We start from the raw sequence: 57,671 nt of genomic DNA, 5'->3' as shown, positions 1-57,671 counted from the left end.
TATATAGGCCTTCATAAGGAAATTGATGAGAGATGCGAATATAGAAGGCAAGATAGGATCCTGGTCATAATACCATGCAAGGGCATAGATTACGATCTAGAGGAAAACCTCAGATCGATCGTATCACAGGATGTGAACGCCGACTATCTGGCCGTGCTCGACGATCCATCGGATCCGGCAATGCCCGCTGTAAAGAAGATCGGGATACCACATATCTTATCGAATTATGCGTGCAACACCTGCAGCGGCAAGGTCAGAGCGATATCAACTGCAATCGCATCAAGACCCGATTATGATATTTATGTCATAGCCGATTCAGATATCAGGGTCGACAGAGAATGGCTGAGGAACCTTGTATGCCCTCTTTCAGATCCTAAGGTCGGCATCTCGACCACCTTTCCATACTTCTATCCTGTGGGATCATTCCCATCAAAGATCAAAGCCGTATGGGGCACTGTCGGCCAATCTCTGATGGAATCCAGGTTGACTAGGTTCGGCTGGGGTGGATCGCTCGCCTTCAGAAGAACGCTTATCGATTCCGCGATGCCATTCTTCTCTGGGAATGTTTCTGACGATTCGGCATTGACGGCCATCTGCAAATCCAAAGGTCTCCGCATCGCCTATGTCAGGGAGGCCAGGCCAGCAATATACTGCCCCGATACATGGCCTCAATTCTGGGAGTGGGCGAACAGACAGACGGCGCTATCCATAAGCGCCTCTCCAAAAGTATTTCGTTATGGCATCATATTCTATTCGCTCGATATAATTCTCTTTATCTCGGCGATTATCCTCTCTGTTACGAATCCTGTATTCTTATATCTCCTCATCCCGAAAATCATAGGCATCTATCGCATGTACGATAGAACAGTCATCAGAAGGATCTCATTCGCAGCAATATTTTTGATGCTTCCCTTCATCTATCTGGTAAATTTGATGATCGCACATAGAATGAAGCATATACTGTGGCGCGGAAATAAATATGAACTTCAAAAGTTTGCTGAGAGATAGATGCACTTAATCTTTATGAATCCATTTATTGATAAATACGAATCCTGCCATCATCGCATGCGTATCGTCTAATCTATAGATTTCTGAGCTCTTGTCGCATACCATCCAGAAATAATATCGATATATATGATCAGAAAACAAACAGCACAACAAACACAAGCGCGATTGCTATCGATACTATGTAGACATAGAGATCCCACGTGAATACCTTGTAGCCATCGAGAGGCGGTATGGGTATGAGATTGAAGAAGCCAAACCAGAAATTCATCTCGGCTACATATCTGAATATCGCACTGATCACCGGTATGAGGGTGAAGAACGCCATGCCATAGAAGAGTATACCAAGAAATATATTCATGGCAGGGCCTGCCAGCGCGGTTTTACCTATCTGATCCTTGCGGTATATCCCTCCTATATTAACAGCTCCCGGAGCGGCGAATATGAAACCGAATATGGATGTCGCTAGGGCAAGAAAAAGACCCGTAGGCCACATCTTAAAATATGCTATCCCTCCATAGGATCTTGCCACATATCTGTGCGAAAGTTCGTGCATCAGAAACGCTGTAATTGCAACAAGAAATGATACTGCAAGTATGAAAAATGGACCGTATGGAGATCTGAACCTGTTAGCTATGGCAAATGCGGCAGTCAATGCTATGACGGAAACAGCTATGTCCTTTTCCTCATTCGAAATATCATGCCCGTACATCCTTGTATCTATCCTCCTTCATCTTTCTCATTATTTTTACCGCCGCCGAAGCTGTAGCGATACCTACTCCGTATCTCTTTATTATTTCTATTTCATTATCTGGAACATTATCATTCACCGCATTTTCGGCGATTGATTTTGCCCCTTCAATGCCCTCTGGATCTCTCTTCATCGATTTCTGTATGTACACATAGAGATTTTTCGCCAATATTGGATCCCTAGGATCAAGATGGCCGAATATCGTGTGGATGTATATTTTATCTGCGGTTTCAATCTTCTCCTTCTCTGCAATCATTCTTATCATATCAGCAGATATCTTTTCAAGGCTGATCTCATCAGGCGATCCCATATACTTGTCGTCGGTGAAGAAAGATTTTATGTCACTGGTGAAATCCTCAGGCACATCTGCTTTTGAGATCATCTCTCCCAACGATAATTTTCTCCTCTGCTTGAATTCTATGGTTAGGATCTTTGAGGTGTATTTCGTGATCCTATCCATGTATCTTTTGTCGCTGATGGCCTGCATCAAGGATTTTTTTACACTATCAGGTAAACTGTACTGATTCAATACCTCCTCCGCTGATTCAATATCATCAACTGCCAGGTATGATCTAACTACAAACGGCACGATGTTTGAGTCGGAATCCTTTCTCTTCCTGTATAGTTTTATGATCTCCGTATACTTTTTCAGATCATACAGAATTCCGTATATCCGCCTGTATATCTCCGTGCAGATATTTCCCTGACACCTGGATGCCAGATCCTCAGCGACCTGCAGTGCATTTGCAGCATCGCCCTTGATCCTCAGCAGATCCACATAGGAGATGCCAACATCAATGTCTGAAAAGTTTTCATACAGGTAAGAGGCTATGCGGAGTGCGTCCTCATACCGACCCTCGTTCACGAATTTCTCCATTATCGACCTGCCTGCTACGATATCTCCTGATTCTTCGTAGTATCTTATCAGGGCTTCCCTTATGTTATCATAGGGCCAGCCAACCTTTGCTATATATTTTATATCTTCAGGTGATTTTTCTTCACCTGACATGAGATACTCCACTATCCTGTCTGTCTTGCCCATCCTGAGGTAGAATTTTATGGTCACAGGCATGACGGTAGGAAGTCTCGATATTATATCATCCGCCTCTGCATAATTTCCAGTCTCTATCAGGCAGTCTATGTATTCCGGGAACTGAACCGGATTGGCACCCCTGCTTATCATCGCCCTGTATATTGTTATGGCATTTTCAAAATCTCTTCTTCTGTAAAATGAATGCGCAGCCTCCTTGAGATCGTCCATGCCCTCGAATCTATCCAGATAGTGCAGCAGAAAATCGGCTGCAGAATCAGAATTGATCTTCTTCAGTATTGAATAATGAACCTTCAGATCATCGGTGTCTGATGATTCCTTTATCACATTTGCTGAAATATTCAAAGATTCTTCCAACTTCCCTGACCTGAATAGATGATCTCTTTCTAGCCTTGATACTTCAAGATTCTGAATGTTTCTCTCATGGAGAAGAGAAAGTACGCCGGCAATGATCTTGGCATTATCAACGTATTTATCTCTGATTATTTTATAAGGAACCGCATTTTTATCAAGATCCAGTATCGCAGACACATCATCAACCACTGATTCTGGATCTATGAGTATGGATAGCAGATAGAAGTCCACATTTGGAAAGTCTTCCTTCGCCTTTCTTATCAGCCTCAGCGCATCCTTCTGCCTGTTCATGACGTACATCAAACGGGCATATTCGTAGTTCAGAAAGGGATCGTCCTTGACATTTTCATATCTGCTGATCAATTTATAAGCCTCATCATACAGACCCACGCCAATGAAGGTGTCTATTGCTGGATAAAGGTATCTTGGATGATCTTCAAATACTCTGATGTTGTCCTTCGTATATATGCCCTGCATCGTTAGGATTACATCATAGACCTCTTCCAGGCATCTCGTGGACAGGGTGACCTTTATCTTATCAGGAACCGTGTGCATCTTTTTGAAAACGGATTCTGCTGCCACGAAGGCCATTGCCTTTGAACATGACTTTGCTGCATAGTCCATTATGTAGTCCACTCCCCTGATCTCTATTCCAAGCAGCCTGTCTAAGGAGATCTTAGAATACGTGTTCTCTATGCCGACAGAGATCAGCATCTGTGCATGATCCTTTTCTCTTATGGAGAAAAGTATAGAGTCAACAAAATATGGATCATCCAGAATCTCGTGATGATCTTTGGCCAACTTGACAGCATCGTCTATATAGCCCATATACACATAGGAGGCTGCCGCAACGCCAACAAATTTCTCTTTCAGGCTTTCGTCTTGCTGTGATTCATATATGCTCAGTATCTCCTCAAAGCTCCTCCTGCTGAAGAGATAATCTATCAGGAACCTTAATGCATTCTCATCTGGCTTTATCCTTATGAGATTTTGATAGGCCTGATAGGCCTCACCCAGATTCCCCACTTCCTGCATTGCAATTGCATACGATCTGATTATATCCGCATTATCTGGAAATCTCGTCACGGCTTCCTTGAGGAGATTGACAGAAGATGATATATCGCCAGAATCCTTTAGGAGATCGGCGATCCTTACGTAATCCTCAGGCCTGAATTTTTCTCTGCTGACATTCTTCAAAGCCTCAGCATATTCTTTTGTACGGCCATGATTGTACAATATATCGATCATCTCATATACTGCTTCGGTGTTCTCGGGTTGAGATTCACAGACATCTCTGTAGAAATTCAAACTTTCATTGATCTTTCCCATTCCATAGAGCGATCTTGCGAGCAGAAGTTTAAGCTGGACGTTGCCAGGATCCAGCTTGAGACCGCGATCAGCTATCGCCCTTGCCTTCTCGTATCTACCAAGGCGAAGTGCGGTATTCGCCAGGAATATTGAAGAATCTGATTTCTCTATCTTGTCAGGCAGAACCAAATCAAGAGCGTATATTACAGATTCGCTGTCTTCGATCTTCTCCGCACATTCTATCATTTTAACTATATAATTCTCTGAATATTCATAGGCTAAAACATGCCTGATCAAACTCACAATAGCCCTGCAATCGTTATGCGCTTCATAATTTCCTATTATCGTATCTGTCGTTGCGTCGTTTCTATCTCGTTCTGCATATCTCGCCATTATTCTGTCATCGTATCTTCCGCATTTTGAAAGAAAAACAGCCACGCTGTCATATTTTTCGAGATGATCTGCGCTTGATACGAGGAGGTTGATCACATTTTCTATCTCACAGAAGTATGTGTCTGAAGTAACAAGACGTATCACGTCGAGATAGTTTCCAGCGCTGTAGTTCTCTATCACCTTTGACTCTGCAATGCTCTTATTGTCTGGTGATATCATCTCCAGATACGGCATTATATCCTGAATCTGTGTGCTATCCGATATGTTTCTTACGAGAACCGAGATGAATGGATCAACATCTTCCTTGTTTATCTGCGTTACATCGGCAGATTTCAGGGATTCTATAAGTTCAGATATCTTGGACTTTTTTCTTTCCGGATCCTTCTCCGTAATGATCGCATTCATCTTCATTACGATGGTCTTCGTAAGTTTAGGATCCGCCATCCTTTCAAGAATAGTTCACCATATATAAAAAATTGTATCCTGAAGAACCTTAATGCAAAAAGCCATCCATGACTTGAGCGCCCATTTCTCCGAATCCCCTCAATGCAGATTGCATAACTGACGATCAGCGAAAACCATCGGCCATTTAGTAAAAAGCCATAAAAATTCAGGTCTATAGACCGTAATCTTCCTTCAAACTGTCGATGAGAGGAGTATGCTGGTTATCTGCAGTGTGCCATACACCACAAATGATACGATCCATATCATGAGGACAGTGTGATGAAGCCCATGGACGATCCTTCCACCGTCAGAGACTTTCAGCGAAACCCCGCCAATGAAGGAATGAACGAAGAGGATGATCATCAGAAATATCTCAATTAGATATACAGAGGATGAAGGCGGAGCCAGAAATATACCTGTTACACCAAGTGCGGATAGATTGAAACCTGAGAATATGCCATCTATTATCTTCAGAATACCGTAAGATATCGCCAGAGAAAATGCAAGACCGGCCGTTATGCCGTACATTATACCAACGAAGCTTGTCACGGAGGAATGCTTTCTCTTCCTTAGACCAACGATCTTTTCGAAATTTTCAGAGACGATCATTCCGCTCTTGAGCGCGTCTGCACCCAGATCGATACTCTCAGCGTATGTCTCCGAGTAAATTTCAATGAGATGCGATCCTGTGTCGGCCGAAAACATCTTCCATGCTTTCAGTGAATTTATCCTGTAAAGGAGCCTCTTGTAGAGCTTATCTATGTCCTTGGATAGTATGCCGAAGTCGTGCATCACTATGGCCTTCAGAGCGTCTATAAGAAGGTTTCCACGTGCTGACGCCGAACCAGAGAGGGATCTTATAAAGCTGCCATACATCTCATCCTTCTTCTGAACTTCCCGTTCCATCTTGGAACCGATATAGCTGGGATAGGCTATGGGGCTTACGATCATAGCAAATGTGAAATAGAATGGTATTTTGTAAATGATCTTCGTAACATCGAGAATGATGAAGATCATCATTGAGGCGGTTATGGATATGAAAAAGAGATTTCTCATCTTTATATCGGTATCAGTCTTTATGCCGGTCTTGTGCCACAGTGGATCCTTCGGGAGAACTATGCTTATTCCATAGACGAGCATAAATTCACCCAATGCCACCATGAGAAGGCTCAGGCTCAAGACCACAGTTATGTTTATTGGTATTAGTATTGGCATTATCATGATGAATGTTATTAGAAATGCAAAGGAGAGCAGAAGCGATACATATATATCACGATAGAGATCGAAACTGTACAGTGCCGATGTGTAAGCGGTCTCGAAGCTGTTCATAGTGCTGAAAACCTCTGTCCTTGCAAACTCTTGAATGTCCTGACCGCTGTCTATCGCATGTCCAAATCTCGTTAGGAAATCAGAGAATATATCGCTGGGTGTTCTCTTTGCAACAAATGTCATGGCTTCAGCAAGGCCCATGCCCCAGTTCCTCACAAGATTCAGTATTTTCTCAAGTTCCTTTCTAAGATATCCCAGTTTTTCCTTTTTCGAAAGTATATCAAGAAGATCGATTATATTTGCATCGCTGGTTGCCAGTGATGAAAAAGCTGTTATGAAAAACGGTATGTTTGAATTTATATCGTTTTTCTTATTGTCGCGATCTATTATCGGCTTCAGAAATAAGAAGGCCGATCCAAGAGCAAGCATGCTGAACAGTATCAGTATGAATGTCTTCTGCGTGGCCATGTAAACCAGATAAAACATAACGGACATGACAGCGGATCCTGCTATAAGCATAAGATCGGTTTTCGAATAATTTATTCCAATCCAGAAGCCCCTCTTCATCTTAGTATCCATAAGCTGATCCTCCTTCATAGAACTCCTTTATCTTCTCGTATACCTGGAAATAATCGGTGATCTTCTGATCTGCCAGTTCCTTCAGTATCTTTGCCCTTCGGAAAAGCTCGTTGTATATGAGGCTTGTATCTATCAAACCCGCCGTCTTCGCTATCTTCTCTTCAAGTATATACGAGTTGTTCATACCTCTAAACATATGCCTGTCCGTTGATGGATCCCATTCAAAAACGGCTCTTGTCGCGACACCTCCAAGATCTTCGTAATATCCTTCGATTTCGTTTATGCTCGTCGTTCTTCTCAGAAATTTTCCGCCGACGTATACGGCCTGCTGTATAAGGACTATGTTTAAGTTATCCATGAAAGTCACCGGTATGTTTATTGGATTACCGGTGAATCTCTGTATCATCTTCTTGACTGATGATGCATGGAATGTGGATATCACCGGATGCCCTGTCTGCATGGCCTGAAAGGCCATCGCGCCCTCTGCGCCTCTTATCTCACCGACAACTATGTAATTAGGCCTGGATCTGAGGGCTGTTCGAAGAAGATCGTAGAGAGTTACACGGCTCTCCTCCGCTCTCTCTGGTCACAAGCTGCTGCCATGCCTTCTGAGGTGCCCTTATTTCAGGGGTGTCCTCTGCACTGAATATCTTCGATTCCGGCCTTATGAATGGTATTATGGCGTTTACCACAGTGGTCTTACCGCTTGCCGTCTCACCACAGACAAAGACGCTCTGCCCATATTCTAGAGCTAGCCAGAGGTACGCGGCCTCCTCATACGACATCGTATTGTACTTTATCAGATTGATTATGCTGAGCGGTATCTCCGAGAATTTTCTTATGGTGAAGCTTGGACCCCTCTGCGATATATCTGTGCTGTAGACAATGGAAAGCCTAGATCCGTCTGGAAGCGTTGCATCAACTATGGGCCTCTTATCGCTGACCGGTCTGCCTACGCGTTCAGAGAGCCTTTTGCTGAATCTCATCAGCCTCTCCATGCTTCCAAATGTTATATCTGTGGGCATTGACCCGAAGATCTTGTGGACTATGTAAACATCCTCTGGCCCTATACCACTTATATCCTCTATGTGAGAATCCCTAATGAGGGGCTCCAATGGACCAAGACCTATTATCTCCTTCTTGACATTGTAGAGCATCTTATCGTAGAGGTTCTTCTCAAGTGATACGCTATTCCTCCTTATCTTGTTGGAACCTACGGAGACGGTCTTCTTATATACATCCTCGATGTTCTTCTCCTGTTCCTCTTCGTTTTCTGCGGGAGGATACTCTGAAGCTCTCGTCATTATAATATCAAGTATCGCATCCATGAATTCCAGTTCTTTACCCTTGAGAAGCGGTTCTATAGGCTTATATCTCCTCTCCTTTCCCTTTTCGTAAATATGGATGAATATCGGATCGCCGACTGGATATATCACGTCAACATGTGCCAGACTCTTCAGAGAGCTGTCGATGTTGACGAGAAACGACGGACTTCTGCCTGTCTCGTCCCTGTATTTTGAGAGGTATTCCCCAAGATGCGGATTCCTTGATATCGCAATCTCATAGCTGTCAGAGATAACCCCCTTATCCATGGCGATCACGACACGCTGGATATCTCAACTATGAGACCGCGGCCAGGTTCAACACGGAAAGGTATACTCTGCTGGATGGATCTTACGACCATCGGGTATTTCACTAGGTCTATGAAATGCCTCTTTATTCCTCCGAGTTCCTTGGAGTGCAGGGAGACTATTGTTGTAGAGAGTTGATTCATCCGCAGAACCGTAGCATCATCTAGACTGGCCTGATTGGCAGTTATTATTACCACGCGATTCTCCGAGAATTTCCTGAGTTTTTCCATATAGGAATTTATCTCGAAGTCCCTGAACATACCAGGGTTCAGCGAATCGATTATGAGAACACTTTTCTCCTTGACGTGGTCGTTATTAAGCAGATCGTCCAGATTTGCTTTCCTTGCGCGTCTCAGTATGAAAACAGGCGTTATGTACAGCATTGCACCGGATATGACGGAATTCAGAACCGGATAACCGAGTGCATCGGAAAAAGAGATGAATTCCCTTATGGGCATCTGCGATGAAACATAGGCTATGGATATACCATTCTTCAGGAAGCCGTAGGCTAACCTTATTGAAAGTAATGTTTTACCCTCACTGTTATCTCCAAATATCGTGAAGAGCTGGCCGACGTATACGCCGCCACCCATCCTCTTATCCAGTTCGTCTCCATCTATCTTGAAGCTGAAGAACATTCCATCACACCTCAAATTCCAGCTGATGCGACACACCACTGGAAAGGGAAACGGTTATGCTGTTGTACCCTGTGAGAGTTTCATTCACTAATATCTCTCCAACCTGACCTGGGTAGAGCACCCCGGTGTTGTTCTGAGTCTCGAATGTGAGGTAATGCCCGGTAACCATATTGCCGTCGATCAGAACCGATACCGAGGTGTTCGTGAAGGCAAAGGCAACGCTTCCCGTATTCTTTATGTAAAATACATAACCACCATTATAAGGTATTTGTGTAGGATCGTTTATTATTGCAAAGTTCTGCTGAATCATATCCGATGTTTTCTGTGACGAAGTCTTCATGCCGTCCACAAGATGGAATGTCTGATCGGATAGTACTGCCACCGCAGATGCGGTGATAAGCAGAGTGACGATGAAAAATACCAGTTCTGAAACCGCTGTTGAAGCCATCAGGACACCACCTTCTTGAATATCTCATAACCATCTGGCATAACTATCTCAACCGCATAGGATCCGGCCGGTTCTTTGAATGTTATAGATACCGTCTGCAGTGGAAACAAAAACTGGCCGGAGACGTTGAATTTGACCAGCGAACCATTTACGAGAACATTGGCCAGACTCATATTAAACACCTGACTTCCATTGTTCGTCAGGTTGATCACGAAATATGATGAACTTGAATTGTAATAATAATCATATATGGAAACCCGTGTATTTTCAAGATCGTATATATTCTTAACAAGCTTCTGATTTGCATTTGCTAAATTTTCATTGGATTGAACATACGAAGTATAAACTATTCCAAAAAATATAAGAGTAGACGAGAGCATTATTACCGCCGCCACTGTATAGCTAAATCCCATACAGCTCGTCAACTCCCTTTCTTATTGTTCTAAACTCCCTTTCGAGCGCCTCGATGAGATCTCTGTTGATCTCCTCACCTCTCAGCTTCTCTATGAACAGCATGTTTATGATGTGGTCCTGTATCGATGGTTTTATCTTATATTCCTGGGCCGGGTTCATCACACCGGTCATCTTTGCGTATTTCATCATCTGTTCTTTCACCGTCGAAGATATCCATCCAAGGCTTTCGTAGTAATCCAAGACATCCAAAGTATTCTCTGGACCGTAATTGTCCAGAAGAAATTCCAGCCATCTCAATGATACCATTATAGATACCACATCATCTCCAATGGCCTCCAGCTTAGCCTTCCTCTTCTGTTTTTCAACGGGAGCCTGCGGCGCGGCAGACTCCGGCTGTTTAGAAGACATCACCTTTTCTATGTCCGATATCTCCTTGAAGATAGAGTCTATCTTTCCGATCAATGAGTTTTCTTTTGTCTGTTCGTATCTCTTGAGCAGGTTTGAAACCAGGTCATCTATGTCGTTTTTGCCAAACTGTATTGGTGAAGATATTATTTTCTGCTTCAGTTCTTCCAGCGCGAAACCAGGCACTGATTTCCTGGCGCCCTCCAGTTTCTCCTCCAGGTACGGTTTCAATGAGTCGTTGATCATTCTTTCTCCTCCATCTGTATGAACTGATCTATGTCTGGTACGCCATACAGCTCCCTAAGATCCTTTATCGCAGCCTCAACCAGCTTCTTCACGTTGTTCACCTGATCTGCCAGTGCGTCTGTGATACCCCGGATTTCTTCGGGCGTCTTGTCCATGAACGGATTGAAATCACGCGACACAAGCTCGTAAAGTGAGACGACCATCTTCACATTCTCCTTTATTCCTTCGAGATCGTTCTTTATGTCGTTTAAGGTCTTCTTCTGGCCTTCTATCTCACCGTTTATCTTTCCCAGATCGTTTTCAATCTTTGTCATTCTCTCATTCATAGCATCTATGACCTTGGGGTCAACTCCATTTGTCACGTGTATGGCCTGTACCTGCTTCTGGTCATCACTGGTCTGCTGAGGGGTTTCTGTGGCCTCCTTCTTAACCATTTTCTTTACATTGTCCAAGAGACCCATAGCTGTCACTAAAAATATAATACAGCTTCAACTTATATTTATTGAAGCTGTATCACATCCGATACGAAGGACTCTGGCGCTGTGAACTGTATCACACCTGGAGATCCAACTGGAGCCTGAACCTGGCCATTCACTGACTGGCCTTCAGATATTCCACCGAATACTGCACTTACGTTCACTAGTAGATCAACCTGATCCTGATATGATATAACTGGATACTGTGCGGTCAATGAGCTAGTTGGATCACTTAGCACCAATATCGCGAAATGCTTTGATCCATTTGTTGTACCGTTTATCGTGTTAAAGTAAGATGCATTGAACACATTATTTGTGCCCGATACTGCTGAGTGGAACCCATATACAAAGTCTTTCGCAGTTGTGACGCTTATATTCTCATAGCCCACGTATGTCAATGACGCTGAAACACCATGATATGTCAACGATATTGTGACATTTGCCAAGTTAATAGAAGAACTACCAGCAGTTACTGATATCTGTATGGCCATCCATTTTATTAATCCATGAGTCGGAGTGGTTTTATTTGAGTCCAAACCGAGAATACTGTTAACCTGTATACCTGTAGATACCTGCTGTGTCGTCTGCGAGCCCGTGCTCGTTGCCTTCTGTTGCAGAGTTCCTGCGGTGTGTATTAGGACAGTAGCAGCCACTGCAGCCACGAGAACCATGGCTATAAAAACAATCAGTGTGCCTATCCCAGTTTCAGCCTTGTTATCTGCTTTAAGGCTGAACACCTTTCGCACTTTTCTTAAGAGCTTATTCATCTAGCACCTCAACTCTTCGATCGGCCATGTAGATATACCCATTTTTTGCACGGATGGCTATATGCATTTATGTAGGTTGCTTCTATTTTTCATATCGGTATCTGACTAATCCACATCATATGGAGTGCGCAGAAATCTAAAAACGATAATGAGATATCTGATCATGAAGATAGGAAAGGATGTATATATAGCAGAAACCGCAGTGATCATAGGCGATGTGGAAATAGGTGATAACGCCTCCATATTTGATAACGCCGTTATAAGGGCGGACATGGATAGAATAACTATCGGGGAGAATACCAATATCCAGGATAATGTAACAATACACACGGATACCGGTTATCCTACAAGGATAGGCAGAAATGTATCAATCGGTCACAATGCAGTTGTTCACGGATGCACTATTGACGATTTTGTCCTGATCGGTATGGGATCCATACTCATGAACGGGAGCCACATAAGAACCGGATCCATCGTGGGTGCTGGCGCAGTCGTGACACAGGGTTTTGAGTCAGAAGAATATTCGCTCATACTGGGTCTGCCAGCAAAGGTGGTTAAGATCAACAAAGGGCAGATGGAATACATAATGGCAAACGCTGAAGATTACCTGAAATTGAAAGAACTTCACATGAGAGGAAGACTCGAACGCTATCGACATGGCTGAATTATCGCTCTATAGAGAGAATACGATCCAGATCCACTTCAAAGAAAGATACTGGAACGGTGAGTGAAAAACGTTCGAGTATTTCTGGATGGATCTCGCCGATCTTTCCTATACGTTTATTTCCTATCTTTATGTATCCGGATCGGCCTTCTATGGCACCATATACATCTGATTCTTCTATTATTAAGTCACCCTTCACGAATCTTGATAGAAATGCTTGAAGATATGATTTTGCCGTGGAAAATTCTGATCTGGTGTCCGCGATCACGCATGATAGAGCTGATATCTGTTTTCCATCCGCCATCTTTTCTCCGATCTCAAAGATCTTCTGTGGGAGTGGATGTTTCTTATTTCTGGCGATCAGATCTATGAGATTCGGGTATATTTTGTCCCTCATCACGGAGTAATCATCACTCTTTGGATTGAGCAGTTTAACACCGCCGGTGTATCCTTCAGCATAAACTGATGATGTGAGCACAAATGTCATAACTTCCTGAAATCCCAGGCCGATCATGACATCCCTTATCACATTTTTAATCTCGTTCTTGTATATGGGTTTGCCGAATTTCCCTATATATATCTCCTTTTCTTGTATGTTCTCTATCCCCTTCGCCTTCATTATATCCTCGATCACGTCCATTTCTCCCATGACGTCTACCCTATAGCCCGGAACGTACACGACGATTTCAGGCGATCCAGGCTCAGCGACATATCCCATCTTCCTCAAATGAACTATGATCTCTTCATCCTCGAGGAACCCGCCCAGATAGCGATCTATATTCTTCCTTCTGGGCCTTATCGATCGGTAATCGAAAGCTGCTATGGACGACTTTTCGGAAGCTGGTATTCCTGTTATATTCGGCATCCGTACTCTATATCTGAGGCTGGAAAAGAAGTTGGAAAGAAGATAATGAGCATGCTTAACTGAGTTGAGATCCGTTCCCGTTATGTCGACAAAGAACTTTTTTGTATTCTGATCTATTCTTGATCTGTAGCTGTTGACAACGGGAGGGAGCGATAATATCTCACCATCTTCGTCTGTTATGGCCACCACTCTGCCGACATCAGGGAGCAGACTTCCATACATCTTCCCCTTCTCATGATTTCGCAGTACTTCATCGACCGTACCAGAAAAACCGTCATAGGTTTCCATGCGGACCGATCTGCTCACAGTCCTGTAATGTATCATTGTTCCTGTCTTTTCAGCATCGTGGATCCCTATTGCCACCTTCAACCTGTTCTTTCCGATGGTGGAATGCAGCGTTTCCTGATAGTCAATAAGATCATCAAAATAGGATCCTATAGAAGAACCATCAGCAGTGAATGCCGAAAAATAAGGTCTTATAGATCTTGATCCCTGCGAAACACTTACCTTGATATTTTCGTCTTCAGATTGCGATCTGCGTATCTCAACTTCTCCGTAATAATAAATCTTTATCTGTTTCACAAGCGTGGGAAATGAAAAAAGATCCGGCCTGTCAGGATTGAATTCTATCTTCAGATCATCGTCCTGATCGACTGAATAACCTATGATTTCAGAATACCGATATATAAGATCAACTATCTCCTTACCGAATTTTTCCACGAGCCGTGGAAAGGGATCCCTGATTACAACCATCAGAGTGAGTTAGATCAGGAGTTTATTTAATATTTTCTTCGTGTACAATTTTCTTTATCGTCTCCCTCACCGTGAGACCATTAATCCTGTCCAGTATGAGCGATGAAAAATCATCCAAGCTCAGATTGACAGGCCTACTTGAATCCTTTCCAAGTTTCTCAACCAGATTCTTAGGTATCATTATCTGAACTGGAACAAAGTCTCCTCTGACGCCACGGGATTCTAGCAATGAAGAAACTGCCTTTCTGACGAGATCGGAAATGCTTTCAAATTCTTCTTTCTGCACGAGATCCTCCATCTCCTGGACCATCGATCCAGATAGTCTCACCGTGACTCTCTTCTCATCATTCAATCTATCTTTACCTCCTATGTCTGACATAGACATTAATGGAATATAAATTTTTGCAATTAGATTGATGTAATTTCATTTTTATAGCAGAAAGACTTTTTTAATTGCCTCCTCTGCGGTCGGGTATCCTATGAAATCCATATATTCCATTACAGAGTGCATATCATATTTTAGATGAAAATTATAGCTCTCCAGACTTCTTTTTACCACACTCTTTCCAACTTTTGTCGCCTTGGCAAGCAGATCTATGATGTCTGACCTTATGCTAGCTTCACCGTTCCTGTAGATGCTCACCACATCGGTCAGGCGCCCGTTTTTGTATCTGTCAGCTGGCACAGATATACCGCAGCATGGAAAACTGTCCATGAGATCGGAATAATCGTAAACTTTGTTGCCATCTATTGCTGAAGCATAGGGTTCCCAGATTGCTATATATTTGAAATTACCGGCCTCGAAGTCCTTTCTTGCCTTAACCGGATCGTTGAACACAACTAGCTTTGCATTTTTGTGCTTCTTCTGAAATTCCCTAGAGAGAAGCATCATTGACGTAGATTCACTGGTAGCTATTGCGTCTGAACCGGATGTAGGATTTTCAAATATACCAGATCCACCTGACGCGACCGGACCTACAACAACTATATTATGCTGAGAAAGAGCAAAGAGCGTTTCCGTAAATATGGGAGCGAGGGCAAATTCAAGCGTTCCAGAGGATATGTCCTGAAGCAGAGAACCTGCATCGTTGTAAAACCTGATCATGATCCTAGTTCCGGTGCGTTCCCCATAATCCATTGCAATGCTCAGAAAACGAGCGTATTCTGTTGATTTAAGGCAGCCTATCCTTATGATACTTGGATCATAGTAAGGATAGTACTCTCTGAGCCAGACACGCTTAGATTTTCCTGCAATCTTAAGGCGTACTATTATGCCTTCGGCTTCAAGCTTTGAAAGAGCTTCCGAAGCCGTTGACTTTGAAAAGCCCATCAGCTCCTCTATCTCATACTGATCCACGCCGATGGATTTTCTCTTCCTCAATTCTCTGATCAGGGTGTTTCTAAGAGACATCACTGCAGTCCAAGATTTATCTGAGTCTCTATGAACTGCCAGAGGGCATGCTCCAGTTCAAACGACCAGAGTGATTCCGGAACCTCTATGAAAGCAAGAACCGGCGTTATGAAGAATGCCTCAATCGCAGCTACCCCCAGATCCTGCAGCCATTTGCCGAGTCCTATTTGCACACGAAAATCTGAAGGTGTGCCTGATATGACTATTGTGAAGGCGCGATCCATGCCGAGTATCGTCCTGAAGATCCCGCCCTTCTTCGCCTGGACAAGATAGCCGTTGGGATGCTGGCTTGATTGAGTTACAAAATTTTCCTCCTTAAAATAATCCTCAATGGCCTTTGACAGCTTCTCAAGATCAACATTCTTACCCTTATATTCTCTTATGGCATATTTCATAGGCACGTTATCCAAAGCATGTAATATAATCATTCCCATGATTTTGGTTTATTGGTAATCTGGATTATCGGTAATCTTATATACTAGAAAGCTATAACTACATATGGTTGAAAAAGAAAAGAAGGAAGAGGAAGAAACAAAGAAGATAACGATATCCGTCAAGGGGATAAGAGATGACATCTACAAAAACGTCAGCGAACTGGCAAAACACACGGGGAAGACCATAGGTGAGATCACCAACGACGCCTACAGAACCTTCCTCGGAACAGTAGAAGGCGTCAGAAACATATCTCAGAACTTCATAGAGGGTGCCAAGGGCGCAATACCAAGATACATCGACAATTTCAAGAAACTGGAGATAACTGCAGATGATCTGAAGGATCTCGGACAGAAGGTCGCCTTCAGAAACATAGAAGAGCTGACATTTCGCAACATCTCTGATGAGGAATTTTCGAAATATGTGGCATTCATAGACGGTGTGAAGGTTCTGCGCATTCCAAAGACCGTAAAGAAGACCACGGTGATAAAGATCTCAACCTTCGTGGATGAGATAATTCAAGAATGATGTAATTTTATTAATTTTCATAATTTTATCATTTTACATAATCCTATATAGTCGTTTATGATCATATCTGCAGTTCATGAGCGTATCCAATAAGCTGGGAGATCTGGCCTCAAAAGTCTACGAGAATGTACTTCTAGAGGAAGTCAAGAAGTACCCTAGGCCGAGGCATATAGGCATCATAACGGATGGAAACAGGAGATATGCCAGAAACGTGGGTATTTCGGAAAATGAAGGTCATGTAAAGGGAAAGGATAAGGTTGAGGAGGTCGTCGACTGGTGCATGGAGCTGGATATAAAGATCGTAACGTTCTATGCGTTCTCAACAGAAAATTTCCGCAGGAGCAAGGATGAAATAGATTTTCTCTTCAACCTGATCAACGATGCATTCAGATCGCTTCTCAGGGATGAACGCGTTTATAAAAATAAGATAAATGTAAAGGTCATAGGCAATCTTTCAATATTGCCTGCCTATCTGAGGCAGACCATTCACGTTGTTGAGGAAACCACCAAAAATTTTAACAATTACCAACTCAATCTTGCGATCGGTTATGGTGGAAGGGAAGAGATACTCGATGCGATAAAGAGGATCACGAGAGACGCAATGGCCGGGAAACTGGATATTGATAAACTTGATGAGAACAAGTTCAGGGAATACCTTTACAATGGCCGAATACCTGATCCAGATCTGATACTCAGAACCAGCGGAGAGGAGAGAATATCGAACTTTCTTCTCTGGCAGAGTGCATACTCTGAACTTTACTTTTCGGATGTTTACTGGCCTGAGTTCTCAAAGCTTGATTTTCTCAGGGCCATATACTCGTATCAGAGGAGGCAGAGGAGGTTCGGAAGGTAGATCATATGTTTCTTGCCATAGATGATACCGATTCTCCAGAGAGCATGTGCACCACATATCTGGCGCTCAAACTGATAGAGGAGTCCAAATTAGACATAATAGGAGACCCATGGCTTGTCAGATTGAATCCCAATATAAGATTCAAGACAAGGGGCAATGGTGCCATCGTATTGAGGCTAGGATATGGTAAAGGCAGAACACGGATAATCGGCGATGTCCAGGGTAAACCTGTACTTTCATATGAAGATGAATACAGGCCAGCTGATGCGAGCGATCTGATGGAAATCGCCGAAGATCTGGTAAGCGAATATGCCGTGACGGACTACTATACCACACATCCCGGCATAGTTGTCTCAGAGCGCCAGCTAGACGAAAATTTTTACTGGAAGGCATTGGAAGAGGAAATTTCAGTGGCCACGGCAGAAAAATTCATCAGTGGGTCGAATGCTATATTTCATAAGATCAAGGAGGGTCATGGAATAGTTGGATCTGCTGCAGCAATGGCATGGCCGGCCAGAAGATATACCTATGAGGTACTCGAATATGCATATCCAAGGCCACCCGATATGCCCAAGGAAACTAAACTCAGGCTGGCCGCCATGGCTGATTCATTCGAGGGTACGTTCAACAATATCGATGTGAGAAATGCATATCCGGCCATCTTTCCTCATCCAAAAACGCCGGTGATCTACGGTATAAGGGGCTTCAAGGATGATTTGCTGCTTGCAGCGTCCGATGCCATAAATGAGGCGGGCAGCATATCCTATGAGGGCCGCCTGGTGTTCAAGACAAATCAGGCAACGGATGATCACATAATACATGAACCTGAGAATATAGAGGATCTTCATTCATACTCGCTAAAAGGGTATGTTGAGAGCGATCCAATAGCCGTACCTGGAGGCCATTACTTTCTCAAATTTCGCTACAGAGATCGATCCCTGACAGCTGCAGCCTTCGAGCCAACAAAGGAATTCCGATCGACGTTTTCTAAACTCAGGACCGGTGATTCAGTGAGTTTTTACGGATCTTATGTGAACGGAAATCTGAATGTTGAAAAGATGATCATACATAGCATAGCGAAAACATACAGGATGGAGAATCCGATCTGCCATAAATGCGGTACACGTACGATATCGAAAGGACAGCATGATTTCCGATGCCCAAAATGCGGGGCAAGATACCGATCAAGAGAGTTCGTTGAGATCAAGAGAGATGTCAGCCCTGGCAGATATGATGTGCCCGTGATAGCAAGGAGGCATCTCTCCATGCCATTCGAAATTGAAGGGTTATTTGCAGTTCAATCAATGCTTCAATAGAATAAAGGGTAGCCCAGTATTATTTGCAAGGGCACCGTCTATGTCTTCTCTGTCTCCTACGACGATGGATCCGCCCATATCTATTCTGAAGTCGGATAACGCTTCATCTATAAGGCCGCGGGCTGGTTTTCTACACGGACAGTTATCTTCAGGCATGTGCGGACAGAAATATGTGGCGCTAACAATGACCCCTCGCTTACGAAGATAATCTACCAGGGCGCCATTGAATCTAAAAAATTCATCATACGAAAAATAGCCCCTTCGAATTCCAGATTGATTGGTGACGATTATTATCCTGTACTCCTTCTCTTCGTATCGCCTGATCAGATCCACAGCATCATCATATATATAAAGATCCTCAACTCTGTGGCAGTATGGACAGTCTCTATTGATTGTTCCGTCCCTGTCTACGAAAAGCGTCTTGCGCAATTCCTCGTCTTTTCGATATATTACCCTCATGCAAACAGTCCCTGTACACCTTCATATCGATATGAGCAACGTACTATTTATTGATAGCGTAATGGTTTCGATCAAAGCTGGAAAATTGAAAATCGTTAATTATAGGCACTAACGTCTGAGAAAAGGTGCAATTATAATCATATTTACACTCAACGTTTGACAACTCGAATGTGTCTTATCACTGATCCATATACGACCGCAAAAATCAGCACTGAAATTAGAATTATCTGATAATTGTATTCGATGAACGATAGAATAATAATATACGGCGGAATAGGCCTCATCTTCATGTAAAAGGTCTCGTTCTCTGTGATGTTAAGATATGCAACCGACGGCTCATATCCGTCTTTCGTCAGATATATGATGTGATATCCATAGGGCAGATACAGGGTGAAATTATCTCCTGCTACCCTATAACTTTGATTCCCCGCCCTTATAACGAACGCTTTAATATTTGCATGTATTTTGACTGCGAATATCATAATCTTCAGTGAAAAATTCAGTGTTTCGTTGGATCCAATGAGAATCTTCTCTCTCATTGTATCATAACCCACTCTGGATATGGTCAAATTGTAAGTTCCATAATATTCAGACACACTCAGCATTCCTGTGGAAGAACTGTAGTTTCCAAGGGTCACATTCGAGGCGATGCCTGTTCTTATAATGATCTTGTATTCGCACCTGCTGAAAGTGATGTTGAGACGTTCGTTTGGAGTGTCGATGCTCATGGTGCTTGCGTAGCTTTCCCTATAGCCATCTATACCAGTCATTGATATTGCATATATTCCGAACGGAATATTCAACTCTGAACCATTAACTACCATGTATTCTGATCCGTTGATTAATATCGCGAAAGGTTCGCTGTAGCCAATCGAATGAATACGCATAATTGCGTTAGGTCTGTAATATTTAACCGTGATCGTGGTGTTTGTGAACAGATCAAGACTTTCAGAAAAATTGGTTCTGAGATAGGTAGAGTTCAAGCCAATTATGCGATATTCTCCCGAAACTGTGGATATATTCATATCTCCACTGATATTGTAGACCGTACCGTTGATATCGATCTGCTGCTGTGTTTTCGAACCATCTACCATTACATTCAATGTGTAAACGGATCTCGTAAAATTCAGATAGACTCTCAGGCTGTTTCCCTTCACGGATATACTATCATATATATTTCTGTATCCAATTGCACCGATGGCCTCTATACTGTATGTTCCGTTTGGCAGCATGATCGAATGATTATGATAATGCTGACCGTCGACGTATAGACTCCAGCCTGACGGCATATCTGAGATGAATGATACATTGTACAGCGTCCTTGATACATATGCGTAAAGTGTTAAACTAGAACCGTTTACGGCGAAATACCCGGGTAACTGCACACTGTATCCTGATACAGGTGACGAATGTATCGAATAGGTTCCGTTTGGTATCATCAGCGTGTCGTTGTCTGAGTATACCGTATAATTCATCTTATCAATGCTTATGTTAAGAGGGTAAATCTCTGATCCTACCTCTTCTATCCTAACGGCATATCTGCTGAACAAGGGAAGAAACCTTATATTGCTGTAGTACCCATCATATGAATTGTACATCTCCGGGCTATAGCCCAAGCGTATTATGGCGGAGGTTATGTTCTCCGACGACCCTATGGAAAACGTTCTGTTATAATATGATCCTGCAGGAATCTCAAGGGTTAGGTTGTCTGAATATACGGTGATGTTCTGCGATAGGAAGGATATCGCCAGATCGTTTGTGGAGATCTCGCTGGATGGGTTGTGCAGTTCAAGTGAAAGATCGACATCGGTGAACGGCCTGGCATAGTAATAGCGATAATGCACTGAAACGTTGACGTCTTCACGGACGATCACGTTGGAATACTGATAAGCAAATAGTATTCCAGAGGAATTGGTTTCATAAAATATCCTGTATACGCCCGCAGGCATCTGATCATGCAGCTTTACTGTCAGATTCGTGAACGAATCGATTCTAAGAGGAGGGAGATGCAGGTAACATAGTTTGTAGTCAGTGAAGTTTTCCGCGAGAGACACCGCCACAGAAAGATTTCCTGTAGACGCATAAAGAGCTTCTATACCCACCTCTACTGTGTAATTCACACCAGTCAGTATGCTGGATGGAAAATTTATATGGATCAGCGGCAGGGTGACCGATCCTATAAAGGAGAATGCAACTGTCCCCATGTCTGGAAAGGGGGGTACGGAAAAATATTCGGTTCTATTGAATATTTTTATCTCATAATTTCCCGTGAAGTTCATGATGGAGCTGTATGTCCATACTGGGAGCGCATACAGACCGCTGGAGCTGAAGACCGAGGAAAAGATATCTGCCAGCGTAGCATTTACTCTGATCAGATTTCCTCCAGCGAGATCTATATACCCATTATAAGGCCGAATCTCGCCGTCGACCTCATAGCTCACGTTCACTGCTGCAAAATAATGCACTGTTGACATCGTGGTTATGAAGGGCATAAGCGTAATATTACCTGTGTCAGAACCTGAATCCGCAACATAGGCCGATGACCTGTAAAGATATATACCAGTAGTATCTGGATTCATGAGGCCGTCCTGGAGATGTATCGGAACATCGTTGAGATCGAACTCTGAATCGACGCTGTACATGGTGCTTCCGTTCATATACAGATCAAAATGAGCTGGACCGAAGAGATAATAGGTATCATTGGCAATGGCCAGAACATTCACAGAATAAATCATCAGATCGCTTTCATTGCTCTCCACGTCTATTTCCGGAATCGGATCGGGCTCTAGGTACGGAAGATCTAACGTGAAATTTGATTCTGTCACATCGTTTGACTGATTGAAATGTATATATTCTGATCTGTTCTCATCCGTCAGATACACAGAAGCTGGATGGCTGGTATTCATGTATTCATATTTTATAGATATCAGAAGCTCATATGGGTATCCAGAGGCATTCTGTGAGGTCTGCAGATCAACCCTGCCTCCGCTCTGATAGGTATCATTGTAATATCTATAAACGTCATAATTGAGTTCTGCTGACGTCTCCTGACCGAATACACGCGATCTAACAAAATATACCGTGGAATTCATGGCGGTAAATGGGCAATCATCTCCTCTCTGCGATATAGCTGAGCCGTAAGAGTATAAGGTGGCTTCTTTCAGGTACACCGATCCATTTCCGATTATGGTGGAATTGTAAAGTCGCAGGAATCCATTATTGACGTCGATCGATGTCCAGTTGAGGTGAATCGTAGAATTGTACAGATTGAGATCTCCGCTGACGTTTAGATAATGGCCGTAGAGGAAGAAGTTCTCATTGGTTATATTCATTATACTCTCGGAGCCCACAGCAAGATTTCCGTACCAGTAATAATCTGAATGGGTTTCGGAGTCTCCTATGTTCATAGAACTAGCATTGGAATGCGATACAATACCCTGGAGGGTTAATAAGAATAAGACGAACAAGATCAGAATGAATCTCTTCATGAGATCGGATTTTACTGACTTATTTATAAGATTATTTATATTTTATCCATATGAAAACTATTTACATCAACTATATTTTATAACATATTCCTGATCGCCTCATTTTATTTTAAAGTTGGATTTCCGGGAAGCTGTGCGTCTCAGATCTTCAGGAAATGAAGAAGCGTTTTCCATCAGTGGTGAGCTACTCCTCAGCTCAAGCTTCGGATCTTCCTGCTTCAACTATCAAACTCGATCCCCATACTGCCATATCGCAGTTTCCCGTCATTGGAAACTTTCCTTCGGGTCACGTCTGGAAGAAGGGTTACGGAGGTTGCGATCTCCACAGGCTTGTATTCGGATCTCATCGATCCTATTCAGTTATCATCCACTTGGTTTTCATGGATGATACAAAAAAAATATGGGAAGACGATCTATAAATATTTCCATTGAAGGAAGTCCGTATATCCCCTGTCCGAAGAAGGAGAATTACTGCTTCCCTCAAACTCCTAACTTCTATCTAAATCCTAATGAACAGCGCATTGCGGCTGATATCAACGATTATAGGCAAACACTTAACTATGCGTAACTATTAGATATTTATGGAATTCATTGATGAAATCAGGCCTATCCTAGGCAAATACGTCATAACCAAGAAGGAGGATCTCATACCTTATATGAACGATGCCTCCTATTTCACGGGTGAGATGCCCCAAGCAGTCCTGTTGCCAGGTTCTACGCAGGACGTACAGAATATAATGAGGATCGCATACAAGTATGATGTTCCCGTCGTTGTCAAGGGAGGTGGATCTTCTCTTACTGGATCGTCTATACTCAAAACGGAGGGCGTGGTGATGTCCATGCTCAGGATGAATCATATACTTGATCTGAACCTGAATGATAAGTGCGTAACAGTGGAGCCTGGCGTCAGGCTGGATGATCTTGAGCGCTTTCTGGAAAAATACGATCATTTCTATCCACCGGATCCTGCGAGTTCCCGTGCGGCCACCGTGGGCGGATCCATATCAACGAATGCAGGCGGCCTAAGAGGGGTGGCATATGGAGTTACCAAGGATTGGGTGCTTGGACTGGAGATAGTCCTGGCTGATGGGACACTTGTGAAATTCGGAAACAAAACTCTGAAGCGATCCCTGGGCTATGACATGACTGCTCTCATGATAGGATCTGAGGGTACTCTGGGGGTCATCACAAAGGCCTATCTGAAGATCTGGCCAAAACCAGAAAGGATAGCGAGGATTCTGGCATTCTTCAAAACGATAGACGATGCAGGAAGGGCAATTGCGGAGATCAAGGAACACATCATACCTGAGATGGCTGAATTCATGGACAGGATCTCTCTCGATTCAGTGCCGGATGTAATAAAATATCCACAGGGAACAAATTACGCGCTCCTGCTGGACGCATCCGGATCAAAGGAGACGGTGCAGAGGCGCAAAGATGACATTGAGGCCATCCTGAAGAAGTACGCCATAGAAACGAGGAGCACCATGGATGAAACGGAGATGAACAGGATATACCAGGCCAGAAAGGGATTATACGCCTCCATACTTAAGCTGAGGGAAAAGGAGGGAGAGTACATCGTCATAGGTGATGTTGTGGTTCCCGTCTCAGAATTACCTTCTACACTAAAGGAGATCGAGATGGCAAGGGATCAGGACGGCATAAGAGCTGCACTGTTTGGTCACATAGGCGACGGAAACATACATGCAAATATATTTGCAGACCTTTCAGACAGCCAGTCTATGGAGAGAGTTAACAAATTCATGATGGATATGGCGATGATCTCGGTCAGGCATGGAGGGAGCGTCTCAGCTGAGCACGGGATAGGTATAGAGAAGAAAAAACTCCTTCTTGAGGAGATGCGGTTCAACGACAATATGAGGACACTGGAATTGATGAAATCCGTGAAGAAGATATTCGATCCCAAGAACATACTGAACAGGGGTAATATATTTGACTGATCTTCAGGATCTGATTGTAGAAGCTGGAAAATGCGTTAACTGTGGATTCTGCGAATCAGTATGTCCAACGCTGCCCGCTGCCGGCTTCCTTTCAACGAAGGGGGCAAGGGGGAGAGTTGATATTGCAAAGTTTTTCTACAGGAACGATAGCATAGATCCCTCTGCATCCTTCTATTCATGCGTTGACTGCTATGCCTGCCTGACGGTATGTCCTGCAGGGGTGAATGCAGGAAGGGTAAGTGAGATCGGAAGAATGATACTGGCGAAACAAGGAAAGGCGCCTGAAATCGCTAAGATGATAGTGGAACTTACGATGAGATACAGGAATCCCCTGGGTGTGAGGGAGAAATGTGCCCAGTGGGCAAGAGGTATTGAGTTCGATGCGTCTGAAACACTGCTCTATACCGGAAACATGTATCAGCTTATGGCATACCTAAGAAAATTTGGCAAACTGCGCAAATTCTTCGGTCAATACGAGGTTCAGCTGGCGTCATTTATAAGAAAACATCCCTCTTCAGTCTCAATATTTCGTGATCTTTACGATAAAGCTATGATGGACCGTATGAACGGATATCTGATAAACATTGTCAAACTTTTGAAGCAGAATGGCGTAAAGTTTGGATATCTTGGATCCGAGGAGCCATATCCCGGCACATTCATATACGATCTCGGTTTTGAAGATGAGTTCAGAGATTATGCACGATACGTTTCCAAACTCTTCCAATCGAAGGGCGTGAAGAGAATAATAACTGTGGATCCTCATACATACGAGCTTCTGAAGTACATATATCCGAGATACACTGAGTTCAATTTTGAGGTGGTATATTACATAGATCTGATAGGAACGCATAAGATATCTGGAAAATACGCGATACATACACCATGCCACTTCTCAAGGTATTTTGATTTCTCAGAATACGTTAGCAGGATATTCGATGTCAATGTGGAGGAGAATCCAACGAGATGCTGCGGTGGTCCAGATGAGCTTCTCTTTCCTGAGATCTCGGAAAATATATCAGAAAAGAGGTTCAATGAGCTCAGTAAAACAGGACTTCCCATAGTGACGGCATGCCCCATATGCTATGCAAATCTTGCCAAGGACGACAGCGTCACCGATATATCTTCAATTCTTCTCTCAGACGGATACAGTGTTTCCGCTGGTTCTGTACATTGAACATTATTATAGCCCTATGATCTTTTCAGTCATTATACATCTGGGATATATGGCCAATCCCGGACCCTTTCATAATATTCTTTATTAGTATCCTTAATGATATCATGACGGTGATGTTTTGGACGAGGACCGGGTGAAAAAGCAGGAGGGTCTGATCAGGAGTGTTCTTTACAAGAATCTGATGGAGGATTACACGCCTTTTCCCCTCGACAAGAAACTAGCTGTAAAATGGGCTGCTGGGCTAAACGTTCCCAGAGGTGGGCGGGTGATCATCTACACATCATACATGTATCAGATGGCCTCCGTGTTCAAATCCTATGAAAAATATGTGCCAACTCTTGGTTCGCTTGGAAAATCAAGGATTTTGGCATCCATAGGATCACGATTCATAAAACCAAGTGACGAAGATGTGGAGAGATCCGTGAAGATCCTCCAGAACATATACAGAATGGTGTCCAGAGTAAAGGCAGATGTGGGATATCTCTACGAGGAGGAACCTTACAGCGGATCGCTTCTCTATGAACTCGGGTTTCTGGACGAATTCAAAGAATATGGAAGGAAAGTTCTTCAATTCTTCAGAGAAAAGGGTGTTGAGGAGATAATAACCGTAGATCCGCATACAACCAACACACTCGCAAACCTCAAGAGATACATCAATTTTGATATTCCGTTCAAGAATTATATAACGATGATAGGAACTGTCAAGGGAGGCGGTAAATTCGTGATGCACGATTCCTGCCTGTATTCGAGGTTTCTCGACATGTACGACACAGTGAGGGATAAGGCCAAATCCGCAGGCATCGAACTGGTAGAGGATCCAACGGTCACCGGGAAGGGTGTTGGTTTCTGCTGTGGAGGCCCCGTGGGACCCCTCAATGACGAATTGAGCAATAATATAGCCAGAGCGCGGGCAACCGCCCTCAAATCAGTATATGAAAACGTGCTCGTTGCCTGTCCGCTTTGCTATGTTAATCTTGAGCCATACTGCAACGTGAAGGATCTGGCGGAGGTGATAGAATGAACTGGGTGGAACTGATATCGATGGTTTCCGCTGGGAATTACAACGAAGTTGAAAGCATACTCAGGGAATATCCATACATAGTCGAAATAGCCGATCACCTTAGAGAAGAGAAGATGAAAGTCATAGAGAACCTGAGTACATATGTTGACATCACCATGAGGAATGTTGAGAAGCTGGGCGGACATGCCTATCTGGCAAAGAATAAGGACGATGCCAGAAAGATCGCGGGTGAGATAGTTGGTGAAAACAAAACAGTTGTATTCTCGAAGACAAATGCAGCTTATGAGGTGGGATTGAGAGAGTATCTTGAGTCAAGACACAACGAGGTCTGGGAAACTGATCTTGGCGAGTATCTAGTGCAGATATCGAAGGGGTGGCCCACTCATATAGTTGCGCCTGCGCTCGATATGACCAGGGAAGATGCTGCTAAGGCCGTCAGAAAGATCGATCCAAGCATAAATGAAAACTCAAGGGTTGAGGATATCGTTGCGGCCGTGAGAAAATTCCTGATGACCAAGTATGTAAAGGCTGATGTGGGCATAACCGGCGCAAATGCGGTAGCAGCAGATTCCGGTGCAATAGCCCTTGTGGAAAATGAGGGCAATATAAGGATCGATACGGTAATGCCCCAGGTTCATATATCAATCACAGGGATAGACAAGATAGTGCCTACGCTCAGGGATGCCATGGATGAGGTCATGGTACAGGCGGCCTATGCAGGCATATATCCGCCAACGTACATAAATGTGACCGCCGGCCCCAGTTCAACCGCAGATATCGAACTCAAGAGGGTCTCGCCTGCAACCGGGCCAAAGGACTTCCATCTGATTCTTCTCGATGATGGAAGGATGGATGCGAGCCAGAACCCGGATCTCAAGGAGGCCCTTCTCTGTATCAAATGCGGACGTTGCTACTTTTCATGCCCCATATACCGCATCCTTGGAAAGGACTGGGTTTCCACAAAGTCTCCTTACAATGGTCCAACCGGCGTCATGTGGAATTACATAACAAACAAGGATCCATGGCCCGCTTCATACTGCGTACATTCTGGAGGCTGCAAGGAGGTTTGCCCCATGAAGATCAATATACCTGAGGTCATAAAGTATATAAAATACATGGGTTCAAAGAACCTCTGAGACCAGTTATTATGAAGATATAATTTTATCAGATATTTTTAGGACGTCCAAATACGATAGGATAAAGTATGTCAGCATAATCTGTACCCAAAAGATCCGCATGCGTGAGATAGAGATACTCGAAAACGTTTTTCTAACAGACCTATACTGCGTCTACCTGAGCGATATAGAGGCCGTGGTTGTCTCTGATCTGCATCTCGGTTATGAGGAGGAGATGAACCTTCACGGACTGTTCCTGCCGAAGATACAGAGGGATCATGTGACTTCGATAATGGACAGGATAATAGAGAGATACGATCCTCAGAAGATCATAATCAACGGTGATTTCAAGCAGGAATTCTCAAAAAATCTTCCCAGTGAATGGACAGACGTCATATATTTCATAGAAAGGTACGATGACCGCGATCTCATATTCATAAGGGGAAACCATGATAATTATCTTGCGACCATATTATCCAGGAAGAACCTTGGCATTCTGGACTTTTACGAAGACAGCAGATACTTCATATATCACGGAGACAGAGATATGGGCATAAGAAAGATAACGATACTCGGCCATGAGCATCCCTCCCTCGTCCTGAGGGATCGAGTCGGTGGAATGTACAAGCTGCCTGCATTTGCATTCAATTTCAAGCGCAACGTGATAATAACTCCCGCTATGAGCTTTTTTTCGTCTGGAACGGATCTATCCCAGTCACTGCTCAGTGAAGAGCACTTTACACCCGCCCTGAAGGGTATGAAACCATCAAGCTTCAGGATCTTTGCAATAACTGACGAGTTCGGTCTCGTAGACTTTGGGTATCTTGATGATCTTCATAGCTCTGGAGAGCAGCAGATACGAGATCACTGAAATTATCATAGAATTTTGAGAACATCCTTCCGAAATCCTGGCTCTCCTGGGATCTAGCGACGCTCTTCAGCGTCATGACTGGTATATTCATTACCTTGTTTATCATGGAATGCGCAAACGCCTCCAGATCGGATGCGGGTATCTCTGGATGCATTCGCCTGAACTTTTCCACCTCTATCCTCTGAACAACGGCCGCAAATCTATAGAAATCGGCAAATATTTCATCGATCATAAGATCCTTAACCTTGTTCATCAAGGATTCCATCTCTGATTCAATGATCCTGTGCGCATCCTCCACACTAATCTCTCTCATCGTTCCGTTCCTGTTTGATACAGCATATATTTGATCTATTGTTATTATGTTTGCGCCTGACCGATCCTGGATGTTTCTGGGGTTTCCCAGATCTATGTACAGTTTTCCGTCAACTATGCAATCGCTGCTTATTATCGGGGTCTTGGCGGACGTGGCCGCTATGATGGCATCGTTTCGGAGGATCAGATCACAGACATCATTCAGGGTCGTATAGCTGTAATTGTATCTGCTTGCCAGTTCCCTCACATGATCTATATTCCTTCCCGCCACCGTAACCTCAAATTTTCCGTTGAGATATGGTGCAATCTCGCTTGCCATCATGCCATTTCCTATGATAAGGACCTTTGAAACCCCGCTGCGCACCAGAATATCATAAACTATCGATGGTATGGATACCTTGCCCTTCGATATATCCGTTTCAGAACGCACCTTCTTGCCCACTGATATAGCCTTCTGAAAGACCAGCGAGATAACCTTGTCCACCTTCCCATTTTTCAGAGAAAGATCATAGGCCTCCTTAACCTGCTTCAGTATTTCGCTCTCTCCAAGCGACATGGAATCAAGGCCTGCCGAGACCTCAAAGAGATGCTTGATGGCCTGATCATCGTGGCTCACTATAGGATTCATTCTGTCCAGTTCAGATGGATAATCTCCACGCAGGTATATCTCTACCCGATTGCATGTCAGCAATATCACATACTTTTTAATGCCATTTCTTTCCAACAGTTCTGACCAGTATTCATATGGATTGAGAACAGCTTGATTGAAAAATTGATTATTCCTTTTGAAATCCCACGAAATAAGAGTGAATATTTGCATTCAACCCATGATTGTTACCTGCGATTTAAATGGTTCCATTCGCATGTTCGTGCAGCAGAGCCAACGATCACTGCTTCAGGAAATCCAGCTCGTCCCTGTACTTTTCTCCTGAATCCGGGAATACGGTGAATATCTTACCATATCTCTCCTTCATTGTCCTTGCAGCAAAAAGATTTGCGCCAGAGGAGATACCGATGAGATCACCCGTTCTTTCGTAATATCTCTTTATCTCTGCCTTTGCCTGATCTTCATTCACATAAACTATTTCGTCAATGAGGTCTCCGTATCTGTCTATTATACCCCTATATTTGGATGAGAATGCGTTCCTCAGGCCATGTATATGCGAACCTGGGGAGGGCTGCACGCCGATGATCCTTATGCCTGGATCCATCTCCTTGAAATATCTGGCTATGCCTGTTATCGTTCCACCTGTACCGATTCCCGCAATTATCGCAGCAGGTTTTCCTTCAGCCTCAGCCATCTCCCTTGCCGTGGTGTAGTAATGAGCATCACTATTTTTCGTGTTAGAATGCTGATTCAGCCACACGTAATTTCCTGCGGACACCATTTCGTTTACCACTTTTATGGATCCTTCTGTGCCCGTCTTGGCCGGCGTCTCTATCAGTTCTGATCCGTTGCTCAGTATTAACTGCTTCGTTGCACTGCTTGCGTTCTCTGGCAGGACTATCACGGACTTCAACCCAAGCATACGGGCTATGCCGGATATGGCAAGGCCAGTATTCCCAGACGATGCCTCAATAATTATGCGATTGTCCAGATCACCGGCTTCCCTGAGGCTATATATCATGTAGAATGCCGGTCTGTCCTTTATGGAACCGAACCTGTTCTTCCACTCTATTTTTGCGAAGATGCCTTCTTCAACTTGGACGAATGGTGTATTGCCAATGCTCATCCGGTGCATAGACTCGATGAGATCTTCGATCTGCGATCTGGCGCTGCTTCCTATCATGTGATCACGTCACCTGAACATTGTCCTTCCTGATGAATCTCAGAACAGCGGCCATACCGCCAAATGCCTGCTTCAGAAGCTTACCCTCCTCGCTTTGGTCCGATATTATCTCAACCTGTGCACCAGATTCCTTCGCCAGCCTGTAAAGGTCCTCTATGAAATCATCCTCTGCGACCAGCTCCATGGGCGTGCCATCTTTATCGCAAACGGGCCATTCGTCAGGTTCCTGATTCAGTACAATCTCCGTCTGACAAGTTGGGCATCTGTAAGTATATCTGACTTTTCTGAGGCCCTCCGATATTAGCAGCAGATCGACCATCTTCTGCTCAAGCGCATCCCTGATGGCCTGCTCACCATAAATGGCCAGACCGCCATCTGGCTTTCTGACCTCACGCAGGAACCTGTTCATGAGATCCTTTTCCTTGGATATTTTCATGTCCTTTATGGATTCAGAGGCCTTTTCCACAAGCTCTCTCAGACCAGATTCGTCCGTATAACCCACGTCGAAGAGATCCTTTATCTTTTCCTTTATCTCATTCCTGAGGTAGTCCTTCTCGAAGAAGTATTCCTTTGTGGCACCGGGCCCTCCTAGAAATATGGCTCTTATGTCCTTTATCTTTGGCATGAATGCATTGTTGGCTATCTCACCCACCTTCTTGAAAAATTCATTGGCTGCTATCTCTATAAGCCTTTCGAACCTTCGCGAAGACTGGCCACCTTGATGATGCTTGCTTGGAACCTGGGATTGAACGTTATCTACCACTTCAATCCTCGTACCATTTAGAAATCCAACGGTCGCCTCCTTTCTATCGATGACTATGAGGCCGTAAATTTCCTTTTCCTCCAGCATGGTCTTGAGCATCTCAAGATGAAACTCTGAATCGCATTTGTACATAAACGTCGTTATGGGTTCCGGTGGTTCTATTATCTTAGTATACATCTCAGTCTGATCTCCTCTTGTAGCGATATGCCCAACAAAGAATACCAAGCCGTTGGGAGGGGGCGTCTTGTAATATTTCAGCCTTGCCATGATCGATTCGATCGCAGCCAGAACGTTCTTTCTTGTTGATTTAGACTTTATATTTGAGGACGTCGAATACTCGTCCCTCAAATACGCAACCACATCCGATATCTGTTTATCCGGAGGGATGTAAAGTGATATCAGCTCGGTACCACGGCCATGAAGCTTGGAAAGTTCCTCAAGCGCCCGTTTAAATTCATATCTTCTTATCTGTTCATCATCTTCCATAAACAACACCTTCTAAACGAAGAAGTCAATTCGATGTGCAGAAAATAATTCCAAAATTCAGATCAAAATTCTGCTGCACCGTCCCATAACCTTGACTGCTGAATATGTATTTCAATGCATTCGAAATCATTGAATCTGTATTATTATGGGATCGGTTCATTTTACTTGTCGATATTCATTTAAACTATAATAGATCTTCCATGCTTCTCATGTAGTTTTCTGGGCGGTCGACCCTGTCAATTCTGATTCAATGATAATACATGGATCTTAGCTCATTCGCCATTTTCAAAGTATTCGGTCAAGGGCAGGATCGAGTCATATACAATAGAACTCATGAAATGATCCTAGTCTCTCCTTGAAAACAGTACTGCTGTGAAAACATCCCATATGATAAAATTTAAACATAGAGACAAAATATCGGTGGCGACTGCATTGTTATATGAATGGGGGGCCGTGGGGTAGCCTGGTATCCTTCCAGCTTCGGGAGCTGGAAACTCCGGTCCAAATCCGGACGGCCCCATATTCTTCAGGTACAATTAAAATTATCTCGTCATGCATCGTGCTGCCATAATCCTGAAGGTGGATAGAATTCCAGAATGGATGATCATACCGGAAATTTTTGAACTCAATATCACCTCAATTAAGATTAATGAGTCTGATCTCATCGCTCTCGCCCTTATATGTGCTGGTAAACAGAATCACGCTTGCAACGATCATGAATGGAATCAGATACATAGCAAAGAAAATGTTCACGCCTATTGCAATTTCCATGATCCTGGATGTCGATTCCCTGAGCCATATGAAGCCCATGGAAATGGTGGTGGTTGTCAGCAATTCCAGGGAGATCATGGGCAGGGCCTGTGTAAAAGAATATGTGCCAGCCTTTCCCTTGGGGGTCACTTTGAATGGCTTTCTTCTCTTGAGCAGAGCCGATATGAAGGATGAGGTGGCGGTGAACATTAGCAGGAGTTCAGCTCCTTGATGCAGGAAGAATCCTCTAGCACCGTAATTCATGAGACCATCAGAAACTGTGTAGTAATAGAATAGCATTGAATATATGAAGTATGGAAAATAGAAAAAAATAAAGAAAATCGGATATATGATCACGGTTATCAATCTGAAATCAAGAAACAGTATGAGCATTATTATAGATGCCAGCCGGATCGGGCCAACCCAGATCCAATATAGCCATCCAGCCATATATTCTGCAAACACAGACGGCCTGAGCTTGAGACCTAGTAGAAGCCCTAGAGCCTGAAAACCACCAAGAGACCATCTGCCCTGTTGGGTCAGATAGGCGCTCACAGTTTCAGGAGGTTTACCGTACCATATGTCGGTTGAATCCAGATATAATATCTCCCATCCAAGGCTCTGCAGCATTATGGATGTTGCCAGATCCTCTGTGACGTTTTTTTCGTAGAATCCACCAACCGATCTTATCGCCGATATCCTCGCAACGAATCCAGATCCAAGAATAAAGGCAGATCTGCCATTTCTGGCTCTCATTATCTTCCTCAGGAAAACCTCCTGCTGAAAGAATGCAGATTCGCTTATCGATGTAGATATCGCAGTATAAGTCTGTGGTATCTGAACCACAGCCACATTCCTCCTCTCAAAATAGCTCATTATGCCATTGAAAAATCTTGGCGTAGGTCTCTGATCACTGTCAAACACTGCGATATATCCGTAAGAATCATCGATCTGTGACATCGCGTCGTTTATGGCGCCTGCTTTGAAACCTCTGCGATTACTCCGATGGACAAATTTTACGCCCATTTTATCACATATCTCCCTAAGATCAGAAACTATCTTCTCATCTGTTGAATCGTCCAGAAGCCACGTCTCGCCGTATATATTTGCCTTCTTAACCGCTATGATCGTCTTTTTCAGCATCTTCACATCCTCATTGTAACTGAGTATGAAGCTGACGACCCTCTCATCCTTGCATTCATGTAGAAGCTTCATGGTGTATCTGTCAGCTCCGAACATCTGCAGTTGAAAAATGACCACAGATGTTATGGAAACCAGAAGGAGTAGCCAGAACATATAGACCAGGGGTATCACATAAAGACTGCTTGAGGTGAAGTAGGCTGCAGCAATCGGCGATATGAAGAATATTAGAAACGAGAATAACTGATAATTGAATTTCATAGGAATTTTACCTTGATGATATACGATTGCCCGGAAATATCTAAGTATATACTGGCGATCGTATAAGATGCCAAGATCTCCTCCACGTCCCTCAGCCCTCCCCAGTTTATCCAAAAAAGCCTGTTTCTATCGTTCCTCGCAAGAAGCGATGATATGCAGGAATTCCAAAATGTTTCTGTAAACTCCCTGTTGAATCCTCTTCTGTCCGAAATATATATATCAGATGCGCCCAACAGGAATATATCCAGATCGGTTATTCTTAAAACGCTGGAGAATATCTCGAATGCAAGTTGATCTCCAAGATTTACGGCATGTCTGGAATCTCCGACGATCATCCTATCCACGTTGGCGATAGCATAGAATTTGGTATCGCTGCACTTTGACTTAATATCCCCAGAGGAGGAAGAAAATGAAAAACTGGATATTATTACGGGAAATCTGTTTCTTTGCTCCCATTCTTTGCTGCCCCTGAACAGCCTGATCAGCGATGCATTGATCTTAGCTTTCTCAATTACAAGTTCGAAAACTCCAGGTTGCGGTTTCTGTTAACCATGTTAACATCCACCTTTGGAAGTTATCATCTCCTTGATGCTTAAACTTCGCGGGTATAACCCAATACCCTCTATCCCGTCAAATGCTTCAGGGATTGCCTTTCTTATTGTGTTGTAGGATGCATTTAGATCCGCATGTATTAATGTTCCATTTGCAGACTGGAATACACCCCTCTTTATTCTCTTTCCCATGTACGTGTTGTGGTGTTCTATGCTTTCGTTATCAAGAAACGAACATATGCTTGTATAGCTCTCCTCCTGTATCATGACATTGATCCCTTTCTCTTCTGCTTTGTATTTAATCTGCTGTATGAGCATATTAAAGGGTATCTGCACAAAGTTCTGGTTGTTCTTCTTACCGATATCCACAGACTGCTTCCATCCATCGTTGTGACCTATAACGATCGTATCGATCTTTCTTGACAATGCGTATTCGACTATGGATCTGCTAAGCTTGTGCATGATGTCCTTTATCTTACGGTTGCGTTTCATGAACAGTTTCCTCTCCTTCTTTGTCATCTCTCTGCTCCCGATCTGCCTGTCACTGATCGATCTCAATCTTGATAACTCTTTATTGAAATACTGGTTTATTGATTTCAGAACACCGCCCTTGACAGCAATACCCTTTTCGGATATGTTGTTTCCAATGGTTACGATGTTCATTACACCAATATCGATGCCCTGTATTCTCTTAGGACTTAACTCCGATACGTCTGATATCTCTTTGACATAAACAATTTCCACATTATAGCCGACACCTAATGGTATAATTCTTACCTCCCTTAAATCTGTATTATCATCTAATCTTGTCTTCACCTCCAGATCCATGATTTTTGGGAATTTTAATATTCCATTATCAATAGAACACTGCTGGTTTGTGAATATTAATATAAATTCTCCATCCTTATTCTTGTATTTAGGTGGTTTCGGAATTCCATCGAATAGTTCTGGATGTTTTTTGTATGTTTTTAATGCCCTGAAGAAGTAATTCCATGATTCCTTGACCTTCTTAATTGTCCACTGTGCTGTCTGTGCTGGCAGTTTCTGGAAGTTGTTGTTTTCCTCTATATCTGATGGTTTTGAAAACTGTTTTGCAAGAGTTCCATACGAGGACAATTTTTCCCTATTGAAAAACTGGTTTCTTAGAATATAATTTACCTGATTATATAGGTTCTTTGATACATGGCACATTCTGGATATTACACCGTTATCACGGATAAAGATCTGTTCAGTTCTCATCGTTTTCATAGCCTATCTCCATTGAACCTTTCCTCCTTTTTGAATACATTTTCATTGAATAGCAATGAAGCATGGATATAATATCCTCAAATATTTCCTCCGAACCAACTCTGCTTAACCTGTCCTTGTACGTTATTATCACCTTTTCAACTCTATATTTTATGATCTCATCAAGCATATCAAAGAATCCCTTTCTCTTATCAAATGATATACCAGATGATATACCAGAGTATATTGCACCTATTGTATAACCATTAATAAAAGACCACTGCTTTAACTGCTCCATTTGATTGTTTAGATCGTTTTTCTGTTTTGTTGATACCCTTGCATATATGACTGTTTTTCTCTCAACATCCCTGTTTAATAATTTGTAAACATCCTCATCGTTATAATCATAATAACCATTGGGCATGACTGTAAACCTTATCTCCCCCGTTGAAGCATATACATGAAGCGTCTTTCTTCATATCCGTAGCAGGTTTAATACCTCATTAGTTTTAATAGTTAATAATATAATACATTATTTGTATAAATAGTTATTGGAATTATGGATTATATCTATCATTCAGAACATCTGTTAAAAACCAATCCTTATCCGTTCTCTGGAAAATGTTATCATGGAATTGAGATCCCTCATCATCCCTCATGCTGTTATATCGCATTGGTCAAACATCGGTATGATAGTTTCCACGAAGCGAATGAATTTCCTTCTCAGGAAAGGCTCATAGATCCCTACTGATATTCTGCGATTGTATTTTAAAGAGTATTCAATAACCTATTGATCGAATTGAACGATTCTATAGTAATCTCATTAGGAGGATCCGTGATCTCCGGAGATCCAATTGACGCGGATTACATGAGGGATTTTGCCAGCCTTCTTGAATCTTCAAAGTACAGGAGGGTAGGCATAGTGACTGGAGGTGGCCGCACTGCAAGATCCTACATATCCGTGCTGAGGAAGCTCAATGTGAATGAGAATGTTTTGGATGAAATAGGGATCTATGCGACCAGAATGAACGCCCTCTCCATGGCCAGCCTTATGCCAGGGTCCAATCCGATGATACCCTTTACCGTAGAGGAGGCCGTAAACCTGATGAACACTTATCGCTTTGTCATAATGGGTGGTACCGAACCTGGCCATACGACAGATACCGTGGCAGCACTTCTGTGCGAGCGAAGCGGTGTAAAGACGCTCATAAATGTGACCTCGGTGGACGGCGTATACGATATGGATCCCAATAAATTTGCCAACGCCAAGAGGTATGAGAGAATAGGATACAGGGAAGCAATAGCGCTTTCTACAAAGAGTTCAACTGGTGCTGGTCCGAACGTATTTATGGATATAACCGCACTAACAATAGCCATGAGATCAAGAATAAGGGTAATAGTCACATCTAGGGATCTGGCTAACTTAGAAAAAATACTAAATGGGGATCAGGCCATCTCCACCTTCATAGATGACGGTCAGAAGCTCTGATTCCAATGGTGATGTCCAGGTCAGATAAGGCTTGAATGGAATAGAGTGGACCACAAAAATTAGATAAATCGTAATCCACTGAAAGATGCATATACAGGAGGCATTTGATATGAAATATGCAACCGTGATAACCGTAGGTAATGAGATACTGAAAGGAAGAACCATCAACACAAATGCGGCTTTCATAGGGAATTTCCTGACGTATCATGGATATCAGGTTAGAAGAGGCATAGTTGTGATGGATGATCCAGACGAGATATGCTGGGCCTTTAAGACAGCGTTGGAAACCTCGGATCTTGTGGTTTCATCTGGCGGACTAGGCCCAACATTCGATGATATGACCGTTGAGGCATTCGCAAAGTGCATAGGGCGGGATTTGATGGTGAACAGCGATGCGCTGGCCATGATCAGGAAGAAATATGGCACGGATCAGCTGACAGAACAGAGGATAAAGATGGCGAAGATGCCATCCGAATGCAGGCCGGTTGAGAATCCAGTTGGGACGGCCCCGGGTCTGCTCTGCAACATTGATGGTAAGAAGATCATAATTACGCCTGGTGTCCCAAGGGAAATGGAAGCCCTTCTGGAGGCTATGGAGAAGGACATAATAATACCCGATGTGCACTATTACGATACATCCATAATTATATCTGGAGTCATGGAAAGTCTATTCTCGCCATATGTAGATAAGCTGATGAAGGAATTCGAAGGTATATACGTGAAGAGCCATCCAAGGAATGTCGAAGTGAAAAACCCGGAGCTGGAGATTGAAATATCAGGTTACGGAGAAAATTATACGGAACTCAAGAGAAAAATAGACGATGCAATAGCACGTGCCATGGAATATGCCCGGAGTCTGGGCGGATCCGTGATCTGAATCGGTCCGGAATCTACCATTTCTGCTTCGCCGATCAGAGGGGATCTTGTAGACAATAATTATCAATTTTCATCCCTTCAAAAACATGATCTGAACCGCATATTGACTGCCATAATCTGGATTCTCATATGCTATTTTCATCTTCCATACAGTCAGATGATCCACCCGTAACGATAATTTTAAATTTTGTTCAGACTTAATTTCCTGATTTGAAAACACAGATCAGAATCGCGGCACTCATCGGATCAATTGTTTCTCTGTTTACTGCAGTATACGTATTCATTGCGTACGTATCGCCTTCGGTACAGTTCCTGTTTTATATGAAAGAATATCTCATATGGATCAATGCTCACACACATATGGTATTCTATCTCCTCATAGCCGCTGGTGTGATATTCGCATACATCTATTTTTCAGACACTTCGGCACCTTCCCCCAAGGTTGATCATTCCGGCTCCACGCCTGTTGAAGAGATCCAGCAGAAGAGCAATACGGATCATGAATACCAGAATGTTGAAAAACCCAGCTTCAGGGAGATTAAGAAGTGGCCAAGTCAGTTTGATTACGCACAGGCCTTCCAGAACCTGACCTATTCTCTCTCTGAGGATCTGAAAAATTATAAACTGATCAGGAACCCGAACGTGAAGATGGCCGGAAACACCATATATTCATCTGGAAACTATGGTATAATATTCAAACTGGAAAATGGCGGCTCATACTACGCAATAAAATGCTTCACCAAGGGATCCGATCTTCACAGACGCTATTTTGAACTGGGCCGTCACCTGCAGGGGAGAAAGGTTTCATGCCTGGTACACTTTGAATACATAGAAAATGGCGTGAGAACGATGAAGGATCCAAATCAGTATTATCCAGTTCTGAAAATGAATTGGGTTGATGGGGATTCGCTCTACACATTCCTGAAGAAAAACATAGACAATGCCAAAGAGATAAGAAGGATAGCAGGAGAATTCATGAGCATGGTCATGGAACTCAAAAGAAATAATATGGCACATGGAGATCTTTCCAACGACAACATACTCGTGAGCAACGGTAGAATAGTATTCGTGGACTATGACGGCATGTATGTGCCTGCGCTTAAAAATATGCCATCTAATGAGAACGGGCATGAAAACTTCCAGAGGCCGGACAGGAAGCCGTCTGATTTTTCCGAGGATATGGATGATTTCTCAGCCCTGGTGATCTACACATCCCTGTATGTGCTCTCACTGAGACCTGAGGCATGGAAGTTCAACGGTGACGATCCCGACGCGCTTCTATTCAGGAAGGCTGATTTTTTGAACCCGGATAAATCCGAAATCTTCGCATACATTAAAACCATGGGTGGAAAATCCTGGAAGCTAGCATCAATGATAATAAAGGCGTTGAATGAGAGAGATCGGACGAATATAGATCTGCGGAAAGCTATTTCAGCGAGATGATAGCGAAGGTCACATCGTCGTTCTTCATATGACCCGAGTTTATCAGATCGCTTATGAAATCATGTTCATCGTCTGCATGATCCATCAATGCCCTCCACGGCCTATGTTCAATATTTTTAAGGATCCAATGGGCCAGAGAATCCGTGGCCATTATCAGGATATCATTTTCTGAGATCTTTCCCTCCATGTAATTGGCCCACCTTATCGATCTTCTCGTTCTGAGCAGTGGATTTCCTGTCCATATCAGCTTCGGCGTGTTTCCAAATTCAGAGGCGTTCTTCACCGGAAAGCTCTTCAGCCCCTCTGAAGATACGATGAAAAGGCAGGTATCACCAACTGCCACGGATCTGAATTCGTGTCCTGCAATTTCAAGCCCTAAAAATGTGGACATGGAACCCCTTGCGATCTTGTTCTTTACGAACCACTTCATATTATCCCATGGAAGCTTTGATCTCCACAGCCCAACTGCAGTTTCCACCATATCATCTATCTTCATGTCATATCTTCCCTGAACGAAGGTCTCGACAAGAGATCTGGCCCATTCATTGGAGAAAACAGATTCCGAAGATCCATCTGCCATGGCAAAAAGACCCCTCTCCTCATCATAGGAGAAAGCGTCCTCGTATTCACTCTCACTGTTACCGATCTTCGGCTGATGGTAGTGGAATAATCTTATCATCCGTTCATTCCATCGAGCTTATTGCGCCTCTGGTACCTATGTCTATAAATTCTATCATCTGCTCAAGCTGAGCATTAAACACATATGATCTGGATCCATCCTTTATTTCTGGAAAAGTTTCAATTGCATAATTTATATACTTCGTTGGCAGAACGCTCGACATGCGGAACAGCGATCTGGCGTACATATCATTGGGAAGCTGGTTCTCAGAGTATGGGAATGAAAGAGGTGCCGAATTCTCAGTGGACAGATGACAGTTCCATATGAGGGGATTGCCATCCTCGGTCTCCATGCTCATTATGGACTGAGCCACAGGATAGGGATCACCATCCGTAGACTGTCCGTCCGTTATATTTATGACCACGGGAGGATATGATGACGGGTGATCATTTATCCAGCTCTCTATTGCCTCTTTTGCCATGTTCAGCGCTCTGACCATAGGGGTATCGCTGTTGGCAACAGGCTCAAACCAGACACCAAATTCGTATTCAACATCAACTGTTCCGCCAGATCCATCGGGGACCTTCATCATCCTCTTCTCGGTTCTGATTGGATTGTCGGCAAGTTTTGAGACCGGGACCACACCGCCCTCCAGAAGATATGAAGCCTTGCCCTTTTCTCCACCGTAGCCTATAACACCAACATAGAAGTAATCGCGAACTCCGTCATTCTTGGTGCATCTCATTATCAGCTCTCCTATCTGCCTGTTTATAGCATCAGCCGCTTCTTTTGCCTTGGATTCATTACCTCCCGCCATCTTCCTTATCATGGATCTTGACTGGTCTATCAGAAAGATGAATAGCCCCGGGTTCCTTCTGCTTATTTCAGCGTCATACATCGTTATTAATAAACGTCATACATTAATAAATATTTTGTTTCACTGCATTTTTATCTTAAAATATGGATTTTTAATATCTGTCTCCTTATAGACTATGGAACTGGAATCGGCAATGAGTTCCCTGATTCTATCCTCCGATATCACGTTGTGCTTCATGCCTTCCCTGTAAATTATGGCCGTGCGCAGTATGTCAGACGGAAGTTTGAATATATCCTTGATGTAGGAGGGCATCATCCTCAGAATGAATTTCTGGGCATTCATCATGATGTCACCTTTGAAGCCCACTGCTTTCACATCATGAAGTCTATCATGGAGCCATTTATACGCGTAAAATGAATAATAGCCATATGCAGTCAGGGCCTGAATTATCGCTGGATTGACCTTTGTCTTCGCGACAGGTGTGAGTATATCGTATCTCGACCAGTCAAGGGTGAATATACCCTTGTTCTTCAAGGCATCAAGGAAGATTCTCGTTCCAGGCAGTGGAGTGTATGTGCTGATCTGAATCGCATCTATACCTGCACGGGCCAGCGCCCTCGAGAACTTGATTGTCTTTATCATATCGCTGAATCTCTCGTAAGGTGCCCCTAGCATCATCCCACCAAGCACAACGACGTTATTCTGATTGAGTACTCTGACAGCATTTATCGATGAATTTGTCATTATACCTTTGTGCATTGCCTTCAGGATCTCCTCGCTCCCAGATTCTATTCCCAGGAAGGCTATTGTGAGCCCAGCTCTGCTTGCCTTCTTAATCAGTTCGGGGTTCTTGGCGGTGACGTCGGCCCGCATCTGGACGATGAACTTGAGCCCAAGATCCTCGTCTATTATCCTGTCAAACAGATCCGATCTCTGTTTGATGTTTGGATACACTATGAATATATCATCTGTGAAGAAGACCCACCGGTAACCGAGTTTTTTCACTATCCTGAGCTCCTCCATTATGCGGTCATTTGATTTATTTCGCCATTTGTTTCCCCAAGTAGGTGTGACGGAGCAGAAATCGCATGCATATGGACAGCCCCTGGAGGTTTCAACAGTTGCTACACTTCCCTCTCCGAAGACCTTGAAGGTATACCTATCCTTCTCGACAAGATCGAAGGCCGGTATGGGCAACCTGTCCAGATCGTCGATGAGTTCTCTCCTCTCTGTGCGAATTTTCAGAGTTCCATTTTTATATATGATGCCAGGAATGTCTGAAAAATCTCGCCCGTCTCTGTAATGATCCAGTATATCTCTGAATGCCTCATCGCCCTCTCCGAGAACTATAACGTCAAATCCGTTGTCAAGTAGCTCGCCTGGTACGAATGTTGCCTGATGTCCTCCGGCTATCGCAAGCGGATCGTAAATTTTCTTTATTCGCTTTATCAGATCCTGAGAGAATGCATGCGCGGCGGTCGCGTGAAGCGTTATTCCAATGACATCAGGCCTCCATTCATCGACGTATTCCACCATATCATCCATATTTAGATCGTCAGCTTCCATATCGATGATCCTCACGTCGCTGACGCCTATGGATCTTGCCTGTGCTGCCAGAACTTGAAGCCCCAGTGGAGTTGGAAGAAAACCAAACTTCGTGGTATAACCACTCCCGGTTGGATTCAGAGGCTTTATCAGTAAAACTTTCATAACTTAATAATTCGTCATAATATAAACGCATTATTGAAGATTTAAGCTACATGTTATTGATTCGCCAGATCGTCATTCAATAGGAAAATATCACATAGTCTCTAGGCTATCTGATTGAAAACGATCTTCAATTTAATTGCAAAATCTCAATATTATAGGGAATTCTTCTTCTTTTCCAGCACGCGGATGTTTTCAATTTTTGTTTCAGGATAATTGCCGGTTTCGTCTTTTTCAAGATACTTAACCATGTCCCAAATATTTAGCAGTGCTCCTGAGACACAGTTAATGGCCTCCATTTCTATGCCCGTCTTGTAAGTTGTCGTCAGCGTGCATGAAACTTCAATATAATCCTCACCCGTTTTGAAATCTACATCCACTCCCTCAATCGGTATATTATGACAATACGGTATATTTAGAAATGTATTCTTTGCATGCTGCGTCCCCACGACGCGGCTCACCTCAAATACGTCCCCCTTTTTCACATTATGGTCTATTATTGCCTTGATCGTTGATTTCCTGAGATGTATTCTTCCGATGGCTGTAGCTGTTCTGATGCTTATACCCTTTTTTGATATATTTATCATTGGTCCAGTATATTTTCATCGGATTTAACTCTTTAACGTGCGGGGGTTAAAGGGGCGAAAGTCCTCTTCCGTAAGGGAAGGGTTTTAACTTTTAATGGAAATATTTATATATATAGTTATGCATTATTATGTAATATATATGAGTAAAATATACACAACAAATAATAAAACATTGTATATAGACCCAGAGGGGACTTCTTCTGAATGTCCTGTATGTGGTGGAAGATTAGAGCACCCAATCTGGAAAGCATCCAAATGCAATAGCTGTGGTTTAACCTACGATAGGAATAGATTATCATCGTTATCCATTTCTATCCGTGGATTAGACCTCTGCGGTACCCCGTTTACCGTGAGTAGCAGTTCCTCTTGGCATTATATGAAGAATGATTACTTGTACCATCCAGATCAAGTAATTGTTGAGGATGCCAATGACTGCAAGAAAGAAATGCATAATAATGCATAGTATTTCAGGAACGGTAGTTCATTACCGAATGAAGCAAAGATAGATATCGATACTAAACTATTACTAATACATGGAACAGAGGGATCATCATGGTGAAAGGCACTACGATTTAAGAATAAAAATCATCACTGTATCCAGCACAAGGACCATGGAAACGGATGAGTCCGGAAACATACTTGCTGAACGATTCAAAGATTACAGGGTGAAGAGATCGCTGGTTAAAGATGATCCGGTACAGATACTGTCTGAGCTGTTCGTTGACTTTGGCGAGTATGATGTTTTCGTCTATAATGGGGGGACCGGCGTAAGCAGATATGATGTTACTTCAACAACCTTGAGAAAGGTTGCCGAAAAACAGGTGGCTGGCTTCGGGGAAATTTTCCGGAGGAGAAGCGAGGGGCAGGCTGGAATCTTCGCTTATCTGTCATCGGCGGATCTCTTTATAATCTTTGGAAAACCAGTTTTCTCCCTTCCGGGTTCTCCCAAAGCGCAGGATATAGGTGCGGACTTGATACTTGAACTGATCGACCATATAATATATGAAACAATGAAGGAATGAACAGTATTCACATAGGACGCATTTTCATTAAGAATTTTCAAGTTGCCAGCTACGTGTTTCATTTTGAGAAAGCATCTCCTTCACTCCAACTTCTCCAAGTTTATGATCTACCTCCCCTACAAGGCTAGTAGCGCTGTTAGGATGGTAGTGAAAGTAGATCCGAGGAACACTTCAAAGACATGTGCTAGATGCTGTTATGTAAAGAAAGATCTAACTTTATCAGACTGTATATTCTCATGTCATAAATGCGGTTGGACTGCAAACCGTGATTATGATACTTCTTTAAATATTCATCGTACGGGATCTGGACTGCCCCGAGGGCGGGGTAGTTCACATCAGTCATCCGTACCGATCATCAGACACCGACTTGGCTATTTTTGAGTGCTGGAATCGCTCAAAATCACATATTAAAGATGATCCATGGAGGTATCTATCAGCATAGACCAGGATTATTCTCATACCGAGGGATCATCTGCAGGATGCGATTTAGTCCGCTATTTTTTGGTTGAAGCATATTCTCCTTTCTCTAAGCTTGATATATTGATAAAGATCAAATCATTATCCGCCAATTTAAAAAAGAAGTTAGGGGTTTGGGGGAAGCTGTAAATCTCAACAGCTTTAGCGATGAGATACACGAACTTCCCCCAAAGGAAAGGCTAATATGATGATATAATATCTATAGACAATGATAACAGCTGCCAGAGTGAAGCTGTATCCAAATGAAAGACAGAAAAATTTTACTGGAAAAGCACTTTGGCAGCTGTAGATTCGTATACAATTACTTCTTAGCGAAGAGGGATGAATACTATATAACGCATAGGGATGCGGAGAAATCTTCATTGAGCTATCTGGACACACAGAACATGATCATCGATCTAAAGAAGGAATATCCATGGCTGTATGAAATAAACTCACAATCCTTACAGATGTCCCTAGTTTCTTAGACAATGCATTCAAGAACTTCTTCCATAAGAATACTGAACATCCTAAATTCAAAAAGAAAGGTATCAACGAATTCTTTGCAGTACCACAGCACATCAAAATTCGAGGAAACAGTATATATTTCCCAAAGTTCTCTGAAGGCATATACTTCAAGGGCTCTGAGAAGAAGCTGTCCGAGATTAAAGACATCAACGAGATAGTAATAACCAAGGATTCAGGTTATTACTACTGCTCTATTATATATGAAAATGAGGAAGAACTACCAGAGAAGAAGCCATTATCTGAAGAGAACTCCGTTGGTATAGATCTAGGCATCGAAAAATTTGCAACCTTATCGAATGGTATAGCAATAGAGAATCCAGGATTCATAAAGAAGGTAGAGAAAAGAATAAAGCGTCTTCAAAAACAGTTATCAAGAAAGCAGAAAGGATCGAAGAATAGAAGGAAGCATATACTTAAATTACAGAAGGAGTACATGAAGCTGAGAAACATGCGTGAAGACTTCGATGATAAAATATCGACTGCGATAGCCAAGCAGTACGATACCATAGTCATCGAAGACTTCAACGTACATGGAATGATGCAGAACCATCATATATCGAAGAGTCTAAGTGATGTTTCTTTCTATTCCTTCAAGCAGAAACTGGAATGGAAAGCAGAAAAATATGGAAAGAATATAATAGAGATAGGAAGGTTCGATCCATCATCTAAGATATGTTCATCATGCGGTAACGTAAAGCATGATCTGAAGTTATCAGATCGCATATATCATTGTGATGTATGTGGTCTCATCATAGACAGGGATCACAACGCATCAAAGAACATAAGGAAAATAGGATTGATAAAAGTAGGGCTAGTGCAGTCCGAACTTACGCCTGTGGAGATCGCAACATCGGGCTTGTACGGAATATATCCGTACAGGCAGAGGTCGGTCGTTGAATCAGGAAGCTCCGATGCTTCAGCTGAGGAGTAGCTCACAGAGAGCTTAGTGATTTGGGAGAAGCAGTAATTCTCCTCCTTCGGACAGGAGATGCACAGACATCCCCCAATGGAAATATTTATAGATGGTCTTACCATATTCTTTTGTATCATTCACGATAAACAAGTGGATGATACTTGAGTGGGATCGATGAGATCCGAATACACGCCTGTGGAGATCGCAACCTCCGTAACCCTTCTTCCAGACGTGGTCCGAAAGAAAGTTTCCAATGACGGGAAACTGCGATCTGGCAGTAGGGGGATCGAGTTTGATCGTTGAAGCAGGAAGCTCCGAAGCTTCAGCTGAGGAGTAACGATAAGGCGATCCATATAGCATCATCGATCACGATACTCTAAATGTATATATGGGGGCGGTATGAATGGCTGAGTCTAAGGTGCTGGTTAAAGGTTCTCCCTTCAACAAACCTGTGATAAAGGGAAAGCTGGAAAACAACTATGATATGTCAGAAGATGAAGTTAAGCTATTGATGTTCATAAAGAACCATGGCGGGAAGGTTCCGCTTTACAGAGTCAAAAACGAGAGTGGCGTGAAAGATCCTGATGGTACACTCAAGAATCTCATAGATTATGGCTTTGTCGCCGAGGATAAAGAAAGACTCGGAGAAAAGATCATACTGACTAACGAGGGAGAATTCGTTGGGCAGGCAATTAGAGTGCGTGAGGAAAAGGAAAGAATAGAGAGGTTAAAAAGAGAACGTAAGGAGCGGATCAAAAATCGTTCTTCAGCCCAGACCCAGTGAGGATCAACAGGCTGTTGTTCAATCTTTTCTTCTTAAACGCCGCGAACACCGTTGCAGAGCTATATTCAACAAGGAATCCCTTTCTTGCAAGATCGTTTCTTGCATCTATTATCTCCCCATCATTCACGGTTATGCACCTGCCATTTTCTGATACAACCGAATGCATCCTTTCCAGAAGTGGCGGCCTTTTAGAAACCAGTGCATCTGCTACGGATTTCAATGTGTTATCCGGATCGTACCTTGTGCCGTTCATTCTAGCGCACAATGGGGAAACTGCTTCGGTCTGAACGGCGATTATCTTGGGCATACTTGTTATCTCTCCGGCTTCCTTAAGATGATTTAATCCTGAGAATAGACCCAGCAATAACGTTCCGGCTGAGACGGGCACATATATGTTTTCTGGCATTTTATCGAACTGCCTGTATATCTCATATGCAAGTGTTCTTATGCCATCCCTGAACTCAGGCCTGAGAACATGACTTGCATAAAATGATCCTGATCTCTCCGCCGCTGCCTGGACGTCCTCTCTGCTACCCGCTATCTTTATTACCCTTGCTCCATAGGCCTGTATCTGCCAGAATTTTTTTCCGGCAACTGTTTCTGGAACATATATTTCCACAGAAAATCCAGCAGCAGATCCATAAGCTGCTATCGATGCTCCAGCATTTCCAGAAGAATCCTCAGAGATCTTCGAGATGTTCTCAGAATCTCTTATATCAACTATATGAGAAATAAGTATCTTTGATCCTCTGTCCTTGTATGAGAATGTTGGAAGCATATAGTCAAGCTTCAAGCTGAAGCCATCGGCTTGAAATACGGGAGTTTCAGATTCCCCTAAAGAAATGACATTCCGTAGATATGGGAAATTATATTCAATCTTATCATGATATCGAAATTCTGGGCGTATCTCAAACAGGGAACCACAGGCAGGGCATCTCAGCTCATCGCCCTTTCGTTTTCTACCGCAGCCGATACAGTATGCAGGTACATCCATGACTCTTTACCTCTCTATCTATATAACCTGATATGAAATATTTTTTCCTGATCAGCTGTTGAGCTTAATTTCTGGAACAAAAATCAAAAGGATCCTTTATGATATGCCGTTGATCATTGTAAGAAGTAAAGATACGATCCCTATATATTTGATGAGAGAGAAACTATCCTAGATCCTGTTTTCATATCCACGAATGAAATATAGGACAGTGAGCTGGGCATTTTAAGAAACACGTATGATCCGGAATTGAAATAAGGGCCGTTGGTATAGATCGTTATATTGACTTCAAGGCCCGTGGTCGACAGGTTGTCCTGAGGATATGCCGCTCCAAGGTTTATGATCATTTGAGTACCATTGGATATCAAGATCATGTCAACATCATGAAGAGCCAGCGATCCCGGAAAATACGATACATAAATGTAATAGGCATATGCATGAGTCTGGTTTCCAGCTATGACCTGTATCTGAGCTTGAGGGGTAAAATACTGGTTTTGAGAAAAATATGGTGACACCTCTGTATAGAAAGTTGCAGCCAAGGTGACCGTTATAGCGATCAGTAGTATCGTGGCTATGATCGGTGAAACGGCCTTATCATGCATAATGGAATACTAGATACATGCTTAAAACAGTTACTTCGCTTAAGCTTCATTTCGCATTCTCTAAATTACAATTTGGCATATATTGGCTAAGCATTTGCGATTTAACTCAGTCCAATTATCTCTTACAGTGTTGATGTGTTCTACGTGAAAACTGGGCATCTTATCCACAGCAATATATTGCGTTTATACAAGCCTCAGTTTCCGATCCAATTGAAATAGAGGAACGCTGCGATATCGATCAGCCTAAGGACTCATTCAAATCGTTTCCTTTCTTTTCCATTCGCTTAATCAATCACTCAGTCTTCTAAATCTTAATTCTCTAATCGGGCCTCAAACATTATCCATAAGTCTTAATTCAAAGTTTTAATACTGGTATGTCAATGGATAAAAAGGATGTACCTGGCTATATATTCGGACTTGCTGGTATCTCTATTGCAATAATCATAACTTTATACTATCTGCCGGCGATCTTCAAGAATATCGCGAAGCTATCCGTACTTCCTGTCTCTGATTATGCTTTGCTGTCCTTTCATACCAGTATAATTTTCTTCTTTGCCGTCATAATCATCTCAATAATTCTTGTCATTATTGGTCTCATCTCGCTTCTGAAATTTAAGAAAGACTACACCACCTCATTCTCTACTAAAGGGTCAGGCAAGTTCTTCTGGTATCTGGCCATCTATGTTCTAGTTGATCTGATCTTATCCTTCATAATTTCAAGCGTTTATCCTTCCTATGGAATAACCAGTGTGAATAAGCTTCCGAATTTTATACAGGTTTACTACTATTTTGTATCTGTACCATTTGAATCGTTATTTCTCTCCGTTATTCCAATAACTGTGATGATGATCATTTATGGTTATGCCTCGAGGAAGCCTAGGATAATCCTCAAGAGTGACGACTTAAACTGGAATATAGTAGGGGCCATATCCATAGGTGTGGCAACGTACTCCGCAATATTGTATCTCATTCTTGGAGAAAACATCTATTATGTGATATCAGCCTATATAACAACCCTGATGGTCTCTATAATTTACATCAAATTCGGCTTGATGCGGGCAGTACTCACCAATTATATCATGAGTATGATAAGTTTTCTCAGCGTCTTAGCTTCAAGATTTCCAGATTATTCTCTTTTATTGACTGTATTTCTATTCGCATGGTCCTCTGTAGGTATATACTATCTGTTTCTGGAGAACGAATCAAGACAGAAGAGGATACAGCATGAGAGGAGCCGGGTACAGGAAGAGCCAAGGAGAGAGATACAGGTTCCGCTATTGAAGCCTGAGGATCTTTTCATACGGAGCTCATGTCCAGAGTGCGGAGGCATAGTCTTCCATGTTAAGGACAACATGAGCCTTGAATGCGATCACTGCCACCATATCATCGCAGCCGATGATGTTGGTCCGTTCAACGTCAAGGTCGATATATATGGCAGACTCCATGATCATTATTACTCAGACAGCATCTATGAAACACACTAGAACACGTAAGCATTGCATAGTTTTAAGCATCATTTTTCGGTTCTGTCTATGAGCTGACCCATAGTTGAAGTTTCGGATATTAATTTCAGAGAAGATATCTCCATCAGCACATCCAATAAGATAGAATATCTATTTCGTTACCTCAGCAAGCCCTCATCCAGAATGCATAGATCCATTCTTATTGGCCTAGAAATAATTTTCATTAAGAATCGTCATTGACAGAGGTCTACGTATAACCATAAAAATATCGTATCTTTGTTTTTTACAGGCCGCTTATTTTTCAATAAACAAAATCGTTAATTACAGCCTAGGTATGTTAGTGTTATGACGTATGTGTTCAGATGCAGGGATTATGGATTCGACTGCAGCTATACTCTGGAAGAAGAAAGGAAGGAAGATGTCCCACCCATGGTGAAGATGCATTTCAGATATGCTCATAATATATACGATTTCACAGATGAAATAAGGGATAAGGTGTTACAGGCTGTAAAGGAAAAATAGACACCTCGTATGTTCACAAAATAAAATTGCAAGCATGTGAATCATCAGATTCACTGTAATGTTATGTTTATTCTGTTCGAAACCTTTCCCTTTAATTTTGTAGTTTTATAGTTTATCTGGCCGACCTCGCCGGTCCGCTTTACATTTACACCGAATTCCGGTTGTTCAGGAAGTCCATCTATGGCCATTATACGTATTCTCTCTTCGTCAAAGGCATCATGGGCAGACATCTTTTTAAGATCCTCATCGCCGTTGAACTCATCCAGGCCAATATATCTGAATTTAACTTCTAGATCTTTCTTAACAATCTCGTTTGCTTCCGTCATGACTTCGTTGATCTCGTCTTCCGTGATGTCTGGCTTCTCGATATCTATCCATGCCCTGTCATCGTAGGTCTCATTAACGCGGCAGGGCACCTTCCATTTTCTATAAGCAAGCCCAGATATTATCTTCAATGCTGTTCTGAATCTCATATGTATATACCGCCTGTCCCAGTCTATCTTCTGCTTCACAGTTTTTCCAACTATGTCCTGTGGATAAGTATCCATTGATATCAGATGTATATATTCGCCGTCGTAAATTGTATCGACAATCTGATACTCCTTGTTATCTATTATCACCTTACCCGTATCATTTGGCTCTCCAAACGTTGTCGGATAGAATATTGACTGATCCACCTTCATATCAGTGAATTCCACAAATACAGCTGTTCCTGTACCCTCAACTGAATATGAATCGTCCAAGTACAATGCTTTGGTCTTCATAGGTTCCGTTATAGCTATCAGTTTAAATATTATCTGTTTGAGTGTATGTGAAAAGGAATGGGGGACGCGTCCTAAATGGATTGCGCCTCAAGATATGGATAAGAACGAATCATATGCGTATATATTCCGTGAATGATATATACAGTCTATCACAAAAAGAATATTAGATAAAAATAATAAGCATGAATATGAAGGCCTCACAGATATTCTCGGATTTTCTCAAGAAGAACCACCTATATCCTATTTTCGGAAATCCTGGTACGACGGAAATACCGATGCTATCCTCGGTTGAGGATTATGTACTGACTCTGCATGATTCGATTTCGGTCGCAATGGCCGATGCCTATGCCCAGTTCAGCGGGCGTCCTTCCGTGGTGAACCTGCATTCATTACCAGGCATTTCGAATTCAATGGCATTCATAACATCCGCGGCACGCAATCACTCTCCCGTTATAATAACAGCTGGTCAGCAGGACAGAAGGCATCTATACTATGATCCACTGCTATCCGGCGATCAGCTGGGTATGGTTTCTAACTATGTAAAATATGCATATGAGGTGAGGCGGCCTGAGGAGATTCCTCTCGCAATGAAACGTGCCTATAATATAGCCATGACGCCACCCTTCGGGCCCACTTTCGTCTCATTTCCCATGGACATAATGGATGAAACCGCGGATCCGATTGAAACGAATGTTGCCGGGCATTCGCTAGCCGCCCTGACCGAGGATGAGGTACGTGAAATAATGGAACGTGTAAATTCTGCAAAGAGGGTCGCACTGATATTCGGATCCGAAATAGATGCTTACGGCGCGATGGAGGATGCAAGAAATTTTGCCCATTCACTGAATGTCCCTGTATATGTCGAACCTTGGGCCCAGGCGTCTTCATATTACAAGGATGATCTGTACGTTCAGGATCTGCCTCCCGCCTTCTCCGCCATGAACAGGATCCTCGAACCCTATGACCTCATACTCTTCATAGGATCGGATGTGTTCGTATATCCATACACCGGAGAGGATCCGCAATTTATGGACAGATCCATATTCATATCCACGCAATCCGGCCATTACGTGGGCGAGACCTACTTCTCCGATCCTTCGTCATTCCTGCGTGCAGCGGTAAAGTACGCAAGAAAGAAGGAATGGATCAAACCCAACAGGTTTCCTGAGAAATTAGTGTATGAGGACATAATAGCGAAGGTGCACCGCCATCTCAAAGGGTATACTGCAGTGGATGAGGCCGTTACGGCTTCCGGTTCTGTCAGGAAATACTTTGCAGACGGGCCAAAAACCTACTTCACTTCACGTGGTGGTCCTCTTGGCTGGGGCGATGCGGCGGCCGTATCAGTCGCCATGCTAAAGAAGAAGACCATCGGCATTATTGGCGATGGCGCATTCATGTACACCCCGCAGAGCCTATGGACTGCTCATAAATACGGAATTGCTGCCAAATTCATAGTGCTCAGGAACAATGGCTACAATATACTGAGAAGTTATTCGAGGACATATGGATATGGAGTAGAGGACAGGGAATTCCTGAAATTCAACTTCAACATAGAGAAGATCGCAGAAGGCTTTGGTTCCGAAGTTAGAAACTATGAAGCGGAAAGTGATCTGGAATGGATCAATGAGGGAGATGCACCAAAGGTTCTTGTCCTTGATGTCGATAACCAGATTCCAGATCTGTTCTGAGTGATCCCATGAACATAGGAGTCATAGGTGGAAGTCGTGTAAAGGATGAAGTGTGCGATATAGCGTATCGGGTTGGCCGGATACTCGCCATGCGGAATGTCACGGTGATATGCGGTGGGCTTACCGGAGTCATGGAATGTGTTTCGCACGGTGTTTCTGATGGAAATGGTTTGGTGGTAGGCATACTACCAGGTTATGACCCATCGGAGGCCAACCGTTACGTTAAGATACCGATACCCACAGGAATGGGTTATATGAGAAATTTCCTAATAATCAGGGCATCTCAGGCCATAATAGCGATAGATGGATCTGCAGGTACTCTCTCAGAGGCTTCATTCGCCATAAGCGAAGGCAAAGATGTGGTCTCTATATATCCGATCAGCATACCGAGAACGAAGGAAAAGGAAGGCCATGTATATGTTGAGCCGGATCCTGAACGAGCTGTCGATCTAGCAATCGATCTGGCAAAGAGATGGCATCAGATCGACGAATCTTCCGAAAAATAATTTATAACCATTCTGGGTATAATCCATCGTGGATGTCACTCCTGCCATCATAAAGATCTTTGGATACATCATAGAAACATTGCTTGTAATCAGCATCATACTGGACATTGCCTATGCAATATATGATATATATACAATGAGGTCTGATGGCCTTGAGGCTCTTTCCTATTCCCTAGTCGAAAATGCCTTCTTCGCCCTAGTTCTGCTTGAACTGTATCTCGGAGCGCATGACTTCGTCGTCAGAAGCCCACTTGGCCTAAAACATGTGGTCGAGGCTGGTCTTTCATACATAATAAGGGAAATCATAATTGACATATCCACCGGAGTTAAGGACATATACTCCCTTTCGGCACTCGCGATCGTCATCGTTTCACTCGCTGTTTCGCTCTATTTCTTATCAACTACGGAGAAAGTTCGCATGAATGGAGGATCGCAATGAAATATCTTGTATGATAAGTGGTCTATGAACGCATTCATGTGAAGGTTATATTCCTGGATTGAGTCCGAAGGCGAAGCAAAACGTTCAGGATGAGCATGATCGACATTATGATCAGGGAAAGCTCTATGTAGATGAGGTTGTAAGGCGAACGAATTGCTATGTTTCCGATTATTCTGACCGTGGGCGAGGCCACTGCTTTGAATACCAGAAGAGACAGCAGAGACATGATGCCAAGCGCCAGACCGAAAAGTTCCATCCCCATCATTGATAGTTTCATTATATCGTAAAGAAGATACGCAGAGAGTATAGCCATTATCCCAAGGATTACTACTGATTTATCGTTGAAGTAAATGCTGACAGCGCCGATCATAAACATGAGGAACGTAATTATTGAAATGGCTGCCACATGATCAAATCTGCTGCGGTTATCTCTCAGCGGTATTGCCGCCAGGGCTATCAATGACAGGGAAATAAGAACCATGAAGTCCGTTATATTCACCAGGAAGGCTGTGCCACCAAGGCTCATGAATATTATGAGCACAAAGGTGAATACCCATGAGAGAGTTGAAAACGACTGAGGGAATATCCCATCCTCCGCAAGCGATCGCAGATGCCTTGACGCAGCCATGAACGCGGGAACGAACGTAGTGACCGTGGCCAGGAGGAACGAGACCGCCATAGCCAGAGCCCACAGGTTATTCTGGAACACGGATGCGATGTATATGGCAGGTATTACAGCTGTTTCCACGGCTGAATACTGTGCATGGACTGAAAAGACCGCAAGAGCATACAGAACCTGAATGAAGCCTGCACCAGCTATGGTTGCATACATGGAGTATGGCATGTACCTTCTCTTGGGATAGGCCTTGCCGGTTATGAAAGAAATGATCGGAATTCTGGACTCATCCTTGGAATCTCTTACCATAACCTGTATCTCCTGAAACCCGAAGAAGAGTATGAACAGATACCCTGTATTTATAAGAATAAGCTCAGGAGCACCTGCATGAAATACAAGGAGCCCAGACATGTTCCAGGAGTGACCGAAGCCAAGATCCAGCGCGTCAAAGAATATTATGGAGACCATTATTGTCAGGAATATTATCTGTGCGATGCCTATACCTCTCATATACCTCTTTCCATAGAAGGCGTTTATTACGAACCAGATTATCATGAAGAGTATGGCTCCGGCAATGACTCCATTCCTCAGTATCTGGGAAACTCCCATTACGGCCAGCAGAGGAGAAATGACGTTGAAGGTGAATTCTACAAAGTAAATGACTGAAAATGCTGCCAGAGACGTATTTGCTATCCACATGGAAAATCGTGATATGAAATACCTCAGGCTCTGCCTTCCATATGCCGTTCTTATGAATGATGGGCCGCCGAGTGCATTCAGGTTGTGGTCGTGAGAGTATATATGCATACGATCGTAGAGGTATGCGAGTAGATAGGACATTATCACTGCCAGGACAAGGGAGGATATTGAAACTATGAAGTATTCGTATATATTCTCAGGGATCAGTATAAAAAGCGGAGAACCTATGGTGGTACCGAGTCCTATGGCAAAGAGGGTGAAGAATCCATATACCGGGGTACCACCTTCCTTCAGTGTTGGTTTCCTGAATCTTATCCTGTAAACTGATGGTAATTCAGCTATCAGGATGGATGAAAGTACCAGTGAAACGATGACTGCAAAGAACACTATCATGTACCCAAATGAAAAGTTTGACAGTGGGCTGGAGGTTATGAGATAGAAGATGGTTGAATAGATAAAGAATATACCGACGGCTGTGGATAGTGCCTTTGTGATCAGCGTGATCCTCCTAAACCGTCTGAACATGTATTCACCATATCCTTGACGTGTTCTCTGCACCTAACCTTATTGTATGCAGCCCGAGGAAAAGCATGAAGAATGAGAGAAACAGCATTCCTATAACTTCTGCGTATCCAACCGTATTCAGCGCTACTATGTTTACCGCAACGCTGTCCAGATACCTAGAAACAAGATTTGCATTAACAAAGGTCGCCAGAGCTGGTGTCATCACCATAGCTGAGAGAAGTATAAGAAACGACGATATTATGAAGTCACCTATGGCAGTATACAGATATTCACGGCCTGGCTTTTCCTGTCCGACGATTTGCCTGAACTCCATCACAGACTGATCGCGGCTTTGATATATCCTGTCCCTTATTCTGATCTGAGCTGCCCTGTCATTTCCAGCAATGAGCATCAGGGCCTTGATCTGAAGTATTGTGTCGTCTATCGCCTTATCAAGCGTGTCTGCCATAAATATCCCTTCAATATTGAGATATTGCTTTATAATACTTTTGAATAAACTCTTTGTCATGGCTATAACCGCAGAATCGATCTCAAATCTTATCGACGCTCTCGTCTATATGGAGAATTACAGGAAGGAGAAGAGCGATTACGAAAATTTCAGCGTTCTGATAGACAATAGGAAGAAGATCGCCGATAACTTCGTGCTTGAAGTCAAGAATACCGTTCAGAACTTCGATTTCTCACAAACTGGAGTGGATGCATCGGATGTAAAGAACAAGGTGATAGAGTTCGCATCCCTGGCCATTTCCCAGATAAAGGAAAAGATAGAGGCCAAAGCAAGAGACGATCAGAACGCAATAAAGCAGAAGATGGATGGCGATCTGAACAGATCCATAGGAAGCCTGAGCCTGTTCATGGTGCAGGATCCCTTTCACATAATAGATTACACAGTCTACCTAAATCATATCGGTGGATCTTATCAGGCAAGGGCGGTTTACAGATGCGATGATAACATCACGTATGAATTCTCCCTCAACAGCAGCCTCATACCGGAGCTGAAGGATACGCTATACATGTCGTCAATATCGAAGGGTATCAGGATACCGGTGAGAAAGGGAAGATCCCTGATGAGTTCAGAGATATCCGTTGATTATGAGAAGCTGGATAAGTACATATTATCATATGTTGAATACAGCCCGAAATACATAAGCGTCGTCATAGAGAATGAAGATACGCTCTCGCAGATTTCATTCTTCTATCCCGTTGACAATCCAGACATGATACGCATAGATTATAAGGATG

General features: G+C 43.1%; 56 protein-coding genes, 1 tRNA gene and 3 pseudogenes (2 of these 60 running past the window's edge). 28 read left to right on the top strand and 32 right to left on the bottom strand.

All coding sequences use genetic code 11. The features are described 5' to 3' along the window. Positions 1–1,008 carry the 3' portion of a glycosyltransferase family 2 protein gene (locus DMB44_RS02865; RefSeq protein WP_110640585.1) on the top strand. 60 nt of this gene lie to the left of the window's left edge, so only the last 1,008 of its 1,068 coding nucleotides appear in the window; the start codon falls outside the window, past its left edge; the stop codon is at positions 1,006–1,008. A gap of 130 nt (positions 1,009–1,138) precedes the next feature. Here the strand turns inward: DMB44_RS02865 and DMB44_RS02860 are convergent, their stop codons facing one another. The 10 genes and pseudogenes from DMB44_RS02860 to DMB44_RS02815 all read right to left on the bottom strand — a co-directional run bounded on the left by DMB44_RS02860 (position 1,139) and on the right by DMB44_RS02815 (position 12,179). Continuing rightward, positions 1,139–1,717, bottom strand: coding sequence for a site-2 protease family protein (locus DMB44_RS02860; RefSeq protein ID WP_110640583.1), 579 nt, complete (start codon positions 1,715–1,717; stop codon positions 1,139–1,141). Beyond that, positions 1,704–5,306, bottom strand: coding sequence for a lipopolysaccharide assembly protein LapB (locus DMB44_RS02855; RefSeq protein ID WP_110640582.1), 3,603 nt, complete (start codon positions 5,304–5,306; stop codon positions 1,704–1,706). Before DMB44_RS02855 ends, DMB44_RS02860 begins: the two co-directional genes overlap by 14 nt. Positions 5,307–5,498: 192 nt before the next feature. Continuing rightward, on the bottom strand, positions 5,499–7,172 hold the full coding sequence (locus DMB44_RS02850; protein ID WP_237265255.1) for a type II secretion system F family protein: 1,674 nt from the start codon (positions 7,170–7,172) through the stop codon (positions 5,499–5,501). Continuing rightward, positions 7,144–8,746: pseudogene (locus tag DMB44_RS09745) on the bottom strand (type II/IV secretion system ATPase subunit). The gene DMB44_RS02850 and the pseudogene DMB44_RS09745 overlap by 29 nt, the downstream one beginning before the upstream one ends. Before the next feature lie 5 nt (positions 8,747–8,751). Further along, the gene (locus DMB44_RS02840; protein WP_110640580.1) at positions 8,752–9,423 is read right to left on the bottom strand and encodes a flagellar accessory protein FlaH; all 672 of its coding nucleotides are present in this window, start codon (positions 9,421–9,423) and stop codon (positions 8,752–8,754) included. Between the two features lie 4 nt (positions 9,424–9,427). Beyond that, entirely contained in the window at positions 9,428–9,871 is a 444-nt protein-coding gene (locus tag DMB44_RS02835) for a flagellar protein G (RefSeq protein WP_110640578.1), read from the bottom strand. Beyond that, entirely contained in the window at positions 9,871–10,284 is a 414-nt protein-coding gene (locus DMB44_RS02830) for a flagellar protein F (RefSeq protein ID WP_237265254.1), read from the bottom strand. Before DMB44_RS02830 ends, DMB44_RS02835 begins: the two co-directional genes overlap by 1 nt. Then, positions 10,274–10,936: a FlaD/FlaE family flagellar protein gene (locus tag DMB44_RS02825; protein ID WP_110640574.1), complete on the bottom strand. Its 663-nt coding sequence runs from the start codon at positions 10,934–10,936 to the stop codon at positions 10,274–10,276. Before DMB44_RS02825 ends, DMB44_RS02830 begins: the two co-directional genes overlap by 11 nt. Then, on the bottom strand, positions 10,933–11,397 hold the full coding sequence (locus tag DMB44_RS02820) for a flagella accessory protein C (protein WP_110640572.1): 465 nt from the start codon (positions 11,395–11,397) through the stop codon (positions 10,933–10,935). Before DMB44_RS02820 ends, DMB44_RS02825 begins: the two co-directional genes overlap by 4 nt. Before the next feature lie 38 nt (positions 11,398–11,435). Continuing rightward, a complete protein-coding gene (locus DMB44_RS02815) occupies positions 11,436–12,179 on the bottom strand; it encodes a flagellin (protein WP_110640570.1) in 744 nt (247 codons plus the stop codon). A gap of 163 nt (positions 12,180–12,342) precedes the next feature. Here DMB44_RS02815 and DMB44_RS02810 point away from each other — a divergent pair, with 163 nt between their 5' ends. After that, positions 12,343–12,843, top strand: a complete 501-nt coding sequence (locus tag DMB44_RS02810) for a gamma carbonic anhydrase family protein (protein ID WP_110640677.1) — start codon at positions 12,343–12,345, stop codon at positions 12,841–12,843. Between the two features lies 1 nt (position 12,844). Here the strand turns inward: DMB44_RS02810 and pheT are convergent, their stop codons facing one another. Genes pheT through DMB44_RS02790 form a run of 4 tightly spaced genes read right to left on the bottom strand, consistent with a single transcriptional unit; the run spans position 12,845 to position 16,267 of the window. Then, on the bottom strand, positions 12,845–14,461 hold the full coding sequence (pheT, locus tag DMB44_RS02805) for a phenylalanine--tRNA ligase subunit beta (protein WP_110640568.1): 1,617 nt from the start codon (positions 14,459–14,461) through the stop codon (positions 12,845–12,847). 22 nt (positions 14,462–14,483) lie between these two features. Next, positions 14,484–14,840 carry a type II toxin-antitoxin system ParD family antitoxin gene (locus DMB44_RS02800; RefSeq protein WP_110640566.1) on the bottom strand — a complete coding sequence of 119 codons (357 nt, stop codon included), beginning with the start codon at positions 14,838–14,840 and terminating at the stop codon, positions 14,484–14,486. A gap of 51 nt (positions 14,841–14,891) precedes the next feature. Further along, positions 14,892–15,872: a hypothetical protein gene (locus tag DMB44_RS02795; protein WP_110640564.1), complete on the bottom strand. Its 981-nt coding sequence runs from the start codon at positions 15,870–15,872 to the stop codon at positions 14,892–14,894. Further along, entirely contained in the window at positions 15,872–16,267 is a 396-nt protein-coding gene (locus tag DMB44_RS02790) for a hypothetical protein (protein WP_110640562.1), read from the bottom strand. The genes DMB44_RS02795 and DMB44_RS02790 overlap by 1 nt, the downstream gene beginning before the upstream one ends. A 103-nt stretch (positions 16,268–16,370) precedes the next feature. Here DMB44_RS02790 and DMB44_RS02785 point away from each other — a divergent pair, with 103 nt between their 5' ends. From DMB44_RS02785 to DMB44_RS02775, 3 genes are all read left to right on the top strand, one after another. Then, a complete protein-coding gene (locus tag DMB44_RS02785) occupies positions 16,371–16,832 on the top strand; it encodes a hypothetical protein (RefSeq protein ID WP_110640560.1) in 462 nt (153 codons plus the stop codon). A 76-nt stretch (positions 16,833–16,908) separates the two neighbouring features. Further along, positions 16,909–17,685: a polyprenyl diphosphate synthase gene (gene uppS / locus DMB44_RS02780; RefSeq protein ID WP_110640558.1), complete on the top strand. Its 777-nt coding sequence runs from the start codon at positions 16,909–16,911 to the stop codon at positions 17,683–17,685. A gap of 5 nt (positions 17,686–17,690) precedes the next feature. Beyond that, complete coding sequence (locus DMB44_RS02775; RefSeq protein WP_110640556.1) at positions 17,691–19,001, top strand: tRNA(Ile)(2)-agmatinylcytidine synthase; 1,311 nt, start codon at positions 17,691–17,693, stop codon at positions 18,999–19,001. Here DMB44_RS02775 and DMB44_RS02770 read toward each other — a convergent pair. Beyond that, entirely contained in the window at positions 18,987–19,460 is a 474-nt protein-coding gene (locus DMB44_RS02770) for an HAD-IIIA family hydrolase (RefSeq protein ID WP_110640554.1), read from the bottom strand. The two genes, DMB44_RS02775 and DMB44_RS02770, sit on opposite strands and share 15 nt — an antisense overlap. A 149-nt stretch (positions 19,461–19,609) precedes the next feature. Beyond that, positions 19,610–22,867, bottom strand: a complete 3,258-nt coding sequence (locus DMB44_RS02765; protein WP_110640551.1) for a hypothetical protein — start codon at positions 22,865–22,867, stop codon at positions 19,610–19,612. Between the two features lie 236 nt (positions 22,868–23,103). Between DMB44_RS02765 and DMB44_RS02755 the strand changes: the two genes are divergently transcribed. The 6 genes from DMB44_RS02755 (at position 23,104) to DMB44_RS02730 (ending at position 29,090) form a co-directional block, all read left to right on the top strand. Next, positions 23,104–23,367 (top strand): hypothetical protein, encoded by a 264-nt coding sequence (locus DMB44_RS02755; RefSeq protein ID WP_110640547.1) that lies wholly within the window; start codon positions 23,104–23,106, stop codon positions 23,365–23,367. Positions 23,368–23,529: 162 nt separating this feature from the next. Next, entirely contained in the window at positions 23,530–24,909 is a 1,380-nt protein-coding gene (locus DMB44_RS02750; RefSeq protein ID WP_110640545.1) for an FAD-binding oxidoreductase, read from the top strand. Beyond that, positions 24,902–26,083 carry a (Fe-S)-binding protein gene (locus DMB44_RS02745; RefSeq protein ID WP_110640543.1) on the top strand — a complete coding sequence of 394 codons (1,182 nt, stop codon included), beginning with the start codon at positions 24,902–24,904 and terminating at the stop codon, positions 26,081–26,083. Before DMB44_RS02750 ends, DMB44_RS02745 begins: the two co-directional genes overlap by 8 nt. Before the next feature lie 118 nt (positions 26,084–26,201). Further along, positions 26,202–27,104: a (Fe-S)-binding protein gene (locus DMB44_RS02740; protein ID WP_110640541.1), complete on the top strand. Its 903-nt coding sequence runs from the start codon at positions 26,202–26,204 to the stop codon at positions 27,102–27,104. Then, positions 27,101–28,240 (top strand): LUD domain-containing protein, encoded by a 1,140-nt coding sequence (locus DMB44_RS02735; protein WP_110640539.1) that lies wholly within the window; start codon positions 27,101–27,103, stop codon positions 28,238–28,240. The genes DMB44_RS02740 and DMB44_RS02735 overlap by 4 nt, the downstream gene beginning before the upstream one ends. Before the next feature lie 100 nt (positions 28,241–28,340). Then, the gene (locus DMB44_RS02730; RefSeq protein WP_110640537.1) at positions 28,341–29,090 is read left to right on the top strand and encodes a metallophosphoesterase; all 750 of its coding nucleotides are present in this window, start codon (positions 28,341–28,343) and stop codon (positions 29,088–29,090) included. Here the strand turns inward: DMB44_RS02730 and DMB44_RS02725 are convergent. The 3 genes from DMB44_RS02725 to prf1 all read right to left on the bottom strand — a co-directional run bounded on the left by DMB44_RS02725 (position 28,993) and on the right by prf1 (position 32,441). Then, positions 28,993–30,222 carry a glutamyl-tRNA reductase gene (locus tag DMB44_RS02725; RefSeq protein WP_110640534.1) on the bottom strand — a complete coding sequence of 410 codons (1,230 nt, stop codon included), beginning with the start codon at positions 30,220–30,222 and terminating at the stop codon, positions 28,993–28,995. The genes DMB44_RS02730 and DMB44_RS02725 overlap by 98 nt on opposite strands. A gap of 67 nt (positions 30,223–30,289) precedes the next feature. Further along, on the bottom strand, positions 30,290–31,192 hold the full coding sequence (locus DMB44_RS02720) for a cysteine synthase family protein (protein ID WP_110640532.1): 903 nt from the start codon (positions 31,190–31,192) through the stop codon (positions 30,290–30,292). Between the two features lie 4 nt (positions 31,193–31,196). Continuing rightward, a complete protein-coding gene (gene prf1, locus DMB44_RS02715; protein WP_110640530.1) occupies positions 31,197–32,441 on the bottom strand; it encodes a peptide chain release factor aRF-1 in 1,245 nt (414 codons plus the stop codon). A 447-nt stretch (positions 32,442–32,888) separates the two neighbouring features. On the opposite strand from prf1, the gene DMB44_RS02710 reads away from it, so the two are divergent. Then, positions 32,889–32,961: transfer RNA gene (locus DMB44_RS02710), tRNA-Pro, on the top strand. A 116-nt stretch (positions 32,962–33,077) separates the two neighbouring features. Here the strand turns inward: DMB44_RS02710 and DMB44_RS02705 are convergent. From DMB44_RS02705 to DMB44_RS02690, 4 genes and pseudogenes are all read right to left on the bottom strand, one after another. After that, entirely contained in the window at positions 33,078–34,592 is a 1,515-nt protein-coding gene (locus DMB44_RS02705; protein WP_110640528.1) for a glycosyltransferase family 2 protein, read from the bottom strand. Continuing rightward, positions 34,589–34,927, bottom strand: a complete 339-nt coding sequence (locus DMB44_RS02700; RefSeq protein ID WP_110640526.1) for a hypothetical protein — start codon at positions 34,925–34,927, stop codon at positions 34,589–34,591. The genes DMB44_RS02705 and DMB44_RS02700 overlap by 4 nt, the downstream gene beginning before the upstream one ends. A 219-nt stretch (positions 34,928–35,146) precedes the next feature. Beyond that, on the bottom strand, positions 35,147–36,391 hold the full coding sequence (locus DMB44_RS02695) for an RNA-guided endonuclease TnpB family protein (protein ID WP_110640524.1): 1,245 nt from the start codon (positions 36,389–36,391) through the stop codon (positions 35,147–35,149). Beyond that, positions 36,372–36,884: pseudogene (locus tag DMB44_RS02690) on the bottom strand (recombinase family protein). Before DMB44_RS02690 ends, DMB44_RS02695 begins: the two are co-directional and overlap by 20 nt. Positions 36,885–37,160: 276 nt before the next feature. Between DMB44_RS02690 and pyrH the strand changes: the two are divergent. The 3 genes from pyrH (at position 37,161) to DMB44_RS02675 (ending at position 40,178) form a co-directional block, all read left to right on the top strand. Continuing rightward, complete coding sequence (pyrH, locus tag DMB44_RS02685; RefSeq protein ID WP_369907613.1) at positions 37,161–37,859, top strand: UMP kinase; 699 nt, start codon at positions 37,161–37,163, stop codon at positions 37,857–37,859. Between the two features lie 85 nt (positions 37,860–37,944). Next, complete coding sequence (locus tag DMB44_RS02680) at positions 37,945–38,736, top strand: nicotinamide mononucleotide deamidase-related protein (protein ID WP_237265252.1); 792 nt, start codon at positions 37,945–37,947, stop codon at positions 38,734–38,736. Positions 38,737–38,945: 209 nt separating this feature from the next. After that, positions 38,946–40,178, top strand: a complete 1,233-nt coding sequence (locus DMB44_RS02675) for an RIO1 family regulatory kinase/ATPase (RefSeq protein ID WP_110640522.1) — start codon at positions 38,946–38,948, stop codon at positions 40,176–40,178. On the opposite strand, the gene DMB44_RS02670 is transcribed toward DMB44_RS02675, so the two are convergent. The 4 genes from DMB44_RS02670 to moaC all read right to left on the bottom strand — a co-directional run bounded on the left by DMB44_RS02670 (position 40,162) and on the right by moaC (position 43,908). Continuing rightward, positions 40,162–40,857 (bottom strand): hypothetical protein, encoded by a 696-nt coding sequence (locus DMB44_RS02670; RefSeq protein ID WP_110640520.1) that lies wholly within the window; start codon positions 40,855–40,857, stop codon positions 40,162–40,164. The genes DMB44_RS02675 and DMB44_RS02670 overlap by 17 nt on opposite strands. Positions 40,858–40,861: 4 nt before the next feature. Further along, positions 40,862–41,695, bottom strand: coding sequence for a vWA domain-containing protein (locus DMB44_RS02665; RefSeq protein WP_110640518.1), 834 nt, complete (start codon positions 41,693–41,695; stop codon positions 40,862–40,864). A 39-nt stretch (positions 41,696–41,734) separates the two neighbouring features. Next, entirely contained in the window at positions 41,735–43,324 is a 1,590-nt protein-coding gene (locus tag DMB44_RS02660) for a B12-binding domain-containing radical SAM protein (RefSeq protein WP_110640516.1), read from the bottom strand. 152 nt (positions 43,325–43,476) lie between these two features. Then, positions 43,477–43,908, bottom strand: coding sequence for a cyclic pyranopterin monophosphate synthase MoaC (gene moaC, locus DMB44_RS02655; protein WP_110640514.1), 432 nt, complete (start codon positions 43,906–43,908; stop codon positions 43,477–43,479). A 139-nt stretch (positions 43,909–44,047) separates the two neighbouring features. Here moaC and DMB44_RS02650 point away from each other — a divergent pair, with 139 nt between their 5' ends. From DMB44_RS02650 to DMB44_RS02620, 7 genes and pseudogenes are all read left to right on the top strand, one after another. Beyond that, positions 44,048–44,371, top strand: coding sequence for a zinc ribbon domain-containing protein (locus DMB44_RS02650; RefSeq protein ID WP_161952079.1), 324 nt, complete (start codon positions 44,048–44,050; stop codon positions 44,369–44,371). A 70-nt stretch (positions 44,372–44,441) separates the two neighbouring features. After that, positions 44,442–44,930 carry a MogA/MoaB family molybdenum cofactor biosynthesis protein gene (locus DMB44_RS02645; protein ID WP_110640510.1) on the top strand — a complete coding sequence of 163 codons (489 nt, stop codon included), beginning with the start codon at positions 44,442–44,444 and terminating at the stop codon, positions 44,928–44,930. A 63-nt stretch (positions 44,931–44,993) separates the two neighbouring features. Then, positions 44,994–45,245: pseudogene (locus tag DMB44_RS09740) on the top strand (zinc ribbon domain-containing protein); the annotation flags it as partial. 404 nt (positions 45,246–45,649) lie between these two features. Then, positions 45,650–45,874 carry a helix-turn-helix domain-containing protein gene (locus tag DMB44_RS02635; protein WP_110640508.1) on the top strand — a complete coding sequence of 75 codons (225 nt, stop codon included), beginning with the start codon at positions 45,650–45,652 and terminating at the stop codon, positions 45,872–45,874. Further along, positions 45,847–46,845, top strand: coding sequence for an RNA-guided endonuclease TnpB family protein (locus DMB44_RS02630; protein ID WP_110640506.1), 999 nt, complete (start codon positions 45,847–45,849; stop codon positions 46,843–46,845). The genes DMB44_RS02635 and DMB44_RS02630 overlap by 28 nt, the downstream gene beginning before the upstream one ends. Positions 46,846–47,001: 156 nt before the next feature. Further along, positions 47,002–47,130, top strand: coding sequence for a hypothetical protein (locus DMB44_RS09600; protein WP_255414302.1), 129 nt, complete (start codon positions 47,002–47,004; stop codon positions 47,128–47,130). A 100-nt stretch (positions 47,131–47,230) separates the two neighbouring features. Continuing rightward, positions 47,231–47,611, top strand: coding sequence for a winged helix-turn-helix domain-containing protein (locus DMB44_RS02620; RefSeq protein WP_110640503.1), 381 nt, complete (start codon positions 47,231–47,233; stop codon positions 47,609–47,611). Here DMB44_RS02620 and DMB44_RS02615 read toward each other — a convergent pair. Together DMB44_RS02615 and DMB44_RS02610 are read right to left on the bottom strand one after the other, a co-directional pair. Beyond that, on the bottom strand, positions 47,580–48,605 hold the full coding sequence (locus DMB44_RS02615; protein WP_201796919.1) for a pyridoxal-phosphate dependent enzyme: 1,026 nt from the start codon (positions 48,603–48,605) through the stop codon (positions 47,580–47,582). The two genes, DMB44_RS02620 and DMB44_RS02615, sit on opposite strands and share 32 nt — an antisense overlap. Positions 48,606–48,745: 140 nt before the next feature. After that, on the bottom strand, positions 48,746–49,204 hold the full coding sequence (locus tag DMB44_RS02610) for an archaellin/type IV pilin N-terminal domain-containing protein (protein WP_110640501.1): 459 nt from the start codon (positions 49,202–49,204) through the stop codon (positions 48,746–48,748). Between the two features lie 380 nt (positions 49,205–49,584). Between DMB44_RS02610 and DMB44_RS02605 the strand changes: the two genes are divergently transcribed. Together DMB44_RS02605 and DMB44_RS02600 are read left to right on the top strand one after the other, a co-directional pair. Further along, on the top strand, positions 49,585–50,688 hold the full coding sequence (locus tag DMB44_RS02605; protein WP_237265251.1) for a hypothetical protein: 1,104 nt from the start codon (positions 49,585–49,587) through the stop codon (positions 50,686–50,688). 324 nt (positions 50,689–51,012) lie between these two features. After that, the gene (locus DMB44_RS02600) at positions 51,013–51,189 is read left to right on the top strand and encodes a DUF1059 domain-containing protein (RefSeq protein WP_110640499.1); all 177 of its coding nucleotides are present in this window, start codon (positions 51,013–51,015) and stop codon (positions 51,187–51,189) included. A gap of 50 nt (positions 51,190–51,239) precedes the next feature. On the opposite strand, the gene DMB44_RS02595 is transcribed toward DMB44_RS02600, so the two are convergent. Beyond that, entirely contained in the window at positions 51,240–51,953 is a 714-nt protein-coding gene (locus DMB44_RS02595; RefSeq protein WP_110640497.1) for an alanyl-tRNA editing protein, read from the bottom strand. 188 nt (positions 51,954–52,141) lie between these two features. On the opposite strand from DMB44_RS02595, the gene DMB44_RS02590 reads away from it, so the two are divergent. Genes DMB44_RS02590 through DMB44_RS02580 form a run of 3 tightly spaced genes read left to right on the top strand, consistent with a single transcriptional unit; the run spans position 52,142 to position 54,589 of the window. Then, complete coding sequence (locus tag DMB44_RS02590; protein ID WP_110640495.1) at positions 52,142–53,644, top strand: thiamine pyrophosphate-binding protein; 1,503 nt, start codon at positions 52,142–52,144, stop codon at positions 53,642–53,644. An 8-nt stretch (positions 53,645–53,652) separates the two neighbouring features. Next, positions 53,653–54,150 (top strand): TIGR00725 family protein, encoded by a 498-nt coding sequence (locus DMB44_RS02585; RefSeq protein ID WP_110640493.1) that lies wholly within the window; start codon positions 53,653–53,655, stop codon positions 54,148–54,150. A 28-nt stretch (positions 54,151–54,178) separates the two neighbouring features. After that, on the top strand, positions 54,179–54,589 hold the full coding sequence (locus DMB44_RS02580) for a phosphate-starvation-inducible PsiE family protein (RefSeq protein ID WP_110640491.1): 411 nt from the start codon (positions 54,179–54,181) through the stop codon (positions 54,587–54,589). A gap of 34 nt (positions 54,590–54,623) precedes the next feature. Here DMB44_RS02580 and DMB44_RS02575 read toward each other — a convergent pair whose 3' ends face one another. Together DMB44_RS02575 and DMB44_RS02570 are read right to left on the bottom strand one after the other, a co-directional pair. Then, positions 54,624–56,429, bottom strand: a complete 1,806-nt coding sequence (locus tag DMB44_RS02575) for an APC family permease (RefSeq protein ID WP_110640489.1) — start codon at positions 56,427–56,429, stop codon at positions 54,624–54,626. A gap of 4 nt (positions 56,430–56,433) precedes the next feature. Continuing rightward, complete coding sequence (locus DMB44_RS02570) at positions 56,434–56,877, bottom strand: hypothetical protein (protein ID WP_110640667.1); 444 nt, start codon at positions 56,875–56,877, stop codon at positions 56,434–56,436. 40 nt (positions 56,878–56,917) lie between these two features. Between DMB44_RS02570 and DMB44_RS02565 the strand changes: the two genes are divergently transcribed. Continuing rightward, positions 56,918–57,671, top strand: partial view of a hypothetical protein gene (locus DMB44_RS02565; protein WP_237265250.1) — the 5' portion only. The gene runs 335 nt beyond the window's last position; only the first 754 of its 1,089 coding nucleotides appear in the window; its start codon is at positions 56,918–56,920; its stop codon lies off the right edge, out of view.

This window comes from Thermoplasma sp. Kam2015 (assembly GCF_003205235.1).
Classification (GTDB): domain Archaea; phylum Thermoplasmatota; class Thermoplasmata; order Thermoplasmatales; family Thermoplasmataceae; genus Thermoplasma.
The sequence above is the reverse complement of the archived record's forward strand: the minus strand, read 5'-3'. Positions and strand labels throughout refer to the sequence as shown.

What these genes read in the sequence shown, in the direction of transcription:
- DMB44_RS02765 (WP_110640551.1), bottom strand. Translation starts at nt 22,867, where the DNA reads ATGAACATAGGAGACTCCGAAACCCATTCAGATTATTACTGGTACGGA.
- DMB44_RS02860 (WP_110640583.1), bottom strand. Translation starts at nt 1,717, where the DNA reads ATGTACGGGCATGATATTTCGAATGAGGAAAAGGACATAGCTGTTTCC.
- DMB44_RS02585 (WP_110640493.1), top strand. Translation starts at nt 53,653, where the DNA reads ATGAACATAGGAGTCATAGGTGGAAGTCGTGTAAAGGATGAAGTGTGC.
- DMB44_RS02790 (WP_110640562.1), bottom strand. Translation starts at nt 16,267, where the DNA reads ATGAAATATGCCATAAGAGAATATAAGGGTAAGAATGTTGATCTTGAG.
- DMB44_RS02720 (WP_110640532.1), bottom strand. Translation starts at nt 31,192, where the DNA reads ATGATAGGAAGCAGCGCCAGATCGCAGATCGAAGATCTCATCGAGTCT.
- pheT (WP_110640568.1), bottom strand. Translation starts at nt 14,461, where the DNA reads ATGGTTGTAATCAGGGATCCCTTTCCACGGCTCGTGGAAAAATTCGGT.
- DMB44_RS02595 (WP_110640497.1), bottom strand. Translation starts at nt 51,953, where the DNA reads ATGAAGACCAAAGCATTGTACTTGGACGATTCATATTCAGTTGAGGGT.
- DMB44_RS02820 (WP_110640572.1), bottom strand. Translation starts at nt 11,397, where the DNA reads ATGGGTCTCTTGGACAATGTAAAGAAAATGGTTAAGAAGGAGGCCACA.
- DMB44_RS02830 (WP_237265254.1), bottom strand. Translation starts at nt 10,284, where the DNA reads ATGGGATTTAGCTATACAGTGGCGGCGGTAATAATGCTCTCGTCTACT.
- DMB44_RS02680 (WP_237265252.1), top strand. Translation starts at nt 37,945, where the DNA reads ATGCATATACAGGAGGCATTTGATATGAAATATGCAACCGTGATAACC.
- DMB44_RS02650 (WP_161952079.1), top strand. Translation starts at nt 44,048, where the DNA reads ATGAGTAAAATATACACAACAAATAATAAAACATTGTATATAGACCCA.
- uppS (WP_110640558.1), top strand. Translation starts at nt 16,909, where the DNA reads ATGAGCGTATCCAATAAGCTGGGAGATCTGGCCTCAAAAGTCTACGAG.
- DMB44_RS02660 (WP_110640516.1), bottom strand. Translation starts at nt 43,324, where the DNA reads ATGAAAGTTTTACTGATAAAGCCTCTGAATCCAACCGGGAGTGGTTAT.
- DMB44_RS02840 (WP_110640580.1), bottom strand. Translation starts at nt 9,423, where the DNA reads ATGTTCTTCAGCTTCAAGATAGATGGAGACGAACTGGATAAGAGGATG.
- prf1 (WP_110640530.1), bottom strand. Translation starts at nt 32,441, where the DNA reads ATGGAAGATGATGAACAGATAAGAAGATATGAATTTAAACGGGCGCTT.
- DMB44_RS02605 (WP_237265251.1), top strand. Translation starts at nt 49,585, where the DNA reads ATGGATAAAAAGGATGTACCTGGCTATATATTCGGACTTGCTGGTATC.
- DMB44_RS02750 (WP_110640545.1), top strand. Translation starts at nt 23,530, where the DNA reads ATGGAATTCATTGATGAAATCAGGCCTATCCTAGGCAAATACGTCATA.
- DMB44_RS02755 (WP_110640547.1), top strand. Translation starts at nt 23,104, where the DNA reads ATGAAGAAGCGTTTTCCATCAGTGGTGAGCTACTCCTCAGCTCAAGCT.
- DMB44_RS02775 (WP_110640556.1), top strand. Translation starts at nt 17,691, where the DNA reads ATGTTTCTTGCCATAGATGATACCGATTCTCCAGAGAGCATGTGCACC.
- DMB44_RS02670 (WP_110640520.1), bottom strand. Translation starts at nt 40,857, where the DNA reads ATGATAAGATTATTCCACTACCATCAGCCGAAGATCGGTAACAGTGAG.
- DMB44_RS02665 (WP_110640518.1), bottom strand. Translation starts at nt 41,695, where the DNA reads ATGTATGACGCTGAAATAAGCAGAAGGAACCCGGGGCTATTCATCTTT.
- DMB44_RS02815 (WP_110640570.1), bottom strand. Translation starts at nt 12,179, where the DNA reads ATGAATAAGCTCTTAAGAAAAGTGCGAAAGGTGTTCAGCCTTAAAGCA.
- DMB44_RS02610 (WP_110640501.1), bottom strand. Translation starts at nt 49,204, where the DNA reads ATGCATGATAAGGCCGTTTCACCGATCATAGCCACGATACTACTGATC.
- DMB44_RS02855 (WP_110640582.1), bottom strand. Translation starts at nt 5,306, where the DNA reads ATGGCGGATCCTAAACTTACGAAGACCATCGTAATGAAGATGAATGCG.
- DMB44_RS02620 (WP_110640503.1), top strand. Translation starts at nt 47,231, where the DNA reads ATGGCTGAGTCTAAGGTGCTGGTTAAAGGTTCTCCCTTCAACAAACCT.
- DMB44_RS02770 (WP_110640554.1), bottom strand. Translation starts at nt 19,460, where the DNA reads ATGAGGGTAATATATCGAAAAGACGAGGAATTGCGCAAGACGCTTTTC.
- DMB44_RS02600 (WP_110640499.1), top strand. Translation starts at nt 51,013, where the DNA reads ATGACGTATGTGTTCAGATGCAGGGATTATGGATTCGACTGCAGCTAT.
- DMB44_RS02615 (WP_201796919.1), bottom strand. Translation starts at nt 48,605, where the DNA reads ATGGATGTACCTGCATACTGTATCGGCTGCGGTAGAAAACGAAAGGGC.
- DMB44_RS02645 (WP_110640510.1), top strand. Translation starts at nt 44,442, where the DNA reads ATGGAACAGAGGGATCATCATGGTGAAAGGCACTACGATTTAAGAATA.
- DMB44_RS02695 (WP_110640524.1), bottom strand. Translation starts at nt 36,391, where the DNA reads ATGAAAACGATGAGAACTGAACAGATCTTTATCCGTGATAACGGTGTA.
- DMB44_RS02810 (WP_110640677.1), top strand. Translation starts at nt 12,343, where the DNA reads ATGAAGATAGGAAAGGATGTATATATAGCAGAAACCGCAGTGATCATA.
- DMB44_RS02590 (WP_110640495.1), top strand. Translation starts at nt 52,142, where the DNA reads ATGAAGGCCTCACAGATATTCTCGGATTTTCTCAAGAAGAACCACCTA.
- DMB44_RS02575 (WP_110640489.1), bottom strand. Translation starts at nt 56,429, where the DNA reads ATGTTCAGACGGTTTAGGAGGATCACGCTGATCACAAAGGCACTATCC.
- DMB44_RS02825 (WP_110640574.1), bottom strand. Translation starts at nt 10,936, where the DNA reads ATGATCAACGACTCATTGAAACCGTACCTGGAGGAGAAACTGGAGGGC.
- DMB44_RS09600 (WP_255414302.1), top strand. Translation starts at nt 47,002, where the DNA reads ATGAGATCCGAATACACGCCTGTGGAGATCGCAACCTCCGTAACCCTT.
- DMB44_RS02635 (WP_110640508.1), top strand. Translation starts at nt 45,650, where the DNA reads ATGAAAGACAGAAAAATTTTACTGGAAAAGCACTTTGGCAGCTGTAGA.
- DMB44_RS02570 (WP_110640667.1), bottom strand. Translation starts at nt 56,877, where the DNA reads ATGGCAGACACGCTTGATAAGGCGATAGACGACACAATACTTCAGATC.
- DMB44_RS02700 (WP_110640526.1), bottom strand. Translation starts at nt 34,927, where the DNA reads ATGATCGTCGGAGATTCCAGACATGCCGTAAATCTTGGAGATCAACTT.
- DMB44_RS02785 (WP_110640560.1), top strand. Translation starts at nt 16,371, where the DNA reads ATGGTTGAAAAAGAAAAGAAGGAAGAGGAAGAAACAAAGAAGATAACG.
- moaC (WP_110640514.1), bottom strand. Translation starts at nt 43,908, where the DNA reads ATGATAAATATATCAAAAAAGGGTATAAGCATCAGAACAGCTACAGCC.
- DMB44_RS02795 (WP_110640564.1), bottom strand. Translation starts at nt 15,872, where the DNA reads ATGTCTCTTAGAAACACCCTGATCAGAGAATTGAGGAAGAGAAAATCC.
- DMB44_RS02735 (WP_110640539.1), top strand. Translation starts at nt 27,101, where the DNA reads ATGAACTGGGTGGAACTGATATCGATGGTTTCCGCTGGGAATTACAAC.
- DMB44_RS02705 (WP_110640528.1), bottom strand. Translation starts at nt 34,592, where the DNA reads ATGAAATTCAATTATCAGTTATTCTCGTTTCTAATATTCTTCATATCG.
- DMB44_RS02725 (WP_110640534.1), bottom strand. Translation starts at nt 30,222, where the DNA reads ATGCAAATATTCACTCTTATTTCGTGGGATTTCAAAAGGAATAATCAA.
- DMB44_RS02835 (WP_110640578.1), bottom strand. Translation starts at nt 9,871, where the DNA reads ATGGCTTCAACAGCGGTTTCAGAACTGGTATTTTTCATCGTCACTCTG.
- DMB44_RS02850 (WP_237265255.1), bottom strand. Translation starts at nt 7,172, where the DNA reads ATGAAGGAGGATCAGCTTATGGATACTAAGATGAAGAGGGGCTTCTGG.
- DMB44_RS02800 (WP_110640566.1), bottom strand. Translation starts at nt 14,840, where the DNA reads ATGTCAGACATAGGAGGTAAAGATAGATTGAATGATGAGAAGAGAGTC.
- DMB44_RS02730 (WP_110640537.1), top strand. Translation starts at nt 28,341, where the DNA reads ATGCGTGAGATAGAGATACTCGAAAACGTTTTTCTAACAGACCTATAC.